The sequence below is a fragment of the Gemmatimonadota bacterium genome (genome assembly GCA_026706345.1).
Classification (GTDB): domain Bacteria; phylum JAAXHH01; class JAAXHH01; order JAAXHH01; family JAAXHH01; genus JAAXHH01.
The window spans coordinates 1-57,671 of sequence record JAPOYX010000268.1 but is presented as its reverse complement, the minus strand read 5'-3'; the positions used below and the strand labels follow the sequence as shown (position 1 = coordinate 57,671).

46 protein-coding genes (1 of these 46 running past the window's edge) are annotated in these 57,671 nt (G+C 59.9%); 22 read left to right on the top strand and 24 right to left on the bottom strand.

Annotated features, from left to right (window positions below; translation table 11 throughout):
• The 5 genes from OXG98_18755 to OXG98_18735 form a co-directional block, all read left to right on the top strand.
• Window positions 1–298 carry the 3' portion of a hypothetical protein gene (locus OXG98_18755; GenBank protein ID MCY3774053.1) on the top strand. Its footprint begins 173 nt before the window's first position, so the window shows 298 of its 471 coding nt (coding positions 174–471); its start codon lies beyond the left edge, outside the window; it ends in the stop codon at window positions 296–298.
• Between the two features lie 91 nt (window positions 299–389).
• Complete coding sequence (locus OXG98_18750; GenBank protein ID MCY3774052.1) at window positions 390–1,370, top strand: VOC family protein; 981 nt, start codon at window positions 390–392, stop codon at window positions 1,368–1,370.
• 134 nt (window positions 1,371–1,504) lie between these two features.
• Window positions 1,505–2,740: a GNAT family N-acetyltransferase gene (locus OXG98_18745; GenBank protein MCY3774051.1), complete on the top strand. Its 1,236-nt coding sequence runs from the start codon at window positions 1,505–1,507 to the stop codon at window positions 2,738–2,740.
• Between the two features lie 22 nt (window positions 2,741–2,762).
• Window positions 2,763–3,005 (top strand): AbrB/MazE/SpoVT family DNA-binding domain-containing protein, encoded by a 243-nt coding sequence (locus tag OXG98_18740; protein MCY3774050.1) that lies wholly within the window; start codon window positions 2,763–2,765, stop codon window positions 3,003–3,005.
• 86 nt (window positions 3,006–3,091) lie between these two features.
• Complete coding sequence (locus OXG98_18735) at window positions 3,092–6,454, top strand: helicase-related protein (GenBank protein ID MCY3774049.1); 3,363 nt, start codon at window positions 3,092–3,094, stop codon at window positions 6,452–6,454.
• Between the two features lie 44 nt (window positions 6,455–6,498).
• On the opposite strand, the gene OXG98_18730 is transcribed toward OXG98_18735, so the two are convergent.
• Window positions 6,499–7,896 (bottom strand): nucleotidyl transferase AbiEii/AbiGii toxin family protein, encoded by a 1,398-nt coding sequence (locus tag OXG98_18730; GenBank protein MCY3774048.1) that lies wholly within the window; start codon window positions 7,894–7,896, stop codon window positions 6,499–6,501.
• Window positions 7,897–7,911: 15 nt separating this feature from the next.
• Window positions 7,912–8,595, bottom strand: a complete 684-nt coding sequence (locus tag OXG98_18725) for a hypothetical protein (GenBank protein ID MCY3774047.1) — start codon at window positions 8,593–8,595, stop codon at window positions 7,912–7,914.
• Window positions 8,596–9,025: 430 nt separating this feature from the next.
• On the opposite strand from OXG98_18725, the gene OXG98_18720 reads away from it, so the two are divergent.
• The 4 genes from OXG98_18720 (at window position 9,026) to OXG98_18705 (ending at window position 16,069) form a co-directional block, all read left to right on the top strand.
• Window positions 9,026–12,238, top strand: a complete 3,213-nt coding sequence (locus tag OXG98_18720; protein MCY3774046.1) for an Eco57I restriction-modification methylase domain-containing protein — start codon at window positions 9,026–9,028, stop codon at window positions 12,236–12,238.
• Between the two features lie 35 nt (window positions 12,239–12,273).
• On the top strand, window positions 12,274–12,867 hold the full coding sequence (locus tag OXG98_18715) for a hypothetical protein (protein ID MCY3774045.1): 594 nt from the start codon (window positions 12,274–12,276) through the stop codon (window positions 12,865–12,867).
• A complete protein-coding gene (locus OXG98_18710) occupies window positions 12,839–15,778 on the top strand; it encodes a hypothetical protein (GenBank protein MCY3774044.1) in 2,940 nt (979 codons plus the stop codon). Before OXG98_18715 ends, OXG98_18710 begins: the two co-directional genes overlap by 29 nt.
• 108 nt (window positions 15,779–15,886) lie before the next feature.
• Window positions 15,887–16,069: a nucleotidyltransferase domain-containing protein gene (locus tag OXG98_18705; protein MCY3774043.1), complete on the top strand. Its 183-nt coding sequence runs from the start codon at window positions 15,887–15,889 to the stop codon at window positions 16,067–16,069.
• A gap of 357 nt (window positions 16,070–16,426) precedes the next feature.
• On the opposite strand, the gene OXG98_18700 is transcribed toward OXG98_18705, so the two are convergent.
• The 4 genes from OXG98_18700 to OXG98_18685 form a co-directional block, all read right to left on the bottom strand.
• A complete protein-coding gene (locus tag OXG98_18700) occupies window positions 16,427–16,747 on the bottom strand; it encodes a DUF1330 domain-containing protein (protein MCY3774042.1) in 321 nt (106 codons plus the stop codon).
• 177 nt (window positions 16,748–16,924) lie between these two features.
• Complete coding sequence (locus OXG98_18695; GenBank protein ID MCY3774041.1) at window positions 16,925–18,211, bottom strand: amino acid ABC transporter substrate-binding protein; 1,287 nt, start codon at window positions 18,209–18,211, stop codon at window positions 16,925–16,927.
• 67 nt (window positions 18,212–18,278) lie between these two features.
• Window positions 18,279–19,931, bottom strand: coding sequence for a serine hydrolase (locus OXG98_18690; protein ID MCY3774040.1), 1,653 nt, complete (start codon window positions 19,929–19,931; stop codon window positions 18,279–18,281).
• Window positions 19,932–20,036: 105 nt separating this feature from the next.
• A complete protein-coding gene (locus tag OXG98_18685) occupies window positions 20,037–20,819 on the bottom strand; it encodes a hypothetical protein (protein ID MCY3774039.1) in 783 nt (260 codons plus the stop codon).
• Between the two features lie 166 nt (window positions 20,820–20,985).
• On the opposite strand from OXG98_18685, the gene OXG98_18680 reads away from it, so the two are divergent.
• Both OXG98_18680 and OXG98_18675 read left to right on the top strand, forming a co-directional pair.
• Window positions 20,986–22,830, top strand: a complete 1,845-nt coding sequence (locus tag OXG98_18680) for a glycosyl hydrolase (GenBank protein MCY3774038.1) — start codon at window positions 20,986–20,988, stop codon at window positions 22,828–22,830.
• A gap of 114 nt (window positions 22,831–22,944) precedes the next feature.
• Complete coding sequence (locus OXG98_18675) at window positions 22,945–24,060, top strand: aminopeptidase (GenBank protein MCY3774037.1); 1,116 nt, start codon at window positions 22,945–22,947, stop codon at window positions 24,058–24,060.
• Between the two features lie 30 nt (window positions 24,061–24,090).
• On the opposite strand, the gene OXG98_18670 is transcribed toward OXG98_18675, so the two are convergent.
• The 11 genes from OXG98_18670 to OXG98_18620 all read right to left on the bottom strand — a co-directional run bounded on the left by OXG98_18670 (window position 24,091) and on the right by OXG98_18620 (window position 40,565).
• Window positions 24,091–26,511: a tetratricopeptide repeat protein gene (locus OXG98_18670; protein MCY3774036.1), complete on the bottom strand. Its 2,421-nt coding sequence runs from the start codon at window positions 26,509–26,511 to the stop codon at window positions 24,091–24,093.
• 116 nt (window positions 26,512–26,627) lie between these two features.
• The gene (locus tag OXG98_18665; protein ID MCY3774035.1) at window positions 26,628–28,997 is read right to left on the bottom strand and encodes an ABC transporter permease; all 2,370 of its coding nucleotides are present in this window, start codon (window positions 28,995–28,997) and stop codon (window positions 26,628–26,630) included.
• Between the two features lie 168 nt (window positions 28,998–29,165).
• Complete coding sequence (locus OXG98_18660; protein MCY3774034.1) at window positions 29,166–30,704, bottom strand: Ig-like domain-containing protein; 1,539 nt, start codon at window positions 30,702–30,704, stop codon at window positions 29,166–29,168.
• An 83-nt stretch (window positions 30,705–30,787) separates the two neighbouring features.
• Complete coding sequence (hemL, locus tag OXG98_18655; GenBank protein MCY3774033.1) at window positions 30,788–32,077, bottom strand: glutamate-1-semialdehyde 2,1-aminomutase; 1,290 nt, start codon at window positions 32,075–32,077, stop codon at window positions 30,788–30,790.
• 111 nt (window positions 32,078–32,188) lie between these two features.
• On the bottom strand, window positions 32,189–33,157 hold the full coding sequence (hemB, locus tag OXG98_18650; protein ID MCY3774032.1) for a porphobilinogen synthase: 969 nt from the start codon (window positions 33,155–33,157) through the stop codon (window positions 32,189–32,191).
• Window positions 33,158–33,184: 27 nt separating this feature from the next.
• Window positions 33,185–33,802 (bottom strand): hypothetical protein, encoded by a 618-nt coding sequence (locus tag OXG98_18645; protein ID MCY3774031.1) that lies wholly within the window; start codon window positions 33,800–33,802, stop codon window positions 33,185–33,187.
• A 172-nt stretch (window positions 33,803–33,974) separates the two neighbouring features.
• Window positions 33,975–36,497: a hydroxymethylbilane synthase gene (gene hemC, locus OXG98_18640; protein MCY3774030.1), complete on the bottom strand. Its 2,523-nt coding sequence runs from the start codon at window positions 36,495–36,497 to the stop codon at window positions 33,975–33,977.
• Window positions 36,498–36,544: 47 nt separating this feature from the next.
• A complete protein-coding gene (gene hemA, locus OXG98_18635) occupies window positions 36,545–37,843 on the bottom strand; it encodes a glutamyl-tRNA reductase (protein ID MCY3774029.1) in 1,299 nt (432 codons plus the stop codon).
• Window positions 37,819–38,463, bottom strand: a complete 645-nt coding sequence (locus tag OXG98_18630; protein ID MCY3774028.1) for a bifunctional precorrin-2 dehydrogenase/sirohydrochlorin ferrochelatase — start codon at window positions 38,461–38,463, stop codon at window positions 37,819–37,821. Before OXG98_18630 ends, hemA begins: the two co-directional genes overlap by 25 nt.
• Window positions 38,464–38,549: 86 nt before the next feature.
• Window positions 38,550–39,371, bottom strand: coding sequence for a cytochrome c biogenesis protein CcsA (gene ccsA / locus OXG98_18625; protein MCY3774027.1), 822 nt, complete (start codon window positions 39,369–39,371; stop codon window positions 38,550–38,552).
• Between the two features lie 276 nt (window positions 39,372–39,647).
• The gene (locus tag OXG98_18620; protein ID MCY3774026.1) at window positions 39,648–40,565 is read right to left on the bottom strand and encodes an aminotransferase class IV; all 918 of its coding nucleotides are present in this window, start codon (window positions 40,563–40,565) and stop codon (window positions 39,648–39,650) included.
• 206 nt (window positions 40,566–40,771) lie between these two features.
• Between OXG98_18620 and era the strand changes: the two genes are divergently transcribed.
• A complete protein-coding gene (era, locus tag OXG98_18615; protein MCY3774025.1) occupies window positions 40,772–41,701 on the top strand; it encodes a GTPase Era in 930 nt (309 codons plus the stop codon).
• A 45-nt stretch (window positions 41,702–41,746) separates the two neighbouring features.
• Here era and OXG98_18610 read toward each other — a convergent pair whose 3' ends face one another.
• A complete protein-coding gene (locus tag OXG98_18610; protein ID MCY3774024.1) occupies window positions 41,747–42,805 on the bottom strand; it encodes an aminoglycoside phosphotransferase family protein in 1,059 nt (352 codons plus the stop codon).
• Window positions 42,806–43,010: 205 nt separating this feature from the next.
• On the opposite strand from OXG98_18610, the gene OXG98_18605 reads away from it, so the two are divergent.
• The 10 genes from OXG98_18605 to OXG98_18560 all read left to right on the top strand — a co-directional run bounded on the left by OXG98_18605 (window position 43,011) and on the right by OXG98_18560 (window position 53,088).
• Window positions 43,011–43,916 (top strand): M48 family metallopeptidase, encoded by a 906-nt coding sequence (locus tag OXG98_18605; GenBank protein MCY3774023.1) that lies wholly within the window; start codon window positions 43,011–43,013, stop codon window positions 43,914–43,916.
• Between the two features lie 7 nt (window positions 43,917–43,923).
• Window positions 43,924–45,108 carry an amidohydrolase/deacetylase family metallohydrolase gene (locus OXG98_18600; GenBank protein ID MCY3774022.1) on the top strand — a complete coding sequence of 395 codons (1,185 nt, stop codon included), beginning with the start codon at window positions 43,924–43,926 and terminating at the stop codon, window positions 45,106–45,108.
• Window positions 45,105–45,728 (top strand): hypothetical protein, encoded by a 624-nt coding sequence (locus tag OXG98_18595; protein MCY3774021.1) that lies wholly within the window; start codon window positions 45,105–45,107, stop codon window positions 45,726–45,728. Before OXG98_18600 ends, OXG98_18595 begins: the two co-directional genes overlap by 4 nt.
• Window positions 45,729–45,757: 29 nt before the next feature.
• Window positions 45,758–46,603, top strand: a complete 846-nt coding sequence (locus tag OXG98_18590; protein MCY3774020.1) for a hypothetical protein — start codon at window positions 45,758–45,760, stop codon at window positions 46,601–46,603.
• Entirely contained in the window at window positions 46,560–47,600 is a 1,041-nt protein-coding gene (locus OXG98_18585) for a DNA photolyase (GenBank protein ID MCY3774019.1), read from the top strand. The genes OXG98_18590 and OXG98_18585 overlap by 44 nt, the downstream gene beginning before the upstream one ends.
• Window positions 47,591–48,310, top strand: coding sequence for an SDR family NAD(P)-dependent oxidoreductase (locus OXG98_18580; protein MCY3774018.1), 720 nt, complete (start codon window positions 47,591–47,593; stop codon window positions 48,308–48,310). Before OXG98_18585 ends, OXG98_18580 begins: the two co-directional genes overlap by 10 nt.
• A gap of 10 nt (window positions 48,311–48,320) precedes the next feature.
• Window positions 48,321–49,133, top strand: coding sequence for an MOSC domain-containing protein (locus OXG98_18575; protein ID MCY3774017.1), 813 nt, complete (start codon window positions 48,321–48,323; stop codon window positions 49,131–49,133).
• Between the two features lie 103 nt (window positions 49,134–49,236).
• The gene (locus tag OXG98_18570) at window positions 49,237–50,682 is read left to right on the top strand and encodes a hypothetical protein (protein ID MCY3774016.1); all 1,446 of its coding nucleotides are present in this window, start codon (window positions 49,237–49,239) and stop codon (window positions 50,680–50,682) included.
• 140 nt (window positions 50,683–50,822) lie between these two features.
• Window positions 50,823–51,920, top strand: coding sequence for a Gfo/Idh/MocA family oxidoreductase (locus tag OXG98_18565; protein ID MCY3774015.1), 1,098 nt, complete (start codon window positions 50,823–50,825; stop codon window positions 51,918–51,920).
• 229 nt (window positions 51,921–52,149) lie between these two features.
• Entirely contained in the window at window positions 52,150–53,088 is a 939-nt protein-coding gene (locus tag OXG98_18560) for a PorV/PorQ family protein (protein ID MCY3774014.1), read from the top strand.
• A gap of 107 nt (window positions 53,089–53,195) precedes the next feature.
• On the opposite strand, the gene OXG98_18555 is transcribed toward OXG98_18560, so the two are convergent.
• The 6 genes from OXG98_18555 to OXG98_18530 form a co-directional block, all read right to left on the bottom strand.
• Window positions 53,196–54,050, bottom strand: coding sequence for a glutaminyl-peptide cyclotransferase (locus OXG98_18555; GenBank protein MCY3774013.1), 855 nt, complete (start codon window positions 54,048–54,050; stop codon window positions 53,196–53,198).
• Window positions 54,051–54,060: 10 nt separating this feature from the next.
• Window positions 54,061–54,546, bottom strand: coding sequence for a GNAT family N-acetyltransferase (locus OXG98_18550; GenBank protein MCY3774012.1), 486 nt, complete (start codon window positions 54,544–54,546; stop codon window positions 54,061–54,063).
• Window positions 54,543–55,610, bottom strand: a complete 1,068-nt coding sequence (locus tag OXG98_18545) for an ankyrin repeat domain-containing protein (GenBank protein MCY3774011.1) — start codon at window positions 55,608–55,610, stop codon at window positions 54,543–54,545. Before OXG98_18545 ends, OXG98_18550 begins: the two co-directional genes overlap by 4 nt.
• A 20-nt stretch (window positions 55,611–55,630) precedes the next feature.
• The gene (locus tag OXG98_18540) at window positions 55,631–56,350 is read right to left on the bottom strand and encodes a zinc-binding alcohol dehydrogenase (protein ID MCY3774010.1); all 720 of its coding nucleotides are present in this window, start codon (window positions 56,348–56,350) and stop codon (window positions 55,631–55,633) included.
• On the bottom strand, window positions 56,281–56,679 hold the full coding sequence (locus OXG98_18535) for a hypothetical protein (GenBank protein MCY3774009.1): 399 nt from the start codon (window positions 56,677–56,679) through the stop codon (window positions 56,281–56,283). Before OXG98_18535 ends, OXG98_18540 begins: the two co-directional genes overlap by 70 nt.
• Window positions 56,680–56,744: 65 nt before the next feature.
• Window positions 56,745–57,671, bottom strand: a 927-nt coding sequence (locus OXG98_18530; protein ID MCY3774008.1) for a GH32 C-terminal domain-containing protein, incomplete at its 5' end; no start/stop codon positions are given.

Below are 57,671 nucleotides of genomic sequence, written 5' to 3'. Positions count from 1 at the left end.
GAGAGAGATCGCCCGGCTCTGTGAAGGCATCGCCAGGGCGGTCGAGGAAAGTTCCGTGGGGACGATCGGAGCCGATGTAGTGCATCTCAAGGAAATCATGGAAGAGATTTCGACGATGCCGCCGCGGTATGACTCCTCGAGGTACGGGTTCTACGCCTCCGACTTCCAGATCCGCGCCGAGACGCTGATTGCCGCCGCGGAGACCGGTTCCGCCGCCGAGGCCGACTCGGCGTTTCAGGACCTGACCATCACTTGCGGTGTTTGCCATTACAACTGCAAGTTCCCGGCCGATCCGTAAATCCCGCGTCGTGGACGCGCAATGAGATGCAGTTACGGATATTGCAACTGCAAGTTCCCGGCCGATCCGTAAATCCCCGCAAGGAGGAATCATGGTTCGTCAGATAACCGCCGCGCTGGCCTGCGCGGCGCTCATAGCCGCGGCGTGCGGCCAGTCCGAAACGCCCGCGCCGCCCGAGGAGGAGTCCACACCCGTGAATCCCATGAACGATTTCGGCATGACGGCCAGCAACGTCTTCCTGTACTACGCCGACGTGGAAGCGGCGACGACGTTCTACACGCAGACCCTGGGCTTCGCCGTGGCGGCCGATTACGGGTTCGCCAAGATCCTCCGCGTCGCGCCGAGTTCCTTCATCACTCTCGTCGACGAAGAGATGGGCATGCACAGTGCCAGCGATCCCAAGACCGTCGCCATCGCCCTCATTACCGACCAACTGGACGAGTGGTGGGAGTACATGAAGGACCAGGACGTGGAGATGCGCTTCCCCTACAACCCGGTCGAGGGGCGTCCCCATCACGGTTTCGTCGCCATCGACCCGGAAGGTTATCTCCTGGAGTTCGAGCGGTTCAACGAGCACGCCGAGAACGAGATGCTGATCCCGGTGCTGAACGAGACCGAGACCATCTATCCCGCCGAAGGGGCGTCCAATGTGCCTCCGGGCCTGGGTTTCAAGGCGACCGTGGTGTGGTTCTACTACAAGGACATGCCGGCGATCCAGGCCTTCTACGAAGAAGTCATGGGCTTCGACCTGATCGTGGACCAGGGGTGGACCAAGATCTACCGCATATCGCCCTCGGGCTACATGGGTCTCGTGGACGAAACGCGCGGCATGCACAACTTCACGGAGAAGAAGGCCGTCACCATGTCTTTCTGGACGGATCGGATCGACGACTGGTACGCCTATGTCAGCGGCCACGGCTCCTTTGAAATGCGCTCGGAGAAGGTCGAGGAAACGGACCGGTACCGCGCCTTCGTCGCCTACGATCCGGAAGGCTACTACCTCGAGTGGAACGTCTTCAAGGACGCGCCCGACAACGTGACCCTCCACCGTATGCTTCGGGGTGAGGAGTAGCTCAGGACGCGAGGTAGATCACGGGCGAGGAATAGAAGGCGCCAGAGACAACGAGGCCCTCCACCGGACGCTTCGGGGCGAGGAGTAGCTCAGGGCATGAGGTAATGCACCGGCGAAGCGTAGAAGGAAGAGGAATGGCGATAATCAGGCCATATGACGCCGACCGCGACCGCGACGCGATGATCCGGGTCTGGCGCGAAGTGCACTGGATCACCAGCGACGAACAGGCCAAGTGGGCGCCCCAGTTCTTCGAGAAAACCCGGACCGACGTGGCCGAAGTGAACGGCGAAGCGGAGTGCCAGGCCTCTTCGACCGGCGGCACGTTCCGGTACCTGGACGAAGACCTCTCCATGTCCGCCATAGTCGGCGTAACGACCAGCCGCATCGCCCGGAAACAGCGCCTTGCCCAGCGGGTCACCGCGCACCGCATCGCCCGGGACGCCGCGGACGGCGTCGAGATCTGCACGCTGACCATGTTCGAACAGGGATTCTACGACTTGATGGGCTTCGGCACGGGTCCCTACGGCCACAGGGTACGATTCGATCCTGCCGACCTCACGGTAGACCGTCCCTTCCGCGTGCCCAGGCGCCTGAAGGCCGATGACTGGGAGATGATCCACGCCGCCATGATGAACCGCAGGCTTACCCACGGCGGCTGCAGGTTATATCCCGCGGAGTTGCTGCAGGTCGAGCTGAATCATGCGGAGAAATCCTTCCTCCTGGGGTATTGCGATGGTCCCGGCGGCGAACTGACCCACTTCTTCTGGGCCAGCGACCATGAAGAACACGGTCCCAGCTATATCTACATGATCGCCTACCAGGACCAGGACCAGCTCCTGGAACTGCTCGCGCTCATGAAATCACTCGGCGACCAGATCCGGCTTTTTCAAATAGTCGAACCCCCCGACGTGCAACTCCAGGACCTGATCAGGCAGCCCTTCCGGGCCAGGATGGTGTCCGAAAAGGGATCCTTCAACACCCTGATCCGGGGTGATGGATACTGGCAGGCCCGGATCTGCGACCTGGAAGCCTGCATGGCCAAGACCCGCCTGGACGGGCCGCCGGCGCGGTTCAACCTCGTGCTGAAGGACCCGATCGAGAAGCACCTGGACGCGGACGCGCCCTGGCGCGGACTGAGTGGGGAGTACGTGATCACGCTCGGTCCGGAATCGAGCGCCGAATCCGGCGCCGATCCCGCCCTGCCCACGCTGACCGCCTCGGTGGGCGCCTTCACCCGTATGTGGCTCGGCGTCCGTCCCGCCACCGGCCTGGCCGTCACCGACGACCTGGACGGTCCCCCCGAACTGCTGTCCGCGCTGGACCGGACCCTGCGCCTGCCCGTGCCGGGGTTGTGCGGATGGGAGTACTAGGTAGTACGGTAAGAAGGTTGAAATGATCGTGAAAATCTCGTCAAAGCGCCAGGTCACACTCCCGGCTAGCGTACTGGACGCCCTAGGCGTGGGTCCGGGCGACCAACTTGAAATCAAAGAAAGCCCCGATGGTTTCATCCTGAAGCCCTTTCGGATCGATTACTCCCGCCTTGGTTCGCTCAGAGACAAGATTCCTCCCGATCACCCTCCGTTCGATCTCGAATCGTTCCGGAAGCAACCCTACGATCCGTCGCTTAGGGACTGACACGTCCATACTCTCAGACTGCTGATCGAAATGTGGTCAATTTGCCTGTTGTAAATCGACTTTAGCAACTCTTCGGGAACACCGACATGCCTCAGATATTCGATAACATAGAACAGTCCCTTCTGCCGGCACTTGCACAAACCATGAAGTTGTCTGACCGTGCAGACTTCTGCGTGGGATACCTTAACTTGCGTGGCTGGAGATCCATCGACCAATACGTGGAGAAATGGAGTGGTGGAGAAGGCCACTGCTGCCGATTGCTGGTGGGAATGCACCAACTTCCCCACGAGGAGTTTCGGGCAGCCAGCAGCCTGGCCGAAAGCCAGTCGGACTTGGACAACCGGAAGGTAATTCAACTTAAGAAACAACTCGCTGAAGAGTTCAAAGATCAATTGGCCACAGGAGCACCAAGCAACGCGGATGAACAGGGACTACGAAGGCTTGCCAAACAGATAAAGGAGAAGAAAGTCGTCGTTAGGTTGTTCCTCAGGCACACGCTGCATGCAAAACTCTACCTGTTGTTTCGTCCGGACCCTATAAACCCGATCGTCGGGTACCTGGGAAGCAGCAACCTCACACTGTCCGGACTCTCCAAACAGGGAGAACTAAATGTCGATGTTATGGAACACGATGCCAGCGAGAAACTAGCTCAGTGGTTCGAAGCACGCTGGGAAGATCGCTGGTGCATCGATATATCCAAAGAGCTTGTTGAGATCATCGAAGCAAGCTGGGCAAGGGAAGAACTGATACCTCCCTATCAAATCTACCTCAAGATGGCGTATCATCTTTCGCAGGAAGCCAGGGCGGGACTCGCCGAATTCCGCATTCCCCACGATTTCGAAAATAAGCTGCTGGAATTTCAAACGGCAGCCGTAAAGATCGCGGCGCATCATTTGAATAAGCGCGGCGGAGTTATCATCGGAGACGTTGTTGGATTGGGCAAGACGCTCATGGCCACGGCGCTGGCGCGGATTTTCGAGGACGATCACAATCTCGAAACCTTAATCATTTGTCCCAAGAATCTGGAGGCCATGTGGAAAGATTACCGGGAGCAATTCCGATTGCGCGCCAGGGTGTTATCGATCAGTCGTGCTATAAACGAACTGCCCGGGATGCGCCGATATCGTGTAGTAATCATTGATGAAAGTCACAATCTCAGGAACCGCGAAGGTAGGCGATACAGGGCTATTCGGGAATACATCAGTGAAAACGAGAGTAAGTGTATCCTGCTGTCGGCAACCCCATACAACAAGACGTACGTCGATCTGTCCAACCAGCTACGACTCTTCGTTCCGGAACATGAAGACCTCGGAATATCACCGGAGCGCATGCTTCGCGAAATCGGCGAAACGGAATTCATACGCCGTCATCAAGCTCCCGCCCGATCACTGGCCGCCTTTGAACAGTCCAACTTCGCGGACGATTGGCGCGAACTGATGCGGCTGTACCTCGTTCGAAGAACACGCAGCTTCATACAGGACAACTATGCTGCCACTGACGATAATGATGGCCGTAAGTACCTTACCTTCGAGGACGGGAGTCGATCCTATTTTCCAACACGTATACCCAGGACGGTCCAGTTCGAAATAGACAGCCAGTACGCCCGGTTATTCTCGGACGATGTGGTCGATGCCATCAACAGCCTTGAACTTCCTCGCTATGGTCTAGGAAACTACGTTGCGGAGGAACCGACCGTAGCACCTTCGCAGGAAGAAAAGAAGATCATCGAAGATCTGTCACGGGCTGGCAAGAGACTCATGGGATTTTGCCGAACCAACCTGTTCAAACGCCTCGAGAGCAGTGGCCATTCCTTCATGCTGTCGGTCGAACGTCATGTTCTGCGCAACTACGTGTTTCTTCACGCCATCGAACAAGGACTGCCGTTACCGATTGGGACAACGGATACCGGAATCCTGGATACACAGTCATACGACGAAGATTCGGATTCGGCGACAGGCAACATCTTCGATATGGACGAAGAAGATGAAAACGAGGTCCCAAGCAGTGTGACCGGGCTTAATATCGAAGAGGACTTTAAAACAAGAGCAGCCGAGATTTACGAGCTTTACTCCGGTCGGTTCAAGAACCGGTTTCGGTGGTTGCCATCACACTTATTCGTAACGGAGCTTAAAAGCGTTCTCACAACTGACACCAAAACACTGACGAACCTCATCAATAGATCCGGACCATGGCAACCGACGCAGGATGCAAAACTGGATGCGCTGGAGAAGGTCCTGAAGGAGAAACACCCGAATCACAAGGTCGTGGTCTTTTCACAATTTGCTGACACGGTGCAATACCTGGACAACCAGCTCAAGGTCCGTGGCGTTTCTGAATCTTCCCCGGTCACAGGCGATTCAGCAGATCCAACCGCGCTGGCGTGGCGATTCAGCCCGGATTGCAACGAAAAACGACAGTATGCGACCGACCACGGCGAGATTCGAGTCCTTGTCTCCACCGATGTGCTCAGTGAAGGACAGAATCTACAGGACTGTGCTATCGTCGTAAACTACGATCTACCGTGGGCTATCATACGGTTGATTCAACGGGCAGGCCGAGTAGACCGTATTGGCCAGAAGGCAGCAGAAATCCTCTGTTATTCATTCCTCCCGGTCGAGGGTGTTGAGCGCTTGATACGCCTTAGAGCGCGGGTACGTACACGTCTGAAGGAGAACGCCGAGGTCGTGGGAACAGACGAGGCGTTCTTCGAGGATGAGGATACGAAAACAGTGGTCGACCTTTACAATGAGAAATCCGGTATTCTCGACGATGACGACGAATCGGATGTCGATCTATCTTCGTATGCGTACCAGATATGGCGCAATGCGACCGATGCAGATTCGTCGCTCAAAAAAACCATCGAGGATCTTCCGTCAGGTGTTCATTCATCGAAAGCTTACAATGAACGCCCGAATCGACCGGAGGGTGTACTTGTTCATATGCGGACTGGTCAAGGTAACGACGCCCTGTCGTGGGTAAACAGGAACGGTGAAAGTATCTCGGAGAGTCAGTTCGAGATCCTTCGTGCAGCCGAATGCGATCCGAATACACCGGCGATGGTTCGTCACAATACACACCACGAACTAGTGACTCAGGCCGCGAAACATATACGAAGGTCGGAAAAACGTGTCGGCGGGCAGTTGGGTCGGCCGTCAGGCGCAAGGTTTAGAACATACGAAAGGCTTAAGAGCTACGCCGACAACATCCAGGGAACTTTGTTCGAGTCTGACGCTTTACACAAAGCGATTGACGAGATCTACCGCCATCCCTTGCGGCAGGCTGCGGTGGATACGTTAAACAGACAACTACGTAGTGGGGTTTCAGACGAAATCCTGTCCGAACTGGTTATTGCGCTCCGAGACGAAGGCCGGCTCTGCATCGTACAGGAAGACGACGAAGAACTTGAGCCAAGGATCATCTGCTCGATGGGGTTGATTTCGGAAGACTAATCAGATGTCCTGAGTACGAACCTCGGTGGTCTCGAAAGTTCCCCTCAATACTCCGTATCAACCCAGTGACCATACCGGCCGGGACACGGATCACCCCATTCGTCGTTATGTCGATTGAGTTTTGTTGTCCTCCTCCTCTGACGTTTGAAATGCCGATCGCACATAGGACATTCCAGAATGAATACCGGTCCGTGGGTTTCGTAGTTGGTGCGTGGCCACCCTAATAGACTCCTGCGCATTGCTGTAGGTTTTATCTTGTATGGCCCGGTCGGCGTTAACTCAATCTCGTGCCGCGGCACGAAGGCCGTACTGGTCAATCGAGCACGTTCAATCTGATCAACCCTGTAACTCCTGTGGGCATTCTTGTCAACGTTATGCGCGTGAAGTACAACGTTGCCCGCCCTGGATAGTCGCAACGAATACGGTTCGATTGTTCGTGTCCTACCCAGGTAATCTAATTCAGCACATATCCGATTGGCGGCAGCAAATCGAATAACCTCGAGATGTGCTCGCGCCCTCCTTGGAACTGCATTAAAGATATACCTGTCCCGAATCAATTCCTCCCCTTCCTCACCCGTGTACGGAGCAGGTCTTTCAGGAATTAGCTCACCGAACAACCAGAGAAAGAACTCTTCGAGTTGATCCCAAAAGTGTTGCACTGGGAGTAGTGCCGGTAATTGATGTCCCAACATTGACTCCCATGAGCCCTCCAGCTCCGGTCTGAATGGCTCCAGCATTTCCAAAGTTGGTACGTCGATTCCTTTGAATTCGCATTTGGAACGTAGCACATCGAGTAGCACTCTCGCCGCAGGACGAATACCCTCATTTCGGTAGAGGTTGATTACATCGTATAGGTCTCGCGGCCGGGTTCTCTCACCCAGGGCACGTACTTTCTCGGCAAAGACCTCCTCATAGGCATAACACTGCACAACGATTCCGTTTTCAGGATCGTCACTGAATGGATGGAATATACGGGTTTGAACAGGAGGTAAGGCGATACGTTCGTCTGAGATTAGATCGAGTTTGATCCTCGGCGCGTTGTTCCCTCGTGGCGATACCGGTCCTCGATATCCGACACGCCCCTGACAGGCTTTCTCACCACGTTGGTTTTCGTAGATCTTGAATCGCCTGAATTCAACCGGCAGCGCAATCCCGGTTTCTTCGTGGACCTTTTCGCTAACCTCGGCGAATACCGATTCGAGAAACCTGGCGTTCAACTGAGACGGATCTTTAACTGTGAAATCCAGATCTTCGGAAAAACGGTAGGTCTCGAAGAAACACTTCTTAAGGCAAGTACCGCCCTTAAACACCCAGTTTCCAGCAAGCTCTTCGTTCCCGAATATACCCCACAGTACCCACCCCAAGACGTAGTCCTTCTCGGCGATTTGGGGGCCGACATTAGATACTTCAGCAGCATTCAGGATCTCTCGTCTATCGATCATACCAGTTTGATTTACCTACCAACTTGGTGGAATCCACAGCCGCCACCTTGTAACCAGACGCGTACATTGTAGCGCGGAATCAAGCCTTGCATTACCTGTGGTCATTTGTTCTTGACACCATTTCGTGAGTTGTGATGGACCGGAAAGCCTTTCTGTCAAGAAGCCCAAGCGCTTCATTACTGCTCCATTTCCCAGTTTCTCAGCATAAGCAATCAGCGATTCATCACTTCGTTCGGGCTTCTTCAAGTATTCACCCAGGCAATCCGACACATGTTGTATGCCACCACCTAGCTTTGGATTATGCAACATGTCGATAATGGTTCGGTGAATGTCCGAGAGGGTCACTCTTGTGCTTCCTCGCCAAACCGTCTTAGTGCCGAACACCTTGCGCTTGTGAACATGGAACAACAGAAACCGCGCTCCGTGTCGAATCTGCTGCTTTCGTCGAACTGGATTCGACGTAATCACGACTGTGTCATTAAACAATTGTTCCGTCAGGTCCCAGTACTCCGCAGCGGTCCATCCTCCAATGTAGGATGATCCGTAAAGTGATGGCACAAGTACCCAGTGATCGTCCAAAACATAACGGTTGCCAAGTAAATCCAAGGGAACAGGTACGTACGCCCCACGCCCTACGCGTCGCAACCATCCTTGACCTGTCCATCTGGATAATAGCTTGGAGGCTTCGATACGTGTCACCGATAGTGCCTTAACCACATCCTCGGTTTCGATGACTTCGTTCGCGTCTTGTAATACCGTTGAAAGCCTTAGTCTTCCAATCGGGTATGATCGTTTGTTATCGATACTAGTATTTGTCATCTTTATTTCTCTTATAACGAGAATTATAGTAAGCAAGTTATACTAGTTAGAGAATACGGATTGATTCTTTCGTTGTCAATAACATTTTATGTCTCTGCAACCGTAGGTTTATCGAAATTGTGCTACATTAAGTTGTCGTCTGATATGATTCCTAACGTTGCAATCAGGTTGAGTTAATCGACGGGATTGCATGATTCTTCACGCAACGCGTGTTCCTGGAAAGATCTATGCCTACACAGATAAACAGAGATCAGGTTCGAGAACGTCTTGAGGAATTCGATCTACAGCCACTCTTCATTGAGGATCTAGGTTGGATCATGGTGGAGAGAACCTGGAGGTAACGGTAGATGAACGTGCTTATCGTCTCGATGCCATCGCACATAAACGCGGCATGGTCGCGTATCAGCAGGTGGCATCGTCAGATGTCGAATTACCCGACTATCCAACTCGTCAGAAGATCGAGAAGCAGGTTACTAAGGCCGTACGCGAACATATAATAGTCTACACACCTCAGGACCATTCCACGCAACGCTGGCAGTGGGTGAAACGCGAGCCAGGGCAACCGGGCCAATCCCGGTCACATCTCTACAATCGAGAACAGTCAGGCGAAGCGTTGATCCAGAAATTGGAGCGTCTGGTTTTTAGTATTGAAGAGGAAGAAGATCTGTCCATTGTCGATGTATCGGGTCGTGTTCGTGCCGCATTTGATGTGGAGAGGGTAACTAAGAGATTCTACGACCGATTTAAGACCGAACACCAGACTTTCCTGCGATTCATCGAAGGCATCCTGGAGATGGCCGACCGTGAGTGGTACGCTTCGATCATGCTGAACCGGATGATGTTCATCTACTTCATCCAGAAGCGCGGATTCCTCGACGGCGACTCGGACTATCTCCGTAACAAATTAAGCACAGTACAAGACGCGGAAGGCCACGGCAAATTCCACAGTTTCTATCGACAGTTTCTTCTGCGTCTCTTCCATGAAGGCCTCGGTCAACCCGAGTCCAACCGCTCACCGGATCTAACGGCGTTGATCGGCAACGTCCCGTATCTCAACGGTGGTCTCTTCGACGTGCATGACCTGGAACGAGACGAACCGCAGATCGAGATCCCAGATGAAGCGTTCACACGCACATTTGATTTCTTCGACGCCTATCAGTGGCACCTTGACGACCGGCCCCTGCATAATGACAACGAGATAAACCCCGACGTGCTCGGTTACATCTTCGAGAAGTACATCAACCAGAAGCAGATGGGCGCTTACTATACCAAAGAGGACATCACTGGGTACATCAGCCGCAATACCATACTGCCCTATCTCTTCGACGAAGCAGAGAATCACTGCCCATCGCTTTTCGCGCCCGGGCGCGGTGTATGGCGCTTGTTACAGGATGAGCCGGACAGGTACTTCTATGAGGCCATGCGTCACGGGACTACATATGACGTCCATAACGGCGTACCGTTAGACGAGAAACGTCAATTGCCACCGGATATTGACGCTGGCCTAGAAGACGTGTCTAAAAGGGTTAACTGGAACAAAGCTGCGCCTGCCCAATATGCCCTCCCCACCGAGACCTGGCGCGAGCATGTCGCCAGACGAGAACGTTATGAGGAAATCCGTGCTAAACTCGCAAGCGGTGAAGTCACTTCAATCAACGACCTTATCACCTACAATCTGGACATTGAGAAGTTCACGCAGGACGTAATCAGTTGGAGCGAAGGACCGGAGTTGGTCCGGGCGTTTTGGGAGGGTATTGCAAAGGTTTCCGTACTTGACCCAACATGTGGGTCCGGAGCTTTCCTGTTCGCTGCGCTCAACATCTTGGAACCCATTTACTCCGCTTGTCTGGATGCGATGCGGCAGTTCCTCGAAGACCAAAAAACCTCGAAAAGAAAACACCACCCTGAAAGCCTAAACGACTTCCGCAGAGTGCTCGATGAGGTGGCCAGCCACGAGAACGAAACATACTTCATCCTGAAGTCCATCATCGTCAACAATCTCTATGGCGTTGACATCATGGAAGAAGCCGTGGAGATTTGCAAGTTGCGGCTCTTCCTGAAACTTGTCGCCCAGTTGGAGAACTACGATCAGATTGAGCCGCTACCGGACGTTGATTTCAACATACGCGCCGGCAACACGCTCGTCGGATTTGCGTCGCTGGAAGAGGTTAAGAGGGTACTCGGGTCCAACCTGATCAAGCAGTTAGAGATCCCGAAGATCGAAGCACGCGCCGGAGACGCAGACGAAGCGTTTCGGCGATTCCAGAGCATGCAGACTCAGCACGAACTAAACGCGAGCGATTTCGCACAAACGAAATTGATCCTTCGAGAACGACTAAATGATCTTCGCGTGGAGTTAGACGGATATCTGGCAGGCGAATACGGTGTAGAAACCGAAGATCAAGAAGCATATGACCAATGGCGAGATAGCCATCAGCCTTTTCACTGGTTCGTTGAGTTCTTTGGGATTACTCAAGGTGGGGGGTTTGATGTGATTATCGGGAATCCTCCGTATGTGGAGTATAGCAAGATCAAAAAGGTTTATCGAGTAAATGGAATGCAGACTCAAAAGTGTGGCAATATTTACGCCTACTGTATCGAAAACTCACTCAAACTTATGCATGAGCAGGCTAGATTCGGGTTTATCGTTCCGCTCAGCTTACAGGCTACAACCAGAATGAAAAAGCTCCAGCAACTACTGATTAACGAAAAACGGGATACATTTCTAAGCACGTTTGATGTCTATCCAAGCAAGTTATTCGAAGGCGCCAAACAGCGACTCTGTATACTCGTGCTATCTGAATGTACTAACGAATCTAGGATATTCACAACATGTTACAATCGGTGGAAGCCTGAGGAAAGAAGCATACTTTTCCCAACTCTCCTTTTTCACGCATCATTATGGGACGAGAGGCGTAATCTGATTCCAAAGTTAGGGCACAGAACAGCGAAAGAGATATTGGAAAAACTAAGCAAGTTTAGCTTGGTAATGTATAGAACAAAATCGACTATGTCCCCTTCATTCTATGTCCATCGTATTCCGTACAACTTTGTTAAGGCACTTGATTTTGTTCCCTATTTTTATAGTGAGGTGGACGGCCAGAAAAAGTCCGCAGATTATAAACCGTATCAATTAGACACATCGGAAGCAAACCGCTCTTTGTTGGCCGTGCTGAATTCGAATCTTTACTTCTGGTGGTGGTATTCTATGTTTGAGGGTTATCACTGTGGTCGACATGAGATAATGTCTTTTCCTGCCGGCGTTCGGGAGTTTGTACACGAGATCACTGAAAGCCTCTCAGTTCAATCAACACGACTAATGTTGGATTACAAGCGACATAGTGGGAGAAAGAAAGCAATATACAAAGCGACTGGGTTAGTCGAATACGACGAATACTATCCAAGAAAATCTAAACCGATAATAGACGAAATCGATCGCATACTTGCCCAACATTATGACTTCACTGATGAGGAATTGGATTTCATCATCAATTACGACATCAAGTACCGTTTGGGACGTTGATGCTAAAAGAAAATCAGCATCAGATATTCGCGTGGATGAATGACATTCTGCACTTGCCGGTTTATGCGGATGCTTACAAAGGTGCGGTATGTTTACTAAAACTGAAAGCACCAGGATACGTGACTTTTGTATCGCACACCGGTAGAGATATCCTAAACTCATTACCCCAAACCGTAGCCGGAATCACGAACCCGCAAGTCCAGTATGTCGATTTGGTGAATAGACTACAGAATAAGTGGCAAGATGAATGGCGTGGCAAAGGCCTTACTTCCTCTCAACATGATGAAAAAAGCCATATGATCCCATTCGATGTATGTGAATTGGTTACAAAGCTAATAAAGGAGCATGAGGGGGGACGTAAGAGGAGTCAGGGGAAAGGTGAATTCTTCTTAAACACGTTTTTGGGAGAATCAGATATAGACAGAATCACTAATCTCAGAAAATGGAATGAAGCGAGGGGATTCTTCGTAGAATGTGCTCACTTACGCGAAAAGAAGTTCCCTCCTGAAACCTTTTCCAAAGTTGAATATTGTTTTAAGGTTCTCGAAGAATTCCTACATATTGCCGCAACGAGCGCATATAGTCGAGCACGGAGCCTAAATGAAATCCTGGAAGAAACCAACAGATGAATTAGTAGACAGAACGCTGGGGATGTTTGAGAGACAAACCGACCGTCAACAGTTCTTCTCTCAGTTAAAAAACCCTCATTGGATTCAGCCGCTATTCGAGCGTGACTCTTTCACGTCCCCACCGGGTGTAAGACATTTGCCCGATGGTTTCGTCCAATATCCTCCGTGGCCGGAACTGCAATACCTCAAGAATGTTACTGAAAAAGCACCGGGTGAAGTAGTCGACATAGTTGCCAAGCTTCCTCAGACCGACAATCCTAGAGTCTACGATGACATTTTAGACATAGTCCTTATGCTTAAAGGTGAACAATCCGTTCAACTTAAAGCAAAAATAACAAATTATGCCGGTCTTCAATACCATCTCTTACCTCACAAATTTGCAGACCTACTAGTTCATTGGACTTCCGAGAATCAAATGCAAGCTGCATTAGAACTTGCAAAGATTCTCGTCCAATTTCACCCCGATCCTCGGGATGAAGAGAAGCGCAGGCGACATTCGACGAACAAACAGAATGATGAAATAGCGTCAATAGACTCACTGCTTGAACCTTCCCCCCAATTTGATGACTGGAACTATCAACAAATCATGGACATAGGGGTTCGTTCATTGGCATTGGAAAAGCCTTTTGAGGTCGCCTGTATGTTGGTTGATGCTACAGCGAATATGATTAGCCTTGAATCCCATCAGGACGAGTTCGAAAGAGGGTTACGGTACGACTCTTCAGAAATATGGTGTCCAAAACTAGAAGAACAACGCCGAGACAGCGCAGAGTCAAAAGAAACTCTTGTAAACACGTTGGTCAATGCCTGTAAAGGAGTTTATGCTCAGCTATCAAACGACTCGATTGCATGCTTAGACAGCGTTTTAAGAAATCAACGGTGGCTCGTATTCGAACGGATCAGGCTACACCTGTACGCTCTATATCCAAATGATCAGACAAAGCCTTGGATTCGTGAACTGATTCTTGGCTACAGTGATTACGCGAAATACTGGAGATACCCTTACGAATTACAGCGGATGATTAATCTGTCCTGTGATCATTTCGGGGACGCATTACTCACAGAAGAAGAACGAACCAGGATTTTCGAATTGATCCTCAGCGGACCTGAAAGGGAAGCATATCGTGAATGGGTCGGAGACCAGTTTAGGGAAGCGGACTACGAACGGTGGACGTTGGAGTACCATCGACTGCAACTCAGACCGTTTTCTACGTGCCTATTCGGGAAGTATGCCACCTACTACCAGAGTCTCCTCGACGATGAGACCGAAAACGATGTTACGGATGACACGTACTTGTCATTTCGTGCATCGGATGGCGGTATGTTTACCTATCGAAGTCCAAAGTCCCCAGAAGAACTATCAGCATTCTCAGATGAGGATTTGCTGGAGTTCATAAACGAATGGCAGGATGAACACTCGGACAAGGATGACTGGACGATTAAAGTCAACGTACCAGCCTTGGCTTGTGCGTTTCAGTCCGTATTCACCAGTTCGATAATACCGGACGATAACAAGCTCGCGTTCTGGTTAGGTGAAAAACGAATACTGATCAAGCGGCCGATTTTTGTCCAACACATGATTCAAGCGATACAAGCGCAAATCGAACAGGGGCACATTGAACGACTTGGACAATGGTGCGAATTCTGTCAGTGGGTGATTTCCCATCAGGACAAAGACCTTGAGACTCCAATTCGTTACGCCGATCAATTGAGAGAAGATTTGAGTTGGCATTCTTCAAGACGCGCCGTCAGTGATTTCGTCGAAACCTGTCTGAAGGAGGAAGTCAATGTCCCGATTTCAGCTAGGGAAGGACTTGCCAGTTTACTTAAAGCAATCTGCACACAGTTTGACTGGGCCCTAGACCGACGTACGCTAGAAAACGAACCTTACGATGAAGCGGTAAACAGTATTCGGGGGCGTGCTTTAAGAAGTATGGTCGAATTTGGCTGGTGGATCCGCAGAAATGATCAAGAATCGGAGATTAAGGAAATTGAGTCTATTCTCGAACAAAGATTTAGTTCGGAAGTCGGTCATCCATTGACAATTCCAGAATACGCCCTTCTAGGTCAGTACTTCCCGCATATTTACGAACTGCACGAATCTGTGGCAGTTAAGAACATATCAGACTTTTTCCCTAAAGACAATCTACCTGCTTGGCAGGCAGGCTTTGGACAGTTTCTGTGTGGAAATGGACCCTACATGCCGATCTTTGAATACGTTCGCGACGACTACGAGTTTGCTCTGAACCACGTAGATGGCATGAGTCAACAGACCAAAATCGGCCGAGAGGTACCCGATGCACTAGGAGAACACCTGTTTATCTACTACGTACAAGGCGTGTTTCCAATGACGGGAACTGGTAGTTTGCTGGAACGATTCTATCGCCAAGTCGCGAGTGAATCTAAGCGGTGGGCGACTTTATTCGACCATGTGGGTCGTAGATTGCGTAGTACAGGCAAACAGCAACTTGACGAAACGCTCAAGGATAAGGTATACACCTTTTACGAATGGCGCCTGAATACAGGAGAACCGAGAGAACTCCGCGAGTTCACTTTTTGGCTGGAGGCCGAATGCCTGGACGCCGATTGGAGATTGGATGCCTATTCAAGGATTCTAGAAGTACCCAAAGTTCTTGATTCGAAATTCGGTGAACCCCGACATGCTTCTCTGCATACTAGGGCGCTACGTAAGATGATTCCCCAGTATACTGCGAAAGTTGTAGATTGTTTCGCCAAGTTGATCAGTTCCATGCCGGAAGAGGGCCTGATCTACATCCCGTCTGACGATGCAAAGGCTATTCTGAAAGCTGGTCGCAACCAAGCAGACGAAAACGTACGCAAAACTGTGGAACGTACTCGAGACGATCTACTTCGGGGAGGACAACTCGAGTTTTTGGATTTGGACGAGTGATCATGAATTTGATGTGGTAGTACTTGGATGAAGACAGGATAGCCAATAGGATGCTGACCACCAAACTGTATAGCGTTCCCGGGAATCACAGTGACTCAAACCAATACTGTGCATAGCATCGTTACCTGTCTGCTGTCACTCGACCCGTACCGGATTGTACTTTTTGGATCTCATGCGCTGGATAGAGAGCATCTGGAGAGTGATGTCGACCTTCTGATTATACTGGAATTTGAAGTTATGTCGCAGACTTACGAAGAGAGAGTACACAAGAGAATTTCGACGAAGCACTGAATTTAGAAGATCAACAAGGAGATTCCCAATGATCTCCTGGTCTATACCAGAGCTGAGTACGAATACCTATTGCATCAAGGAGTATCGTTTTAAAATGAAATAGAGAAATCGGGGGAAACCCTGTATGAAAAACAAGTTCAGGGCGATTATCGTACGGGACGAAAACCTATTCATAGCCCTTTGTCCCGAAATTCCGGAAGCAAATGGTCAAGGGACGACCAAGGAAGAGGCCCGCGAGAGTTTGTCGGAGGCCATCACCCTTGTACTAGAGGATCGTAGGGAAGAGGGTCTCTGCGGAGCAACCCTGTAGTAAGAAGTGACCTTACCCGCCTGTAGCGACCACCCACGATTGCCCCGTCACAGCTTCGGATCCGGATCACGCGTATTCTCGCCGCCCGCCTGAATCAACAGATAGTTCATCGTCGACGCGGCCTGGCGGAACTTCATCGCCTCCTGGTAGGCCGGATCGTTGTACCACGCCTCTGCGTGCGCCTTGCTGGGAAACTCCAGGATCACCATCCGGCCGTCGTAATCCTTTCCCTCGACACAGGCGATTTCCTCGCCCCGCGTCAGGAACCTCCCCCCGTGCTTCTTGACGATGGGCGGCGTCCGGTCGGTGTATTTCCGGTAGGTATCGGGATCGTGGACGGACATCATGGAGATGACATAAGCAGGCATTGTAGGCGCTCCCCTGTCTGGTTGGTATGAACTGGCAAATGATGTGATCCGGCGAAAGCGGGCGTCATTCGAAGGCGTCCGGTGTAAATGTGCGTCGATCGAAGGGGGCAGGCGATTGCGTGCGTCGATCGAAGGCGTCCGTTGGCGGGAGATCTGCTAAGGCGAGGGAAATTAGATTCAGCGCGCGAAGCACAACGACGACTGACTGACCTCCGGCGGATGTACGATGCGACTGACCAGGCCGCCCGCCCCGTCGTCCTGCCACTGGATCTGAATGCCCTTCAGATCGCGCTGAGCTCCGGCCTGGGCGTCTCCCAGCGGATAGACGCCAAAGGGTCCCAGTACGGTCAGTTTGGAGGTCGCGAACAAAAAGTCGCGTATGGACGCGCGGTCGATTTCCCCGGTGGGCGTGGCGGCCCGGTTTATGCCTTCCGCGAGGAGTTCCACGGCGCCGAAACCACCGGCGGCCTGGTAGTCCGGCATCTTGTTGTAGGCCGCTTCGTAGCGTCTTACGAAGGTCTCGTTCGTGGCGATATACCCCTCCGTGCGGATCGATGGATCCCAGGCCGCGTTTCCGATGACGCAACGGCCGGCCGTGCCCACCTCGTTTATGAAGGATGCTCCGCTCGCCAGGAGGAGGGACGTCAGGAGCGGACTGTATTGCACAGCAGTCACCGCCCTTGCGAACGCGATCGCGTCGTCGGAATACCCTCCGCCGATGAACAGATCGGCGCCCGCATCCCGCGCCATGGCCGCCAGTGCCTCGTGGTCCGCGCCGCCCGGCGCGTAGGCTTGCTCCATCACGAGGTCGAGCCCCCGGGTCCGGGCCGCATCGCGAATACCCTGGGCCACCGCCGCAGGAAAGGCCGTATCTTCCCACACCAGGGCCACCGTGCGCGCGCCGGCCTGCGCAGCCAGTTCCACGGAACCCTCGAGATAAGTCGGGCCCGGATTCGACATCTGTACGCTCCACTGCCGACCTCGATTCGCCCAGATCTCGGGAGCCGCTGCCGCCGCGGAAACGAGCGGGATGCCGGCCGGTTCCGTCACGCCGATCACGGGTTCGGTGATCCCGCTGCCGTAGGGCCCCAGAAAGGCGGTGATGGAATCCGAGGCGATCATCTCCTGATAGAGGCGAACGCTCGCGTCCGCGTCGCTCCCATCATCGTGAATCACCAACTGCACCTTCCGCCCGCCGATGCCGCCCTGCTCGTTCAGCATTTCGACGGCAAGCCTATATCCGCGGCTGACCTCCGACCCGGGCGTGCTGAGGCGACCGGTCTCCGCCACGGCCGTCCCGAGCACGATGGGTTTCGGTTCCGGCATCGGCGTCGGATCAGGCCCCGTCGGATCTTCGTTGCCGCACGCGGCCACCGCCAGTGCCATCGCTACAGCCGTCACGAGTGCCATCGCCATGGCCAGCAACGGTGCCAGTGCCGGTACGCCAGGCCATCTATGCCTCATGTTCGCACCTCTCGGATTGAATCATCTGGGTGTGGCCGCCCGTCAACGTCATGGTGTGCCTCCTCCCCTACCTCACCTTTTCCGCCCGGTGAGTCTGTCCGTCCTGGAGAAAGAGGAAGTGGTCGACGTTTCCCTCTTCGTCCGGGACGAAGGTGATCCGGGCGTCCTCTTCTTCAAGGTAGAAATCCCCTGACGATTCGAGGATGAGCTCGCTCATGGGCTGGCCGGGCGGCTGGCCGAAGAGCCTGCCGTCGCTGTAGGTGATTTCCACGGTGAATTCGGGGGAGAAGGCGTAGGTGCCCGTGCAGGCCACGTAGGCGGCCTCGGTCATTTGCACGACCTTCCTCGGGGGCGGCGCCAGGGGGTTCCGGGCGCTCAGCAGGTGGAACCCGATGTCCTCGACGCTGGCCGAGCTGTTGGACAGGACCACGACGCCCTTGCGCCACTCCTTGAGGAAGGCGGCGAAGGCGTAGAACCCGTTGGTCCGGCCGTTGAGCCAGTGGATGTCGCGGCCTCGCGCGTCCTGGCGCACCTTCCAGCCCAGCGCGGTTTGGACGCCTTCCTCGTCCGCTGGATTCCGGGCCACGATGAGACTGTCGAAGGACGCGTGGTAGCGGGTCGAATCGTCTTCGGTGAAGTCCTCCGGCAGGGCGTAGATGATCCCCATGCTCGCCGATACCAGGGTCATCATGTCCAGGAGATTGGACCGCAGCCCCGTACCGCCCACGAGGGTCGTGTCGGACCAGGCGGGCGCGGGCCGGCGGGCGTCGTCGTGTCCGGTCGCCAGGTACGTCCGCATGGACGGCGTAGGTTTGTTGGCCGTGTTGGCCAGCTTGAGGGGATCGCCAAGCAATTCCCGGATCAGATTGTCATAGGTTTCGCCGGCGGCCTGTTCGAGCACGTGTCCCAGAAGTCCCATGCCGAGATCGGAGTAGGCGTAGAGGTCTTCCGTCCCAAAGGGACTTGACACATCGTTGCGGGCGTCCGGTTCATAACGGCCTGGCGAATCTGAACGATCTTCGTCATCCCGATTCAGGGGATCTTCGCCATCGGGATCTTCGAAATCGAACGGGAACTCGTGCCCGTCGCGCTGCGCTTCCGCGTACCGGTCGAGGAATGCGTACATCAACTCCACCGAGTACCCCTTCAGCGGATCATCCGGATCATCCGAAACCAGGTTGTCCGGCAGGCGGGGCAGGCCCGAGGTGTGGGTGGCGAGGTGCGCGATGAGGATGGGGTGTCCGGAGGGCGTGTTCGGGACGGTCATCGTCTCCGGAAGATAGGCGGACACCCGATCGGTCAGGCTCACGTCGCCCCGCTGGACCATGAGGGACAGCATGGCCGACGTGTACAGGCTGCTGAGCTGGCCGATCTCGAAAACCGTCATGGCGCTCACGCGCCGTATCGTGCCGCGGTTGAGCGTTCCGTGGGCATACGCGTACCGGTTGATGCCGCGGATGATGCCGGCGACGATGCCAACGGACTGGCCGTATTCATCGACGCGCTCCCGCAGCACGCGCTGTACGGGATCCTCTTCCTCGGCCTCATCCGCGCCGGGGCTTCCCGCGACGCCGGACACATTGCCCCGCGAGCCCTGCGCAAACGCTGTGCCCTGCGCGTGCGCCGTCCCCTGTGCGAACGTCACCGTCGACGCGGCGAGCAAAACCAGGATGCCGGAATAAAACAGCCAGGTGATAGAAAAGTTCGAGGAAAACCGCATTACGCCGACCTACTCCCAGTGTGCTTGGTGTGCCTGATGCGCTCCGTGCGCTCGGCGCACTCAATACACTCCGTGCGCTCGGCACATTCAGTGCGCCCAGCGCGCTCAGTGCCGAGGCACCACCATTTCGTTGACGCAGTCCATCCGCACGGGTTCCGCATAGTGGTACACGTTGACGCCCTCTGCGACCGGCGTGGGAACCCGGACGATGAACTCCACCCAGTCCGGTGTATTGAACGCCGCGAAGGCCAGTTCGATCCCGTCCATCATTTCTTCCGGGTCGCGGGACAGATCCGGCAGCAGCACCGGACCCGTGTCCGGCTGGTAGATCCAGTCCCGCTCGTTGGCATTGATCGTCTTGACCGGGTACTCGAGCACCGCGGCGTAGCGCTCGTTCCCGATGGTCGTCCGGGCGTTCAGGGGAACGTTGCCGAGGACGGCCTCCACGATGGCCCGCGGCGTCTCCAGGACGCGGCCGTCGATGCGGGACAGGTCGATCCGGACGTCCTCGAAGGTCTCCTCGATGGCGACGATCTGCCGTTCGGGCTGCTCGCCCAGCGTGGGCGGGTAGAGCGTGGCGCCCCGGTCAGCCACCTCGTAGGTCTTGATGGCCATGAAGGTGTCCGACGAGAAGATGGGCTTGAAGTCCGCGTTGGGGATGTGCCAGATATCCCGCTCCACCCCGACCTGTTCGGTCTTGCAACTCACTCCGAGGACGTACTCTTCCCGGAATCCGCCGTCTTTCGCGGTCACGATCAGGGCGGCCTCTATGGGTATGCGGGCGTTGTTCAGGGAGTACGGCACCTTCCGGGTCACGGTCTTCGGCGGCTTCTTCTCGCAATCCACCCGGAAAGTAAAGGTTGAACGCGCGAAATCGATGGTCTCCATGTGAACTCCTGTAATGAACGGAAAACAGCCTGTCCGGGTTCGGGATAATATAGTGTTCCCCGCGGGATTCCGGTATAGATTATGCAAGGCGAAATCGCCGATGATCGGAGCGGTCTTGTCGAAACAGCAGTCTTGTCGAAAGCGCAGTCACGTCGAAAGGGCCGTCATGTCGAACGAACTGACCAGGACCTACCGGCCCTTTTCGGATTCCCGTCCCTACACGCGCTGGTGGTGGTTCTACGACGACATCCGGGAAGAAGACGTCCAGAGCCAATTGCGATGGGTGCGGGACCAGGGGTTCGGCGGGGTGGAGATCGCCTTCATGTATCCCCAGCCCGGGGCCGGGGAAGGACCCCACTGGCTGAGCGAGGCGTGGTCTGGCCTGGTCGCCGGCGCTAAGGAGGAAGCGGACCGGCTGGGCATCGGGTGCGACTTCACCTTCAGCACCTCCTGGCCCTTCGGCGGGTCGATCGTACCAGAGGAGGACGCGGGACAGGTATTCGACGGACCTTCGGACCAGCGGCTGGAGAAGTCGTGGGAGCTGTCCTATTACGGCCGGGGCCGGATTCTGAACCACCTGGACCCGGACGCGCTGAAGCGGTACGCCGGCCACGTCGGCGGCGCGTTGGAGCCGGCCCTGCGGGGCACCACTTCGGCGCTGTTCTCCGATTCATGGGAGGTGTACCCGGAGGGACTCTGGAGCGCCCATCTGGACCCGATCTTCCGGGATCGCTTCGGGTACGAACTGGAACCCTTCAAGGTATCGATCGACCAGCATCCCGACGTGCGGTACGACTACCGGAAGATCCTGTCGGAAGCGGCGATCGAGGGTTTCTTCAGGCCCTACGCCGACATCTGCCGCCGTCTCGGCACCGTGAGCCGCGTGCAGTGCCACGGGGCGCCGGCCGACCTGCTGGCTGCCTTCGCGCTCGTGGACGTCCCGGAATCCGAGGCCCTGCTGTTCGAGACCTTCTTCTCGGCCATCCCCGGTTCGGCGGCGGCCCTGGGCGCGCGGCCCGTCGTGACCTGCGAGACCTTTACCTGTATCTACGGCTACGAGCCGTGGCCCGCGCCGTCGCCCCATCACGGCGAGGAGAAGGTGGAGGACATGAAGCTCATGGCGGACGCGGTATTCGCCAACGGCGTCAACCACATCGTCTGGCACGGCATGCCCTACAACGCGCCGGGCGGGTCCAACACCTTCTACGCGACCACGCACGTCGGTCCGGACAGCGGGTTCGCCGGCCGCCTTCCGGCCTTTAACGCCTACCTGACGGAGGCCGCCGACTTCGTCAAGCAGGGCAGGACCTACACGGACGTGGCGGTATACCTCCCGCTGGAAGACCACTGGATGCGCCACATGCTGCCCGAGGACCGGCGCGGACCGGCCGCCAACTACTACTGGGAGCTGCGGACCGTTGAACGGCCGCCCGGTCTGCTCGGCTACCATCCCCTGTGGATCTCGACGCCCTTCCTGGCGAATGCGGTGGTGGTGGACGGGCGCGTCCGGTACGGCGAGGCCGCGTTTTCCATGATCTACGTGGACGTGGCCTGGCTAGACGGCGAAGGCCTTTCGGCCCTGCTTCGCCTTGCCAGGGAGGGCGCCCGGATCTGCCTTCCGCACCGGCCCGCCGCGCCGGGCCACCGCCCGCCGGCGGATTACGCGGATCGGCTGGGGGAACTGATGAGCCAACCCTCGGTCACGGCGGATCCGGTCGCCGCGCTACGCCATCCCCCGCTCGTCAGCGGCCGGGACGCGCCGGAGTTCTGGTGCCGGGGAGTCGATGGCGACTACCACGTCTTCTTCGCCCATCCCGATACGAAGCGCATCCGGTACCCCATGGCCTACGATGGCTGGCGTTCCACCAGCCGGGTCGAGCGGGAGGCGATCCTCCACGTCAACGGCCGGGAGCGGATGGTGCGCCTGACCTTCGAACCCGAAGACGCCATGCTGGTCAGGATATCGTCCACTGGGGCGGTGGACGTGCGACCGGGGCGGATCGATGCGTAAAGTAGCGATGGCGCGGGCGACGACGATCCCGACCGAGAACGATGGACCGCTACTCGCGTGCCCGACATTGCCCATGTAAAACGACCGAACTCAACCCACGGAGATCAGAAACCCATGCGCGACCCACGATACGGCGACCTGGCGAATGTGCTCACCGGTCATTCGACGAAGATCCAGCCGGGGGACCGGGTGCTCATCGAGGCCTTCGACGTGCCCGATGAAATGGTCGTTTCGCTCATCCGGGCGATCCGGGAGGCGGGCGGCGTGCCGCTGGTCTCCATCAAGCACCAGCGCGTCATGCGGGAACTGATTCACGCCGGGGACGAGGACGCAATGGAAGCCGCCGGGGCCTATGAATCCCATCGCATGGAGCGGGTGCAGGCCTACATGGCCCTGCGCGGCAGCCGGAACGTGATGGAAATGTCGGACGTGCCGGGCGAGGCCATGCGGCTCTACGAGCAACGCTGGATGAAGCCCGTGCACTTCGATATCCGGGTGCCGAAGACCCGGTGGGTGGTGCTGCGGTGGCCGACCCCGTCCATGGCGCAGCAGGCGGGCATGAGCACCGAGGCCTTCGAGGACTTCTTCTTCGACGTGTGCACCCTCGATTACGGGAAGATGGAGCGTGCCATCGCACCGCTGAAGGACCTCATGGACCGCACCGACCGGGTCCGGCTCACGGGTCCGGGTACTGACCTGGCTTTCAGCATCCGGGACATCCCCACCGTGGGATGCTCGGGCGACCGCAACATCCCCGACGGCGAGTGCTTTACCGCGCCGGTGCGAGATTCGGTCAACGGCGTCATTACGTTCAACACGCCCACGCTCTATCACGGCGTGACGTTCACGGACGTGGAGTTGAGGTTCGAGGAGGGCAGGATCACCGGGGCCACGGGCAACCGGACCGAGAAGCTCAACGAGATCTTCGACACCGACGAGGGGGCGCGCTACATCGGCGAATTCGCCATCGGTTTCAACCCCCACATCACCGCGCCCATGCTGGACATCCTCTTCGACGAGAAGATCGCCGGGTCCTACCACTTCACGCCCGGGCAGGCCTACGAGGAGGCCGACAACGGCAACCGGTCCGCCGTCCACTGGGACATGGTCATGATCCAGACGCCGGAATTCGGCGGCGGGACCATCGAGTTCGACGGGGAAGTGATCCGGAGGGACGGGAGGTTCGTCGTGCCGGAACTGGAGGACCTGAACCCGGAACGGCTGAAGTGACGGAGCGTGCCGCGGAAGACCTTTCGACGACTACCGTTCCATGACCAGGAAGTTGACCGGTTTGGATACGGTGCTTCCCGCATTCAGGTCGGTCAACGTGACGGTAAGCACGTATTCGCCCGCCGGCAGGTCCCGGGTATCCAACGACGTGTACTCACGGTCCTCGGTCGCGTATCCTTCTCCCGAGAAAGCCATCATCACCGTCTGCATGTCTCTTTGCCTGCGGGCCGACCAGCCCCGCGGCCCATTGCCGTCCAGGGGGCTGATTTCGTAGAGGATCTCGTACGCGGTCTTGCCATCCTGATCCAATGCCAGATTGTACAATTCGTAGTAAACGTAAACGGGATTCCCCCTAATGTAGAGCCGTCCGGGGTTGGGCGTGATGTTCAATCCCTTGCGTACAAAGGGACCCTGTACCCCTGATGGCGCGATCAGGGTGGCCAGCTTGAGATCGCTGATGAGCAGCTCCTCGCCGCTGTAATCGGACAGCGTGACCGGCTTGCGATACACCCCGATCCGCCGCGACGTCTCGTCCCGCACCTGGACCGCCATCGTGAAACTTCCCGGCGGCGCTACGACACTCGCGGGCAAGGTATATACAGGAACTTTAACATGGCTTTCAGCCATCTTTCGCTTCGGCCGGTGGAAGGGACCGAAATCGAACTCGTGCGTGAGCTGCGGGCTCATGACCGAATCGCGCAGGGTGACCTGGTGTTCGAGCCTGGTCCTGGTCCCTCTACCGTCTGACACGTCACCGAACTGCCAGACGGGTATGCTGAAGGACAGGTCCAATTCCGTGTATCCGTCATCCGACCTGAAGCTTACCGCGTCGAAAGCGTACTCCAGCCGGTCCCCGCCGAAGTCGTGAAGGTATTCCTCGGGAGCTTTCGCGATCAGTTCCTCGGCGAGCCGCCGGGGGCTGAACCGTTCCTGCCGAACCGCTTCCTGCTGGTTGGTCAGGAGATTTCCCCAGGGGTAATCGAACCTCCCCCCGCCGAACTGGTCGACGAAGAACAGTTCCAGGCCATACCGGGCGTATACCCAGCTTTCGGTGGCGTATCCATGCCCCATCAACTTTCTCTCCCCCTGTCTTCCCAGGTCCGATCTTGATGCGACGATCCCGTCGGCCAGCAATCCGCCAACCTCGTTAATTTCTTCCTCGGTAATCTCTTCGGGCGGAACTATCGTCAAGTAGCCGCTGTCGACACGCAATTGATAACCGTACCGGGCGTTCTGCTCGCGGACCGCATCCACTGCCGCATCATCGGAAAACGTAGCCCCCTGATAGGCATTCCGATCTGCGATATAGACGTCGCCGCGGCGGTTTTCCGGTTCACCGTAACGGACGTATATCTCGCCGCGGCGGTCGTAGGGGTGCTGTCCCTGTGAAAAATGGTACAGGGCATATATTACACGACGGTAATGCTCTACGAGGCGTTCGTTTTCGACGGTGGCCGGATTTGAATCCCGGGCGTTCCAGAAGGCCTGCCACAGCGCATCGCGTTCCGGTCCTTCCGCATCCATCCAGGCATCCAGTTCATCGGGAGGCGCGACATGGCTCAGGTCCCGGTACACCGCCTGCTCATCCGGATCAAGACCCGATATATAGGTCTCGAGGGCTTCCTGCAATCGATCGAACTGCCGTTCCGTCGAATCAGAGAGCAGGCTGAACTGGAACTGCAGGTTTCGGACCTCGTCTGTTGCGGCGTCTCCCGCTTCTTCGACCAACTGATCCAGAAGTTCAGCGCCTTTTTCGAACGCTTCGGTACGAAGACATACATTGGCAAATCGCTCGAAGGCCCGGCGGTGTTCAGGGTTTACCCTGTACTGGTTGAAATAGGCATGCATCGCATTCCCGTATTCCGGCTCTGGAAAACTGTCATAGCATCGGCCCAGTTGATAGAAGGCGTCCGGATGGGATGGATTCAGCGCCACGGCCTCGAGGAAATACGTCCTGCCATCCCGGTCGCTGCCCACGATGGCATCCACCTTTTTATCATTCATGAAGGACATGCCCAGGTAGTACTGCGCATCCGGGTTGTCCGGTTCCAGGCGGACCGCGGTTCGCAGGGCGTTGCGGGCATCCAGCTTTCTGTTTTTCAGCTTGAGGTAGGTGTTTCCCATGCCGATATGGCCCGCCGCCCAACTCTTGTCCTGGCGCGCCGCTCTCCTGAACGAACTCAACGCCTCCCGGTAGCCGCCCAACTCATACTGAGCCATGCCGAGCCAGTAGTGAGCGGGCGCCGAACTCCCATCAGCCTGAACGGCCTGTTGGAAATACGGCAGCGCTTCTTCGAACGCCTCCTGACGGAAAAGCGCCGTCCCAGCTTCCAAGGCTGTCCGCGGACTTGCCTGGGAGATTTCGCCAGTATCAGGGGATTGTGCCGGGAGCGGACCCCGCAGGGGAATGATCAACAGGATCGCCACCAGGAGGACGCGGTATGCGATCATGATCAATCAACCCTTTGGGGGTGGGCCTTTTTGCGATGGTACATGTCATGTGTTCGATAAAACCGTGAATGTCGTTAAACTACTTGCAGTCCCGGCAACAGTCAATCGGCTTCCGCCTACTCGCGCCGCAGGGCGTCCGCGGGATTGAGCATGGCGCTTCGGAAGGCATGTACGCTGACGGTAAGCAGAGCGGTCGCCATTACGACCAGTCCCGCCAGGACGAAGGGGACGGCATCGATTTCGGTGCGGAAGGCGAAGTCCGCCAGCCACGCGTTCATGAGCCACCAGGCCGCCGGCCAGGCCAGGACGTTGCCGATCACCACGAGGACGACGAACTGCCTTGAAAGCAGGGTGACGATATCGCCTGCCGCGGCGCCCATCACCTTGCGTATGCCGACCTCTCGCGTCCGGCGCGCGGCATCCAGCGACACGAGTCCGTAGACACCGAGGCAGGCGATCAGCAGGGCGAAGGCCGCTGAATAGCTGAAGATGCGCGCCAGGTTGTGCTCATCCTGGTAGTACCTGGCGATATCGTCCTCCAGGAAGGCGAATTCGAAGGGTACTTCGGGCACGGTTTCTCTCCACGCGTCCCCGAGCAACGATAGCGTGGCGGGCACGTTCCTGCCGTCAATCCGGATCAGGATGTAATTGAACTGGTTCGTGATCTCACCCATGGATTCCGATGCGAGAGAGAGAATCGCCGGTTCGATTTCCTGGTGCTTGGACTGGAAGTTGTAGTCCCTGACCACGCCGATCACCGTATAGCCATGGGGCAGTTTGCGGCCCACGGGATCTTCCCACTCCATCTCCCGTGCCGCCGCCTCGTTGATGATGCACGACCCGGTTTCGTCGCCTCCGAACTCTGAGGAGAAATCGCGTCCGGTGGCCAGGCGCAGCTGGAGGGTGTTCACGTAGTCGTAGTCCACGGTGAACATGTAAGCCTCGAGTTGGCCGTCATCGTTGGAATACGCCGATTGCCCAAGGCCCCTTCCCGCACCGAAGGTGTTGGATGCGCCGGCCACCTGGAGGACCTCTTCGTACGAGGCGATCCTGTTGCGAAAGACCTCGTAATAGGCTGAACCGGGTCCGGGTTCGATGACGACGACGTTTTCGGGGTTGAATCCCGTGTCGCCGGTCCGGACGAAGTCCAGTTGCCGGGTCATGACGAGGATGGAAACGACGAGCAAGGCGGACAACCCGAACTGCACGACCATGAGGCCCCGGACGAAGAGGTTGGGGCCGCCGATCTGGACCTGTTTCCTGAAGATGGCAACGGGATTGAAACGGGAGAGCACCAGGGAAGGATAGCTGCCGGACACCAGGGCGACCAGGCCGGTCAGGACCAGCAGCGCCACGATCGTGGAGCCGCTGGAGAGATAATCGAGGACCAGCGTTCTCCCCGCCAGCATGTTGAACATGGGCAGGAACAGGTGGGCCAACAAGACGCCCAGGACCAGGGCGAAGCCGCACTGGACCGCGGTCTCGCCCATGTACTGCCCCATGACCTGGGCCTGTTTCGCACCGAAGACCTTCCGCAGGCCTACCTCCTTGGCCCGCGAAGACGAGCGGCAGACGGCCAGGTTCATGAAGTTTACGCAGGCGATGAAGAGCACGAGCAGCGCCGTGCAGATCAGGATATAGGACAGGTTGGGATCGCTGGTGGGTCCTAGGCCGAAACGCACTTCCTGGTCCAGGTACATCTCGGTGATGGGCTGGAGGATCAGTTGCGGCAACATGTACGCGGGGTAGTGTGTCTTCACGAAATCCGGCAGTTGCTCTTGAAGCGATCCGGTCTGTTCCGGGTCCGATAGTTCGACGAAGGTGGATGTGGACGAATAATTCCACTTCCCGATAGAGTTAGCAACCTGGGGATCTATTTCAGGTGCTTTGTCGAAGGGAATGACCAGGTCGAATTGGATACTGGAATTGGCCGGAGCGTTCTCCATGACGCCGGCCACGGTTAACAGCGCGCCTCCGGCGAGGAGTTGTCTTCCCAACGGGCTGTCCCCGCCAAAGTACTTCTCCGCGGCGAACCGGCTGATCACCGCGGAATTCACGTCGTTCAGCGCCGTGGATCGATCGCCTTCGATCATCGGAAAGGAGAACATCTCGAGGAAGGACGCGTCGCAGAACAGCGCTTCCTCCTTCCGGTACTGATCTTCACCGATACGTATTTCCAGTTCTCTATCCAGAACGCGAACGGTCCGGACCACGTCGGGATACTGCTGTTTCAGTGCGGAGGCGAGCGGAAGGGGCGTTGCCGCGGTGGTGTACGGGTTATCGGCGGCGCCAAATCCCGCGGCGACAACCCGGTACAACCGATCGGACTTCTCGTGAAAGGCATCGTACGACCATTCATGCCGGACGAACAGGAAGATGAGGAGGCAACTCGCGATGCCGATGGACAACCCCATCGTGTTGATGAAGAAGTAGCCCTTGTTGGCGAACAGGTGCCGCAGCACGATGACGAGGTGGTTTTTCAGCATGGCCGTTATGCCCCCCGCGACGTACGACTACATGACAGCAGACCTCACTGAGGCAACACGATCCTCGAGGCTTAAAAGGGGATCTACGGTTTCGACCCGCCGATCCCCTTGAAGGTTGCATGTTGGAAACTGTTACGATTCAGAACTTATGTTACACGTTCCCGGCGATCAGGGAACCACGAACGTGTTTTCGCTGGCGCGGAAACTTCGTTCATCGTCGATAGTAATATCACCAACCAGTCTATATTCGCCGGGTTTTGTGGGATTGTAAGGGCAAGCATCAAAGGTCTTCCGCGTTTCCTCGATGTCTACCCATGGACTGTCCAAATCGGTTCTTCGCTGCCAGATGGAGTAATGGACAGTGATGGTGAAACCTAAAGCCGGACGGTCTTTCAACTCGCCACCCAATAATGTACTGGCACAGCCAGTTATCGGAAGTCCAATGCTTGTTCCTGGCAACGTGAAAATCAACTGGCCGGGAGCGACCCCCACACCGGTCCACGGGACATATACTATCTCCGGGTCCGGCACCATCACCGTTATGCTCACCATATCGGACACGTCGCCAGATGCGGCCGTGATTTCAGCCGTCCCGTCGCCCACCGCTTCTACCAATCCATCCTCGTCCACGGTAACCACGGTTTCATCACTGCTCATCCACGAGACGACTGGCTCCGCAATGGCCTCATCATTCGCGTCGCTGACAGAAACCATGAGTTGCAGGGTCTGGCCGATCTCGGTCAACGTGGTGGCTTCGGCGTCAACCTCGATGCTGATGTTCGCCGGAACCTGGGAAACGATGATCGCTGCGGTCCCCATGGCATCACCGGCCTGGGCCGTGATCTCCGCCATGCCGTTGCCCACGGCCGTTACCAGTCCCTGGTCGTCTACGGTCGCAACGGTCTCGTCACTGCTCGACCACGTCACGGCCACGTCCGTCATCACGTTGTTGCTCTGATCCCGCACGGTAGCCATCAACTGTACCGTCGCGCCGATCGCTTCGAGTGTATGTGACGCGGGCTCGATTGTGATGCTCGTCGCCACGGGGGTCGTAACGGTAATTGACGCGCTGGCGGACAGACTGCCGGACTTGGCCGTAATCTCAACCATGCCGTTGCCGACCGCCGTCACCAGGCCCGCCCCGCTCACGGTCGCCACGGCTTCGTCCCCACTCGACCAGGTAACGGACTGGCCCGACATGATGTTGTTCCGCTGATCCCGTACCGTTGCCGTTAGTTGAACGGTCGACCCAATCGCCTCCAGCGTATGGGACGAAGGCGCGACCGTAATCCGGGTCGGCACCGGCTCGGCCACCGTGATCGACGCCGTTCCCGACGCGTTGCCGGAATGCGCCGTAATCTGGGACGTTCCGTTGCTCACCGCCGTCACCAGGCCATTGCCGCTGACCGTCGCCACGGCCGTGTTTGCGCTCGTCCAGGTCACGGTCTGACCGGACATCGGGTTGTTGTTCTGGTCCCTCACCGTTGCCGTCAGTTGCACCGTCGCGCCGATCGTCGCCAGGGTGTGCGAAGAAGGCGTAACGGTGATGCCTGTCGCCACGGGCGCCGGCGGTGGAGCCGGTGGCGGCGTCGGTGTGGACGGCGTGGGGCTCGTCGGGCTGCTGTCCCCGCCGCCGCACCCTGCCAGGATCATGAAGTACACGGAAGCCGTGATCATGGCGAACGCGCGGCTATATGGGCGAATCACGTTGGACTCCTCTCGGATAAGGACTGAAAAGCGGTTTGTGTTCATCTTCCGCAAGTGATCTTAATGCACTGGATATGCATAGTCTATATTTTTAAAATACTCATGCTCTCCCGGGCTGCTTCGAGGGTCCGGTCGATGTCGTCTTCGGTGTGGGCCAGAGACACCAAGCCCGTTTCAAGGCGCGAAGGCGCCAGGTAGACGCCCCGGTCCAGCATGTTCCAGAAGTACCGCCCGTATGTATCCGCGTCGGAAGTGGAAGCGGAATCGAAATCGGCGACAGGTTGGTCGGTGAAGAAGGTACACATCATGGACCCTACCCGCGTCAGGTACGCGGAGACGCGCGCCTCTGCCGCCGCGGCGCGGAGGCCGTCGCCAAGCCGGGAAGCCAGGTTTTCGAGCCGTTCGTAGACCCCGGGCTCCTGAAGCTGGCGCACCGTTTCATACCCCGCGGTCATGGCCAGCGGGTTGCCCGAAAGCGTGCCGGCCTGGTAAACCGCGCCGACGGGCGCCACGGTTTCCATGATTTCCCTGCGCCCGCCATAGGCGCCGACGGGAAGCCCTCCACCGATGATCTTGCCCAGGCAGGTCATGTCGGCCGAGATGCCGAATCGTTCCTGCGCGCCGCCGAAGGCGATCCTGAATCCCGTGATGATCTCGTCGAAAATCAGGATGATCCCCCGCTTCTCCGTCTCTTCGCGGATGGTTTCGAGAAAGCCTTCGGCGGGCGGGATCATGCCCATGTTGCCGGCGACGGGCTCCACGATCACGCAGGCGATGTCTTCGCCCCGCTCCGACAGGGTGCGCCGGACGGCCCCGCTGTCGTTGTACGGCAGGTTGATGGTCATCTTCGCCAGGTCCGCGGGCACGCCGGGGCTGTCGGGGATGCCGAACGTCGCGGCGCCCGATCCGGCCTGGATGAGAAAGCTGTCTCCGTGGCCGTGGTATCCCGCCTCGAACTTGACCGCCAGGTCGCGTCCCGTGTATCCGCGGGCCGCGCGCAGGGCGCTCATGGCCGCTTCCGTGCCGGAGTTGACCATGCGAATCAGTTCGATGGATGGAAAGGCGGTCTTGACCAGTTCCGCCAGCCTGATCTCGGCTTCGGTGGGCGTGCCGAAACTCGTGCCCCGTTCACAGGCCTTCTTCAGGGCTTCGACCACGGCGGGGTTTCCGTGGCCCAGGATCAGCGGGCCCCAGGAACCCAGGTAGTCGATGTACTCGTTGCCGTCCACGTCGTAGACTTTCGAACCCGCGCCCCGGTCCATGAAGACGGGACGGCCTCCGACCCGTCCGAAATTGCGCACCGGGCTGTTCACCCCGCCGGGCATGGATCGCAGGGCCTGGTCGAAGAGGGTACTGGATCGGGAACGGTTCATGCACCTTGTTCCATGTCGGTTTCCTGTTACGCGTCGTGACACGTTCGCCGCCCGGCCTTCGGGTAATCGGCGCGTGCGGAGGCGGGATTTCCGCGTCTGCTCAGCGTCTGCTCAAAGCGCACGCGCGACATCCCGGGCGAAATAGGTGAGGATCATGTCGGCGCCGGCGCGTTTTATGGCGGTCAGCGACTCCAGGACGATCCGTTCTTCATCGATCCATCCCATCTGTCCCGCCGCCTTGATCATGGCGTATTCCCCGCTCACGTTGTAGGCGGCCACCGGCACCTCAAAGGTCGATTTCACCCTTTGTATCACGTCGAGATAGGCCAGGGCCGGCTTGACCATGACGATATCGGCGCCCTCTTCAAGATCCAGCTCCACTTCCCGAAGCGCCTCGTTGGAATTCGCCGGGTCCATCTGGTAGGAACGGCGGTCGCCGAATTGCGGGACCGAGTCCGCGGCGTCGCGAAAGGGCCCGTAATAGGCCGAAGCGTACTTGGCGGAATAGGCCATGATCGGGATATGCGTGAGGCGCCCGCCGTCGAGGCCCTCCCGTATCGCACCCACGCGGCCGTCCATCATGTCCGATGGCGCGACCAGGTCCGCGCCGGCGTTTGCCTGCGACAGCGCCGTCCTGACGAGCAGCCGAAGCGTGGCGTCGTTCTCCACGTCATTTTCTTTAATGACACCGCAGTGTCCATGATCGGTGTACTCGCAGAGGCACACGTCGCCGATGACGGTGAGTCCCGGCGTCGCCTGCTTGATCGCCCGTATGGCCCGTTGGACGATACCGTCGTCCGCGTAAGCGCCGGAACCGTAGGCGTCCTTGCTCTCCGGAATACCGAAGAGCATGACGGCCGGGATGCCCAGATCGGAAACTTCGCGGCAGACCTCCACGCCCAGGTCCACCGACAGCCGGTCCACGCCGGGCATCGAATCCACCGGGGAACGGACGCCTTCTCCCGGACAGATGAACAGGGGATAGATCAGGTCGTCCACGGAAAGCCGGGTCTCGCCGGCCATCCTGCGCAGACTCTCGGTTCGGCGCAGGCGCCGCAGCCGATGTACGGGAAATGCCATGAGATTCCCCTGCCCGCTATCGGAGCATCAGGACCCGCCGCAGTTGGCGCATCCGCCGGTGTCGAATCCGTTCAAGGCGCTGCAGCGTTCACACTGGAATAAGACATGACCGTCGTCGATGGATCGTGACGCCATCCACTTCCGCGCCGGCTCCCGGTGTTTCGAAGGCACGATGATCCTGGCTGCTTCGATCGGAACCTTTCCGATGAGCAGGCCGGTATCCTGATCGGTCGAGAATACCCGGCACTCCACGCCCTGCTGCGCGAGGTAGCGCCGGTAGTTCAGTGCCTCCCGGTCTTCGGCCCGATAGAGAATCTCCTCCTCTGCGGGCTCTTCCTCCAATCCATGTCTTTCACAGAAATACCGCCCCAGCCGGCGAACCCCGCAGTCCGCGCACACGTGCTGTCCGCAGACGACGCACCGTCCGTGGGCGGGTCCGTCCGGATGGGTCAGACAGCGAAGATCGTCGATGAATACCGTCCCGCAGACCGGGCAGGACGGCGCGTCGGCCGGGATCTCCGTTTTGCAGTCATCGCAAACCCACGTCGACTCCTCATTCAGCGCGTCGACCAGGGATGTCGCGCAGATTGGGCATTTTTTTACGCCTGTGGCGTATTCACATTCGCATTCCGGACAGAAAGGCATAGAAAACCGCTCAAATCAACAGGACGCCGCAAGCCCGCGCACGGCTCGGCCGCCCGCCTCCTACCGAATCGTGAACCGGCCTTTCGTCTGTCGCGTAACGTAATCCACGACGGCACGTCAGTAGAACGCAAGCCCGGGAAATATACACCGGGGCGTCTTCTCATGGCAATCGTTATTCCGTCTGTCGCGCCGCCGCGGAAACCCGATCACATAAGATCGCGTCCACGAGTGCGGGGACCGTAGCCTGATCCGGCATGATGTCCACGCTCATCCCCGTCTCTGCGGCGGTCTCCGCCGTGGCGGGACCTATACAGGCTATGCGGACGGCCTCGGTGAACCGTCGCAGGCGGTCCGGCCCCACGGCCTTCGCGAAAGCCTCAGCGGCCGAAGAACTCGCGAATACGGCTATGTGGATCTTCCGGTCCTCCAACATGGAAACGACGTCTTCCGGCAGGACCTCTTCCAGGGCCGTCCGGTAGACCGTCACCCGCGTCACGCTCGCGCCGCCGGCGGTCAGTCCCTCGACCACGGCGGGCCCCGCGATGTCCGCCGCGGGGAAGAGGATTCGCGCGTCTCGCAGGTCGCAGTTTCCGACCAGGGTCTCCACCAGCTTTTCAGCCCGGAACTCATGGGGTTGGTAGTCCGCTTCGATCCCGTGTTTTCGCAGCGCGTCGGCCGTGGCGCGCCCTACCGCGGCAACGCGTACTCCGCCCAGCGCCCGGGCGTCCAGCCCGCTTGCGATTAACCGCGAGAAGAAAGCCTCTACGGCGTTCCCGCTGGTGTACACCACGTGGTCGAATCCGGAAAGATCGGCCAGCGCGGCGTCCACGCTCGACCAGTCGTCCGGCGCTTCGATCCGTATCAGGGGCGCTTCGACCGGCTCCGCGCCCATCCGGACGAGCGATTCCGACAGTTCGCCGGCCTGGTCCCTGGCGCGGGTGACCAGGACCCGTACACCGAAGAGCGGTTTCGATTCGAACCAGTCGAGTTGCCGCCGCAGCGCCACCACCTCACCGACGATGATCAGCACGGGCGGCTTGAAGGCGGCGGCCCGGGCCTTCGACACGATATCTTCCAGGGTGCCGACAAGGGTCCGTTGCTCCGGCGTGGTGCCCCACCGGATCAGGGCGACGGGCGTGTCCGTCGGGCGTCCGTGATCGATCAGTCTCTCCACGATGATGGACAGGTTGCGCGCGCCCATGTAAAAGATGAGGGTGCCGATCCGCTTGGCGAAGGCTTCCCAGTCGAGATCCGTCCCGGCTTTGTCCGGCGATTCGTGGCCGGTGACGACGGTCATCGTCGAAGTAATCTCTCTATGGGTCACCGGTATGCCGGCATAGGCCGGTACCGCGACGGCCGCCGTGATGCCGGGAACGACCTCGAAGGGAATCCCATGGCGTTGAAGATGCAGCCCTTCTTCGCCTCCCCGGCCGAATACGAAAGGATCGCCGCCCTTCAACCGGACCACGGTCTTCCCGGCCTGGCTGTGACGCACCAGCAGGTCGTTGATCTCATCCTGCCGCCCCGGACGCCACGGCACGTGGATGCGCTCGGCGTGGGCGGGCGCCTCCGCCACCAGCCGCTCGTCGGCCAGGTAGTCCGCGATCACGACGTCGGCCTTCCGCACACAGGCCAGGCCTTTCACGGTAATCAGTCCGGGGTCGCCGGGCCCCGCGCCTACCAGGTAAACGATACCCGACGGCCGTGGAGTTGTCGCGCTCATACCTTGGTTTCCTTCACTCGCCGTGTTCCGCCGGTCCGCCGGTCCGCCTGGTCCGCCTGGGGCCCGCGCCATTACGGCCTCCGCCAGTCTGCGCCCCAGCCCGGGACCGTCTTCAGGATCCCCATGGAGGGCATGGCGCACGATCCAGCTGCCGTCGGCCGCGGCAAGCATGCCGTCCAGCCGGAGGACGCCCCCTTCGATTCTTCCCCAGGCGCCGACCGGGGTGTGGCAACCGCCGCCGATCCCGTGGAGAAAGGCCCGTTCAGCCATCACCGCCTGCCTCGACGGAAGATGCTCGATGTTCCGCGCGGCCGCCAGGGTCCGCTTGTCGTCCAGCCGGGTTTCTATCGCGAGCGCCGCCTGGCCGACGGCCGGCATGCAAAGATCGGGGGCCAGCGGTTCGGAGATGCGGTCCGACCAGCCCAGCCGCTGCAGGCCCGCCACTGCGAGTACGATGGCATCCGGTGCCTGCGGTCCCTGCGGACCGCCCGCTTCGTCCAGCTTCTTCAACCTGGTATCGATGTTCCCGCGGATACCCGTGAAACGCAGATCCGGCCGGTAGTGTTGCAGGAACGCCCGCCGCCTCGGGCTGCCCGTGGCGATCACGGCGCCCTCGGGCAGATCGTCCAGCCCGGTCCCGGACCGGCTGATCAACGCGTCCCGCACGTCCACGCGTTCCGGCACCGCGGCGATCACCAGGCCGTCAGGCAGGATCGTCGGGAGGTCCTTCAGGCTGTGCACGGCCGCGTCGATCTCTCCCGAGACCAGGGCCCGTTCCAGTTCTTTGACGAAGACGCCCTCGCCGGCGAAAGTGTCCAGGGAGGCATTCCTGTCCGTGTCGCCTTTGGTCTTGAGGATGCGCACGTGGACGGTCAGGTCCCGGTTGACCGTCTCGATGTCTTTGGCCACGGACCGTGCCTGAACAAGGGCCAGCCGGCTGCCGCGGGTGCCTATGGTGATTGAGGAAGACATGGATATGGAAGATTGATGACGCGTCGGCCCGGCCCGGGCTTGCCGGGCTATTCGTCCCCGGTGCCGTTCCTGTCGTTCCCTTGCTCATCGAGACCGAAGAGATGGCGCAGGCTGTAGAGGTGGTAGTCCTTGTGCTCCGGATCGGAAGTGTTTCTGAGCTGGACCGTCGGTTGATGCAGCAGCTTGTTCACGATGGCGCGGCTCATCTTGTCCACGGTTTCCCGGTCCTTCTCGGAAAGATGGCCGAGCTGGGCGAAGGCCCGGTCGACCTCCTGGTGCCGGACGCCGTCCGCGAAGTGCCGCAGCTGCGTAATGGTAGGCGTAATGGCAAGGTTCTGATACCACGCAAGGAACCGGTCCACTTCCGTTTCCACGATCCCTTCCACCTTCCGCGCTTCCATCTTCCGCGCCTCGGCGTTGTCGTCCACCACCGACTGCAGGTCGTCCATGTCGTAGAGGATGACGTTGTACAGGTTGCGCACGCGCGGGTCGATGTCTCGCGGGGCGGCGATATCGATCAGGAAGATCGGCCGGTTCCGCCGGTCGTGCATGATCTCCGCCATCCGGTCCCTGTCCAGCACGGGTTCGGTGGCGCCGGTGGAACTGATGACGATATCGACGTCGGAGATCATCTGGAGTCCGTCGTGCAGGGATACGGCGATGCCGTCGAAGCGATGGGCGAGGTCGGCGGCCCGGTCGTAGGTCCTGTTGGCCACGATGAGCCGTTTCACGCCCTGTTCGACCAGATACTCGGCGGTCCGTTCACCGGTTTCTCCCGCGCCGATCAGCATGGCGGTATGCTGCCGCAGGTCCTTGAAGATCTTCCTGGCCAGTTCGACCGCCACGGAGCTGACCGACACCGCGCCCGCCCCGATCTCCGTCGTCTCCCGTACCTGCTTGCCCACGGCCAGCGCCTTTTCAAACAGCCTGTTGAGCACCACGCCCGTGGTCTTCGTGTTCAGCGACTGCATATAGGCCTCCCGGACCTGGCCCAGGATCTGCTGTTCGCCCACGACGAGGGAATCCAGGCTGGAGACGACCCGGAACAGGTGCCGGATGACGGCCTCGTCCTTCCGGTGATAGAGATAGGGGGACAATACGCCTTCGTCTAGGCCGTGGATCTCGTGAAACCACGCCTCGATGGGCCAGGGGTCGGTATGCTCTTCATCGGTGGTCGCGTACATCTCGCTGCGGTTGCACGTGGACAGCAGCACCGCTTCGAGGATGCCGCTCGAAGACCTGACGAAGGAAAGGGCCTTCTCCTGGAGCGTCTTCGTCAGCACCGCCTGGTCGCGCACATCGATAGGCGCCGTATGGTGACTCAGTCCGACGAGGGTAAGATGCATGACTCCACCCGGTCGCGCGCTTCGTCCGCGCGGCCTTCGCGTATCAGATCGAGGATATCGGAATCGACCAGGGACGTCCACAACCTCGCCCGGGTTTCGATTTCATCGGGGTACATGGCCTTCATCCGGGGACGGTACTGTCCCAGCAGGTCGAGCAGGACGGCGTACTCGGTGCCGAAGGCTCCTTCCAGCTCCCCACGGATCTTCTTCGCCAGCGCGGGACTCTTGCCTCCCGTGGATATGGCGATGCACAGGTCGCCCCGACGGACGATGGAAGGTACGATAAACCGGCACAGCGCGGGCACGTCCACCACGTTGACCATGACGCCCTCCGCCTCGGCGTCGCGGTAGACCCGTTCGTTGACCTCCGTCGAATCGGTCGCGGAGATGACCAGCCGGAAGTCCCGTACGTCGCCGGGTTCGTACTGTCTTGCGATCCAACGGATTTCACCGCGGTCCGCCCGGTCGCGCAACGCTTCCGTCAAATCGGGACTGACTACCGTTACTTCGGCCCCGCAATCGAGGAGCGCGGCCGCCTTTTCCTCAGAGATCCCGCCACCGCCCACGACCAGGCAGGACTGATCCTCGATGTCTACAAACGCGGGATAGTATTTCTTCATGGTCGCATTACCGTCAGTTGTCGCATTACCGTCAATCGCCGCCGTCCAGTCTCCGCTGCCTGACCGCCGTCGTCTGGTTGCCGTCCTCAGTCGAAGATGTGCAGGTTCGTCCAGAGTCCGGCGCCGAGATAGGCCAGCAGCACGGACGCGAACCCGGCCATGGAGATGATTGCCGCCCGCTCGCCCTGCCATCCCACGGTATAGCGGGTTACAAGCTGGGAAGTGAAGATGACCCAGGTCAGCATCACGCACAGCACTTTCGGGTCCAGCAGCCAGGGCGTGATCGAGTCCCACGCGGCCGTCGCCCACCAGATGCCCGTGGCGATGCCCGCCGAGAGGAATACCCAGCCTATAAGCGTCGCCTTGAGGTTCATCTCGTCCAGCATGCCCAGCGCGGGCAGCCGCGAGAACACCAGGCCCACGCGGCGGTGGTGGATGTAATACATCTGCATGACGTACAGCAGCCCCGTGATGAAGGAGAAGGAAAACGCCGCGTACGCCAGGAAGCTGGCCGTTACGTGGAAATTGAACCAGGGACTCTGCAGCAGGGGCGGCAGGGGGTCGACGGGACTCATAAACGCCGTGGACGCCGCCTGCGCCGCCAGGACGAGAGGCAGGACGAATACGCCCAGCGACCGGTCGTGGAAACGGCGCTCCAGGAACAGGTAGACCACGGCGATGAGCCAGGCGAAGAAGCTCATCGACTCGTGGAGGCCCACGAAAGGCGCGTGGCTGGATTCGAAGCCCCGGGCGATCAGAAAGGCGCTGTGGAAAACCAGCGCCAGCACCAGGCACAGGCTCGCGTAGAACCCGGTCCGGGGCTGTCTCGTCCAGAAATGACGGAAATAGATCACTGTGGCGACCGCGTAACCCGCCAGAATCAACCCGTGTAGAATGTAGATACCCATGATGATCCGGCCTCGACCCGGCTCCGGCTCAAAACTCGACGGCTGACAAGATACCCTAAAATACCGTCATATCATGTATTTATCAAGTTTAATGGGGGGTGTGAAGCAGCCGCGGCGATCTGGCCTGGTCGTGGGAGCGGTTCGAGATTCATGGTAATTCACGGGACCCGATTCATGGAACCCTCGATTGCCCCGATTCGATTCATAGAACCCTGGTATGGAACGCTGGTCTGGTACAGAACTCTGGTAATGAAGGCGCGCACGCGCGCAAGCCGTCTAGTCCACGTTTCTCAACTGCTCCATGATATCCATGCCCACATTACGGCTCCACGCTTCCATCACCCGCCCGAACATCGGGCCGGTCCTGCCGTTTCCGATGGGCGTACTGTTGATGCGCGTGCACGGCGCAATACAGTAGGGCGTGCTGGTCAGCCAGGCCTCGTCGGCATTGACGGCGTCGTAGGGCTGCAGGTCCTTTTCCACCCAGCCCAGTCCCAATTCGGGCGCCAGTTCCCGCAGCGTGACCAGACTTACCCCTTCCAGTATGTGGCGGCTGGTGGGCGTAAAGATCGTATCGTTTTCCACTACGACGAAGTTGGCTCCCGAGCACTCGGTGAGGTTGCCGTCCAGATCGAGCAGCAGCGAGGCGGCCGCGGGGTCGACGGCCTGGGTCTGCCTGTCGGCCATCCAGTAGTGCAGACGCGAGCGGTTTTTCATCTTGGGATCAACGCACTGGGGCGGTACGTGGCGGATGGAGGGGGTGACCACGTGGACGCCCTCTTCGAAGTAGGACCGCCACACGGCAAAGGGCAGCGGGAAGGAGTGGATACACAGGGTAGGCGCCAGGCGCGCCGGTTTCCCGGCGCTGCCGGCGTAGATCTGGTTTTCCCCCGCCGTAACGAAGTGGACGACGCCCAGGTCCTGCTCGGGACCGATCAGCCCGCTATTGGTTTCGATCAGCGTCCGCGTGCGTTCGACCAACCCGGCATGGTCCAGGGCCAGCTCGATACCGGCGTACTTGCACGACCGCAGAAGCCGCTTCACGTGCTCCTCCAGGCGGAAAGGCTCGTGCCTGAACGTACGGGTCATCTCGGTCAGGGTGGCGCCCAGGACGATCCCCAGGTCGTAGATGTTTATATGCGCCTGAGAAGCGGGGACGAAGCCATCATTGAGATAGACGACCGGTTCTTTCATAGCGCGTTGTTCTCCTGTGATAAGGCCGAACATCGTACGGATGCCGAAGTCGTGCTCCAATATACACCCATTGGCCGCAAAACCGGCAGAGGGAAATGAAACAGTCCTTTTTCTTTTCCGGACGAAGCGTTACGTATAGGTGTAGCGTTACATGCAGGTGTATTGAAACACAGGTGAATAAGCGGTACCGTAAAGGACAGCATCTCATGGAACCCACCGGGCAGATGGCAGGCGCTGTCGGCGACGGACCGCATCGCGCGGGGTTTGTGGCCCTGGTCGGGAAACCGAACGTGGGCAAATCCACCCTGATGAACGCGTTGCTGCAGCATCGGCTGTCCATCGTGACGCCACGGCCCCAGACCACCCGCCAACGGGTACTGGGCATTCTGACGAAAGAGACCTGCCAGCTCCTGTTCCTGGATACGCCCGGCCTGCTCGAACCCGGCTACCGGCTCCAGGAATACATGCTGCAGTCCGCGGTCCATACCCTGCACGATTCGGACACCGCCGTGGCCATCGTGGACGCCACCCGGTTCGCCCGCGACCTCGACGACCGGGTCGTCGGCTTCCTCGAACAGAGCCGCGGTCCCGTGATCCTGGCGATAAACAAGATAGACCGGACGTCCAGAACTTCCCTGCTGCCCCTGATCGACCAGGCCGCCAACCGCTTCCCCTTCACCGAAATCGTGCCCGTGTCCGCCCTCGAGGGTGACGGCCTCGAACCGCTGCTGTCCGCCGTCATCCGCGCGCTCCCGCCGGGTCCGGCGCTCTACCCCGAAGACATGCTCACCGACCAGCCGGAACGGTTTTTCGTGGGAGAAATCATCCGGGAGCATCTGTTCCTCGCCGTCCGCGAAGAACTGCCCTACGCGTCGGCCGTGATCGTGGAGGATTTTACGGACCGGCCCAATGGTACGGCCTTCATCCAGGCGAGTATCATTATCGAGCGATCTTCCCAGAAGGGCATCGTCATCGGAAAAAACGGGCGCATGCTTAAACACATCGGCACGTCCGCGAGGAAGGCCGTCGTCGATTTCCTGGACCGCCCCGTCTATCTCGACCTGCGGGTCAGGGTCCGGCCCTCCTGGCGAAAGAATGAGCAGGAGTTGAGGCGGCTGGGGTACACGAGGAGGTGACGAGTGCGCCCGGGTACACAAAGAGGCGTCTGGCGGGCCGGAGTGTCAAGCCGGGCCCCGCAGCGTTGCGCCCAGTCTCTCGGCAGCCAGCCCGATGTACCGGTCCAGGTCGTCCCACAGCGACTCCGGCGGCCGGCGTTCGCTCCAGGGCTGGACCGCCTCCCGGTCGTAACCTTCGATCAGAGACAGGATCCGCACGCACCACTGCACGGGGAGTATGGACTGGTACACCGCCATCTTCTCGATAGCGTGGGGATCGGCACTACGTTCACAGTAATCTCCGATGGCCTCTTCCCGCAAGCCCGCTTCCAGGACCGCGCTTTCCGGATGCCAGAAAAAACCGGCGACCTCGAAGAGCGGGTCCATGATCCCCGCGTGCTCCCAGTCGACCAGGCCGATGCGTTCCGCACCAGCCCTGATCACGTTGGCCGGCCGGAAGTCTCCATGACACAGACAGGGCGGGCAATCCGCCCATAACGCCGGCTTCAGATCCATCATGTCCAGGCATCGTCTCAGGTCGCGCAGCCGGTCCAGGGCCTCGCGGAACGGCGGGTCGCTCATGGCGGCGCTCGTTGCCATGGCATGCATGGTTTCGTCCATGAAATCGAGACAGTCCCGGGGACGGGCCGGTCCGGCCGGCCGGCCCAGGGCGGAATCGCCAGGGTCCGAAATCCCGTGCACCGCGTGCATGATTTCCAGGAGCAGGCTCAACTCTTCCCGGGTCATGCTTGCGGGTTTCACCGCTGCCCCGGGTAGTTTCTCGTAGATAAGCACGGGCGCTTTCAACTCCACGGCCCACGGATCGCCGGTTACGGCTTCCGGCACGGCTTCCAGGAAGGAGAGCCGTTTCATCGTGGCATATTCCCGTTCCAGGCGCTGACCGCGATCGGCCGGATATACCTTGACCAGGTAGATGCCGCCGTCGGTATTTACCTCGTATATACGGTTGTTGAACCCGCCTCCCAGCGGCCGTATATGGCTTTGCCCGGCGGCGAACGCGTGTCCGTCTCCGGCCAGCCGGGCGAGGTAACGCGCCATGGCAGCCAGGTCCGGGGATTCACCGTCGCGTCGCGGCGACGCTTCCCAATCGTTCTGCGAATCCATAATCGTTCTGCGAATCCATCGCCTTTGAAAAGTGCGTGAGTCGATACGCGGCCGGCTGTTTTCGTTCGGTCTTTTCCGATTGCTCGCGGGTTCGAGGTTTCGTATCTTCAATGCGCAGAAACCGTCCGTCTCTGCACCCCGCAACCGTGGTCAGTCCGTATCCCGTTCCGTTCCCGGCACGTCCCGGATTCCGGTGTGATTCGCGATGAAACTCCACGCGCTGATTCGACATGCACTCATGGGCCTGCCCCGGTCCCTGTCGCTCAAACCGGCCGTAGCGTCGATCTTCCTCCTGCTGCTGACGACCTCTGGCTGCGGGAGTGCCTTTCAGAACATCAACATCCTCTCCGACGCGGATGAAATCGCGCTCGGACGCGAGTTTTCGAAAGAGATCGAAAGAGAGGTCAAGCTGTACACGGACCCGGAGGTGGTCCGCTACGTCGACGAATTGGGTCAGATCCTCGTCCGGCATTGCAAGCGATCGAACATACCATACTACATAAAAGTCGTGGATACCGATGAAGTCAACGCCTTTGCCCTGCCCGGCGGGTATCTCTACGTCAACCGCGGCCTCATTTCCATCGCTGGCACCGAATCGGAACTGGCGGGGGTGATCGCCCACGAGATCGGCCACGTGGCCGGGCGCCACGGCGCCAAGGCTCTGACCCGGCAACTCGGGCTGGAGATCATCCTGGGCATGATATCGGGTAGAAACCCCACGGGCGTCCAGCGTGTCGCATCGCAACTGGCGGGTGTCGGCGGCATTCTCTCCATGTTGCACTATTCCCGCCAGGCGGAACGGGAAGCGGACGCCCTGGCGGTGGTGAACCTGCGTGAGGCCGGTTATGATCCCGGGGGCGTCACGGTGTTTTTCGAGAAACTCCTGGCGATCAATGACCGCGAACCCGGCGCGCTGGCTTCCCTGTTCGCGACCCATCCACCGAGCAGGGAACGTGTCGAAAACACCCGTAAGCAGATCGCCGCTCTGCCGGTCCTGGATGGGCTGACCGCTGATTCGGAACGGTTCAGGCAGATTAAGAACATGCTGCCGCCGCTTAAGGACAATCCCCTGAAAAACGAAAAGGAACAGCAACCTGTCCGCGAACACTGATCCGCGCATGTCCTCCTTATCCGGATCCGGAGACCGCCGGGACCTGTTGCTCCGCGGCGGGATTGTGGTGGATCCGTCGCAGGATCTGTACCGGGTATGCGATGTAGCGATTCGCGCCGGTTCGATTTCGGCCGTCGGCGACGGCTTGCCCGCGGAAGGCCACCGCGTCGTCGACGTAACCGGCCGGTACGTCTTCCCCGGCCTGGTCGACCTGCACGCCCACATATGCTGGGGATTCACCGACATCGGCCTGGTTCCGGACGACATCTGTCCTTCCACCGGGGTAACGGCCATCGTAGACGCCGGCAGCTCGAGCTGGCCCAGCCAGGAGGCATTCCGACGCAACGTGGCGGAGCCATCCCGGACCCGGGTCTTCGGTTTTTCTAACATCTCCAGCGTGGGCATCCCGACGGCGGGCACGCCTGAACTGGCCAGCCTGCGGTTCGTGGACGTGGACCGGTCCGTGGCCGCCGTCGCGGGGAACCGGGACCTGATGACCGGCATCAAGGTGCGCATGGGCCGGCATCTCATCGGTGACAACGGGATCGAACCTATGCGCCTCGCCGTCGAGGCGGCGGATCAGGCGGACGTCCCCGTCATGGTCCACGTGGGCAATACGCCCTGTCCGCTGGGCGGCATCATGGATCTGCTTCGGCCGGGCGACATCATCACCCACGCCTATCACGGCCATCCCCATGGCATACTGGACGACCACCGGGCCGTTTGGGAGGACGTCATCGAGGGGCGGTCCCTGGGCATCCTGATGGACGTGGGCCACGGCGCCGGAAGCTTCAGCTTCGACGTGGCCAAGGCGGCCTTCGAACAGGGGTTCTTCCCGGACGCTATCAGCACGGACCTGTACACCGTAAACGTCAACGGACCGGTTTTCGATCTGCCGACCACCATGTCCAAGATGCTGAACCTGGGCATGCCCCTCGTGGACATCGTACGGAGTACCACCGCTATACCCGCCACCGCGATCGGGAGAAGCGAACTCGGCACGCTTCGTCCGGGTGCAGCCGCCGACGTGGCGGTCTTCGAACTGGAGGAGGGCGACTTCGAATTCAGCGATTCGCATGGAGACACCCGGAGGTGGCCCCGTCGCCTGACCTGCGTGATGACCTTGCTGGACGGAGGAATCGTATTTGAGCGGAAGTCCGCTGAACGTCAACCACGGGAAGAAGCGTTATGAAAGCCAGATACTGGGTGGGCGGATGCCTGTCCACGATCATACTGCTCGCCGTAATCGCCGGCGCAGCCTACTATTTCATGCTCCAGGCGAGCGATGAGCTGGTCGAGACCTACACGAGCCCGGAGCCCCGCGAGTTCGCCCGCGCGGAGAAGGGCCGGGATGCAGCGCAGTCGGTCATCGAACGGTTCATGGATTACGTCGCCGCCCTCGAGCAGGGCGAGGAAACCGGCAGTTTTTCGCTGTCGGCGGAGGATATCAATGCGCTCCTGGAGTATGAAGACCTGTTCCGGGAACTCCACGGGATGGCCCGCGTGGACATCCGGGACGACAAGCTGCAGGCCGAGATCAGCGTGCCACTCGGCCTGTTCAACGATCGATTCGAGGGCAGGTACCTGAACGGCACCGGAGAAATCGCCGTCGAGATGAAGGACGATCGGCTGGAGGTCACCATCGACCGGCTGGAGGTGGCCGGCAGGAACCTCCCCGATGAGTTCATGCATGAAATCCGGAAGAACAACCTGGTCGACGCCCTTTACCGGGATCCGTTCCTGGAGCGGTTCTTACGGCTGGTGAAGTCCGTGAAGATCGAAGACGGCCGGCTCGTCATCGAGCCCAGGTAGGGCCTGACCTTTACGCAATGGAACCTTCTATGCCGATCCTACTCGCCGTCGCCCTGCATCCTGAAGCGCGCCCGGCTATCGAGCGGTTCCGCCTGAAGCAGGACGCTTCCTTCGCCCTGCCCGTTTTCCGGCGGGACGATACCTGGCTCACCGTCACGGGCCCGGGAAGCATGAAGTCCGCCATCGCGACCACCTTGCTCATCGCGCGGGTTGAGGACAGGGCGCGAGCGGTCATTTTCAACCTCGGCATCGCCGGCCATACGCAGAAGGCGGGGGAAGGCCCCGTCTCGGAGGGAGACCGGTTTCTCGCGAACAAGATCACGGAAAGGAGCACGAGCCGGTCCTTCTATCCCGACCTGCTGGCGAGGACGCCCCTGGCGGAATCTCCGCTCACAACCGTGGAACGCCCCCTGGACCGGGCGGATGCCGACGGCGTGGAACCGGGCTTGGTCGACATGGAGGCGGCCGGATTCTACCAGGCGGCGGCGACCTTCCTCCCACCTCATCGGATCGGGTGCGTGAAAGTCGTTTCCGACCACCTGGAAACGCGGCGATTCGACAAGAACAGGGTGGCCGGCCTGATCGCGGGATCCCTGGATGAGGTCGAAGCGGCCATCGCGGCCTACAGGAAAGTCTCCGACGGCGGACTGGACGTGTTGACCGATGCGGATGTCCGGATCGTCGAACAGATACGAAGCCGGCTGCGTCTGACGGTCAGCCGGCACAGGATGCTGGCCGACCTGGTGCGGTCCTACAAGCTTCACACCGGGTCGGACATGCCTGACCTGACGCGGTTTACCCACGTCTCCGTGAAGACGAAACAGGAAGGCGATGCGCAATTTGAACGGCTACGGGACATCCTCTCGGTGGGGTAGTTTCTCCCACATCTACATCGAGCACGGCGCGGCCGACTACCCGATCACACGTCGCATCCGGGATCGCTTCGCGAAGGCCCGGGTGGTGGAAATCGACGACTACAAGGCGGTCTTCGCACGTCCGAGGCAGCGGTTCCAGCCGCAAAAAGCGAGCATGAAACTGATCTTGGCCGTGAAGAAGGACCGGTTCCTGTACGACGGGTCGGGGAACAGCCAGAACTTCAGCCTCGAGGATTTCTACTACAACACGCTCATGTTCAACTGCGTGTACAACTGCGACTACTGTTATCTGCAAGGCATGTACCCATCGGCGAATATCGTGGTCTTCGTGAACCTGGAGGACTATTTTACGGCGACGCGCGAGGGCATGCGCGACCGGTCGAACCCGTCGCAGCCGTTCTACCTGTGCATCTCGTACGACACCGACCTGCTCGCATTCGAATCGGTCGTGCCCTATTGCCGCGCGTGGATCGAATTCGCCCGCGAGGAGCCGGACCTGCTCGTCGAAATCCGTACCAAGAGCGCCGCGTACCGGACGATAAAGGATCTGCCGCCTACAGACCGGGTCATCCTGGCGTGGACGCTCTCCCCCGAACCGGTCGCCGCACGCTATGAGCACGGGGCGGCACCCCTCGGCCAGAGGCTGGACGCCGTTCAGGCGGCTATCGAGGACGGCTGGCCGGTCCGTCTCTGCTTCGACCCAGTCCTGGCCGTCCCGTCGTGGGAGTCTATGTACGGAGAACTGGTCGAGGAGGTCTTTCGGCGGATCGATCCGGCCGCCGTTCGTGACGTGACCGTGGGCGTCTTCCGCATGGCGAAGGACCATTTCCAGCGTATGAAGCGCCAGCGGCGGGATATGCCCCTTCTGTACGACGGATACGTACAGGAGGGGACGACCGTGACCTATCCGGCCGAACGCCGGGAGGCCATGACCGCCTTCATGCGCCGACGCCTGGGCGACCACTTCAACGAGGAGCAAATCGCCGCATGGACGTAGCCCTGGTAACCGGCGCTTCCTCCGGAATCGGCCTGGCCATCGCCAGGCGCCTGGTCGAACTGGACTATGCCGTCTACGGATATGCCAGGGACCACGGGAAGGCCTCATTCCGCCACGACCGGTACCACCCGGTCACCTGCGACGTCACCGACACCCGGGTCTTGCTGGAAAGTACCGAGGCGCTGCTCAGAGCGGCCGGGGGCCTGAAGATCCTGGTCAACAACGCCGGTGTCGGTTACTTCGGTCCCCACGCTGCCATGGCGCCCGACCGGATCGAACGCATGGTGCAGACCAACCTGATCGCGCCCATGGTCCTGGCCAGGGCGACCCTGCGGCACCTGGAGAGATCGCGGGGGTACATCGTCAACATCGCCTCAACGGCGGCGCTGAACCCGGGATCCTTTGGCGCCGCCTATGGCGCGACGAAGGCCGGCCTCCACCAGTTCGGGCAGGCGCTCTTCAGCGAGGTGCGGAAGAGCGGCGTCCGGGTGGTAACCCTGTATCCCGACATGACCCGGACACCTTTCTATGACGGAACCGACTTCGAGCCCGGCGAAGCGCCCGATGCCCACATCACGCCGGAATGCGTGGCTGATGCCGTCGCCCAGGCCGTGGAGCAGCGGGAAGGGACGGTGATCACGCAGATCGTCATCAAACCGCAGCGCACGCAGATCGTCCACAAGCGTCCGTCGCGTAACAACCAATCATAAAGGTACTACGATGCCCTACATTTCCTCCCTCCACGTCTATCCCATCAAGTCCTGCGCCGGCCACGAACTGTCGCGGGCGGAGCTCGACGCCCGGGGAATCCGCGACGACCGGTCGTGGGTCGTCGTCGGCGACGGCGGCGGGATGCTCACCCAGCGTGAAATGCCCGCCCTTGCCCTCGTACAGCCCACCCTGGCAGAAGGAGGGCTGGCCCTTTCGGCGCCGGGAATGGAGGATCTGCCGGTGCCGCGTATGGAAGAGGGTGACGTCCGAAACGTGGAAGTATGGGGAGATCCCTGCGACGGGGTCGACCAGGGAAGCGATGCCGCGGAGTGGTTCGGTACGTACCTGGATACATCCTGCCGCCTGCTGTATTTCAAACCGGATTTCGTGCGGCCCGTGGATCCGGATTATGCGCCCCGGTCCGGCGACCAGGTGGGTTTTGCGGACGGCTTTCCTCTGCTGATGATCTCGGAAGCCTCCCTGGCGGACCTGAACGCGCGGCTGCCGGAACCCATCCGCATGAACCGCTTCCGGCCCAATGTCGTCGTGGCCGACTGTCCGCCCTACGCGGAAGACACGTGGAAGCGTGTTCGCGTCGGGGAGGTGGAACTCGACCTGGTGAAACCCTGCGGCCGGTGCGCCACGACCCTGGTCGAGCAGGAGACCGGAACGCCGGGCAAGGAGCCGCTGAGAACGCTGGCGACCTACCGCAGGCTCGGTGGTCCGAGTCCGGCATTCGGCCAGAACGCCGTGCACCGGTCCCCTGGCGCGCTGGAAGCGGGCTCGGCCATTCAGATCCTCGACATGCGGGGCCCGGCTTGACAACGACAGATGCCGTAACCGGCCATCTTGCCAGACCGCTCGAAGCTGACGGGATGCCCGGAAGAAGGGTATTCCTGAATGGACCATCAAGAAGGGGGACCGTTTGAGCCAGCGGGTAATCTCCATGCCGGCCGGCCGGTGCGAACTGGGCTTCGCACGGATCGACATCACCCCGCCCGCGGGCATCTACCACCGCAGCTGGGGCGCCGCGAAGCATGATGCGTCGACGGGCGTGCACCGGGAACTGACCGCATCTGCGCTCGTATTCGTGGATCCCGGTTCCGGGGCGGAACACGCCCTCGTCTCCCTCGAACTGGGCTGGCTGCAGGCTGGCGACCTGCGACGCCTTTCGGATACCGTTTCCTCCGGAACCGGCCTGCCCGCCGAGCGTGTCGTCCTCACTTTCTCGCATACGCACGCTGCCGGAAACTACGATCCCGATCGACTGGAGCACGAGGGCGGCTCGCTGATCCCGGGGTACCTGGCTGACCTCGGAAAGGGACTCGTCGGTCTGGTAGAAAAGGCCCGGGCCGCCGTGAAGCCGGTCGACCTGGCCTTCGGATACGGACGGTGCGACCTGGCCCGCAACCGCGACTACTGGGACGAAGCGCATCAGCTGTACGCCTGCGGGACCAATCCAGAACGTGCCGCCGACGATACCGTCGTGGTGACGCGCGCCAGCGACCGGGAGGGCGGGATAATCGCCACCCTCGTCAACTACAGTTGCCACCCGACGACCCTGGCCTGGGACAATACGCTCATCAGTCCCGACTACCCCGGGGCCATGCGGGAGGTCGTGGAACGGGAAACCGGCGCACCCTGTGTGTTCCTGCTGGGCGCGAGCGGTGATCTCGGCCCCCGGTACGGGTTCGTGGGCGAAACGGAGGCGGCGGACCGGAACGGCCGTCAACTCGGCTATGCCGCGCTGTCGGCCATGGAGGCCTTGTTGCCCGATGGGATCGAGATGCGCTACGACGGTCCCGTGATCTCGGGCGCCACCATCGGCGTATGGCGCCAAAGTCCAGTGGATGCGGGGCGGGGGCAGCGGCTCGCAGCCTTCGACTCCGCCGTGATGACCCTGGACCTGCCCCTGCTGGATCTGCCTACGCAGGCGGAACTGGACCGGCAACTCGCCGAATGGACGTCCGGTGAAGAAGCGGCGAGGCGGGAAGGGCAGGACCACGAAGCCGCCGACTGCCGCGCCCGGATAGAACGGGTCCGGCGGGCCATGCGGCGCATCGAGACGCTTCCGCCGGACAGGAAGGGCGCTCCCTATGGCGTCACGCTCTGGCGTATTGGCGAAGGCGTCCTCGTGCTGGTGAGCGGCGAGCCCTACAATGTGCTGCAGCGCGAGCTGCGGGCACGCTTCCCCGCTACCGCGATCGTCGTGGTCGTCCTGTGCAACCGGGGGACGGGCGGCTACCTGCTGCCCAGGGACGACTATGACAAGGGGCTCTACCAGGAAGAGGCCGCGGCGATCGGTCCGGGCGGACTCGAAGCGGTGGCCGAAGGCATTACACGACAGTTGGAAGCCTGGGGCCTGAAGTAGTCGAAGTCCGGGGACGGAGCCGGGGTGCCAAAGCCCGGGATCCGAACTGAGCGTCGAACGCGGAACGGAGCACAGACCAAAATCGGAACGGAGCACAGACCAAAGTCGGAACGGAGCACGGATCAGATTGGAGCAGCAATATGTCGCCTGGCAACATACGCATCGGGCTCATCGGGCTCGGCACGGTCTGCGAATACGTGCATTACCCGGGGTTTTCCCGCATTCCCGGGGTGGAGATCGCCGGTCTCTGCGAAGTGGATGAAGGCTTGCTGGCCCGCAGGCAGGCGCAGTGGGGCATTTCGTCGGGTTTCTCGGACGTGGACCGGTTCCTCGCCGCCGTCAGGCCGGACGCCGTGGCCGTCGCCGTGCCGAACGTGTACCACCACGGGATCGTACTGAGCGCCGTCCGGGCGGGTTGCCACGTGCTATGCGAGAAGCCGATCGGCATGACCGTCGCCGAGACCGTCGATATGTACGAGTCCGCCCGGGACGCCGGCGTCCGGCACATGACCGCCTTCACCTACCGGTTCGTGCCGGGCATGCGCTACCTGAAGCACCTGGTCGACGAAGGCCGACTCGGCGAGATACGCCACGCGCGCTTCCAGCGCCTGCAGGACTGGGGCGAGCATTCCGTGGGATGGCGCCAGTACAGGCGCATGGCGGCCACGGGGGAACTCGGGGACATGGGCATTCACCGTATCGACTTCGCCGAAGACCTGCTCGGTCCGATCAGGTCGGTATGCGCCTCGCTTAAACAGGTCGTTTCCCGGGACCGCACGGAGGACGGCAGGCCCTGCGAACCGCAGGACGTGGAGGATTGGGTCGCGTGGATCGCCGAGTTTGAATCGGGAACCACCGGCGTGTTTGAAATGGGTAAACTGACCAAGGGCCGCGGACCCGGCGGCAACCACGACATCTGCGAATTGAACGGGACCAATGGTTCCGCCGCCTACCAGCTTCATACTCCCCGCGCCATCCTGGCCGGTCCGCGCCGGGATACATACCGGCGACGCAGCGTACCGAAGCGCTTCCTCGCCCTGCCCGGCTCCCCTCGCGACCCGAAAGAGGGCGACCCGGCTCAGACCTTTCGTTTCGACCAGGCCTGGGAGTTTGTCAGCGCCATCCGAGAGGGACGGGACTGCGTGCCCTCCTTCTACCACGGCATGCGCGCCCAGGTCGTGGCAGAGGCCATCCTTGAAGCGGCGGCGTCCCGGCGGTGGGTGGACGTGCCGGAGTGAGCCGAAATCCGGACGTTTCGCGTGTCAGACCGTGTTACTTCGCGCACTACCGGATTTTCATGTTGTCGTCATGGTTTCGTCATACTGGGCCATTATCTTGCGACTGATCTTGGGATTGGACGTATAATGCCGGTATAAGTCGCTTGACTCGCCTTTCAGAAACCGCAGGGTGTCCGTGTTACACCGGAGCGTGATCGATCTGGTGGAATGAACAAGGAGGGGTTCAATCGTGAAGAACTTAAGCTACCTGCTCATCGCGATTCTGCTGGTATTTCCAGCCCAGCGTATCCAGGCGGGTATCGGCCAGGCCGGCGGCCTGTTCCTGCAGATCGCGCCTGACGCCCGGTCCACGGCCATGGGCGAGACGGGCGTCGCCCACGCGCGGGGCGCCCTGGTGCCGGCGTGGAATCCCGGCGGCCTGGGATTCCTTGAGAACCGCGGCGCATCGGCAACCTACTTCAAATGGCTGCCCTACCTGGCGGACGACCTCTACTACCTGCATTTTTCCTATGTGCAACCCGTAGAAGGTATTGGAACTTTCGGCGTCAGTGTGCCCTATCTTTCGCTGGGGGAACAACAGAGGGTGAACGCGGCCGGGGACAGCCAGGGCACGTTCAACAGTTCGGACATGGCGGTCTCCATTTCATACGGCGCGAGGGTCAACGAGTTGCTGGGGGTCGGCGCAAACCTGAAGTTCGTCCGAAGCGCCCTGTCGGACGAGGACGACGGGGTGGGAACGAGCTTCGCCCTGGACTTCGGCTTCACCGCCCATGTCACGCCTCGCTTCACGGTGGCCGGCGCGCTTCAGAATCTTGGAACGGAGATCAAGTACGTCAATCCGGACCAGGGGGATCCTCTGTCCCGGAACCTCAAGGTAGGCGCCGCGCTGAAAGCGCTGGAAATCGAGTCGAACAGTCTGCTGCTGGCCGTTGACCTGAACCGAATGCTGCTGAAGGACAGCGGGAACGTCCTGAACGTCGGGGCCGAATTCTGGTACCAGGATCTCATCGCGCTGCGTACCGGGTACGTGCACGACTCGGAAGGCGACGTGAACACGCCCACGTTCGGCGGCGGCCTGCAGTGGAAGATGTACCGCATCGACTTCAGCTATACCTCAAGTTCGACGCTCCAGGACATCACCAAGTTTACCGTTTCGGCCAGATTCTAAAGGTCGGATGGGACAGGCCCGACCCTGCTGGAGGCGGGCGGAATCCTGCGGGACGTGCCTGACTTCACAGGCAGCGGGCGAAACGCAGGGCCAGTCAGGCCGACGCATCACCGGGGAGGTTCCTGTTCTTCGATGAGCCTGATCTGGAAGAGCCGGGGCCACCATTTCCCGGTGACGAAAAGCCGGTCCCCCTCGGCGTCGTAGGCGATGCCGTTGAGTACGTCTTCCGTGCCGTTCGCCCCTTCACTACCGCCTGACTCCAGCAGCCCCTCCAGGTCGATCCACCCGGTCACCCGTCCGGTTTCGGGATTGATGCGGGCGATACGGTCCTCTTGCCAGATATTGGCGTAGATTTCGCCCTTTACATACTCCAGTTCGTTCAGATTGCGCACCTGGCCGTCTCCGTCCCGCACGAATACCCTGCCGGTCTCTTCGAAGGTCACTTTGTCGCGGAAGTACAGCGTGGACGATCCGTCGCTCATGATGAACCGCTCCCCGTCGTAGGTTATGCCCCATCCTTCGCCGGGATAGCTAACGCTTCGCAGCAGCTCGAAGGTATCCCTGTCGTAGATGAAGCCTACACCGGACTTCCAGGTCAGCTGGATGATCTTGCCGTCGTAGAGGGCGAGTCCTTCTCCGAAGATCGTCGACGAGAGGCGACGGATCCGTTCCACCGCGCCGGTCTGCAACGCCACTTGGCGCAAGGTGGATTGGCCGTAGTTTCCGGTGCTCTCGAAAAGTATGTCGCCCTCGACAGCCAGGCCCTGGGTGAAGGCGCGGGTGTCGTGGGGGAACGAACGGACCACTTCGTAGGTATACGCCTTTGCGGCCGTCCCCTCCGTGGAACCGGTCTCGTCCGGCGTCACGTCGGGAAGGGTGCTCGAATTCGTCGGCTCGGAACAGGTAGCGAAGGCAAACAGCCCCGCCAGGCAGATCAGAACGGTGCAGACATTCCGGATCATAGGGTATTCCCTACAACTTCCGGTACATGATGTGGGCATCCACGAGGCCGTGTTCAGGATGATTGAACGCGTCCGGTATTGTAGCGGTCACCGTAAACCCCAGGTCCCGCCACAGCGCCACGGCCCGGTGGTTCGTGCTGACGACCATGTTGAACTGCATGGCCAGGAAACCCTCGCGGCGCGCCTCTTCGACGGCGTGCGCCCCCATCGCCCGTCCCACGCCGCGGCCCTGGCGGTCCGGATCGACCATGAACCCGGCGTTGGCCACGTGGGCGCCCTGCCCCGGCTGGTTGGGCCGCAGATAGTAGGTGCCCGCCACCTCACCGCCGTCCAGGGCCACGTAGGGCCGGTTCGGCGGCGCCATCCACATCGCGTACGCCTCCTGCCTGTCCGTCTCGGGTGGATAGGGATAGGGGTCGGCCGCTCGCACGACCCGGTGAAAGATGGACCAGATCGCGTCGAAGTCGTCCTCCCCGGCACGGCGAATCCGAATCATCCCGCCCCTCTTTCCTGCAACATCGATACAATCGTCTTCCGTTTCCTGGCTTTGGCGATGTCCAGCGCCGTAGCGCCGTCCCGGTCCCTGATCGACGGGTCGACGCCCTGGTCGAGCAGGTAGGCGACGAATTCCTTCCCGGCACCCCGGACGGCGGTCCAGTGCAACACGGTGCGTCCGCGGTGATCGTCAAGGCTGTTCACGTTGGCGCCGCGGTCGATCAGGAACCGGGCCATTTTGTACGTGCCGTACTGCACCAGTTCGCTCAGGGTGTCGTCCACCGCGGGATGCCGGATGTCCGCCCCCGCCGAAAGCAGCAGTTCCACGGAATCATAGTCCACGTTCCACAGGGCGCTGATCAGGCCTGGATCGGGTTTCGCCCCGGCGTCCAGCAGCGCCCGCATCATGGATGGATTCCCAATGGCCGAGGTCAGCGCCGGGGGAGGCCGGTTGACCTCGGCGCCCCGTTCCAGGAGCAGCGCGACGATCTGCTCGAGACGTTTCGCCATCGCGGCGTCGTCCCTTCCGGCCCTGGAAGCCGCGGCGTAGTTCAGGGGACGCCAACGGTTCTCGTCCACCGCGTCGACCAGGGCCGCGTCCCCGTCGAGAAGCGTCTGGACCCGCTCCTCCTCGCCCAGCGCCACGCTGGTGAAGATGTCCCACTCTTCGATGTGCTCCCGGAGCGCCGGCAGAAACTGGATCTCCCCGCCCACGGCGGCGAGACAGGGCGCCGTCATGCGGCCGTGCCCGCCGCGGAGTTCAACGCGCGCGCCGAACTCGAGAAGCACGCGCACGGTCTCGACGTGGCTCGGACCCTTGGGTATCGTCTTCTTGTGTTCCAGCACCCGGTGAAGCGGCCGGTGGCGGTGGTTGTTCCTGCTCAGCACGTTGGGGTCGGCGCCGTGTTCCAGGAGAAGCTGCACGATCTCCGTACTCCCCGTAAAGGCGGCGGTCATGATAGGCTGCCAGTGCCGGGCGGCATCCGGGTCTTCCTTCAACAGGGTTTTCGTCGCGTCCAGGTCGCCGGACCACGCCGCACTCGTCAGTTCTTTCTCCACGGCCATGGGCCTTGTCCTCCGTTTCCTCAGTACCTTACGGCCACCTTGATCACCTCGTCCGGCGCGTGCCGGACCTTTCCATAGGCTTCGGGCAGTTCGTCCGGCGTCACGACAGGGTCGGGCAGGCCATGGGGATGCAGCGTGCTTTCCCGGAACAGCCGGATCAGCGTCTGAAATATCCGGTCCTCTTCCCAGAACAGGCCCCGCTGCGGGCTGCTGCACGCCCGGGCCGAGACGATGTCGATCTGGTTGAAGTGAAACTCCTCGCCCAGGTACAGTCCCTTCGCATCCCCCAGGTAGAACGCCAGGGGCACCACCCGGCCCGCGTACCGGGTCGCCCGGATGGCCTGGTTGAGGGCGTGGTAGCTTCCGCTCGCCTCGATGGTGACGTCCGCGCCGAGATCGAGCCACTCGCGTGATGCCATGCCGAAGTCGCCGACCTCGCTCGGATCGACCGCCAGGGTAGCCCCGTGCCGAAGGGCCAGTTCACGCCGGTGCGCGATCGGATCGACCGCCACCACGTCGACCGCACCCGACAGTCGGGCCAGCTGGACCGTGAAGAGCCCGATGGCGCCCATGCCGAAGACGATGACCCGCTCGCCGATCCGCACCTGTCCGTCCCGCACGGCCGCCAGGGCGAAATCGGCCGGATCCATGCAGCAGGCCGCTTCCTCGGTCAACCCCGGGAGCAATGGCTTGAAATGACGGGCCTGGTGGACCGTCCTGAATCCGCCATAGCCGTACACGCGGTCGCCCTCCTTGATATCCTCGACTTCCTGCCGACGGCCATGACCGTGCCCACGGTAGTATTTCCCACGGGCTTCCATGTCGTTGGGTCGTAGGGATGGGTACGCGACCGGTCGAAGACCCGGCCTTCCCGGTCCATGGGCACGCTGGAATAAATGGACTCCCCCGTGATCTCGCCCTTTTCCGTCCCGTGTTTCGCCGCGGTGATCTCGCTGCGGACGCGGACCTCGTCGGCACCGAGGTCATCGAGCGCGTAGGATTCCCAGCGGGGCTCGAAGGCGTTGTTGCAGACCAGTTGCAGCAGTTCGATGCCATCCACTGTGGCCATGCTTCCCTCCCTTGCCGCTTTCACGATGATCCCTTGCTGCCTTTCGACGCTGCGTTGCTCATTGCTCAGGTCCAGATCGACTTCATTCGGTAGGCCTGGAGCGAAATGACCCGGCTGTCGACCCCTTGGGAACGGAAGGACACGCCCGTGCTGTCGGGCCGGTCCGGGTAGACCCGCAGCGAAACGCACTGGCGGCCGTTGGCAAAAACCTCCACGACGCTTCGGTCCACGAACACCCGCAGTTTGAGCGTTTCGTCTTCCTCCAGCGCCAGCGGCGCGGTTTCGGGGGCGCGGGACGTGACGTCCGGCGCGATGGACGCATAGGAAGTATCGATGGACAGGAGACTCTTGCCCCGGAACCCGCGGCCCCGGTAGAAGGCGATGCGCGTGAATTCCTCCCGGTTCGGGGACCGCAGCACGTTCATCTCCACCATGGGCGAAGATCCGGTATCGATTTCCACCTCGAATTCCATGGTGTTGCCGCCCTCCAACCGGGGCAGCACGACTTCCTGGTTGGCCGGAAGGGTCATCACGTCGAAACGGGCCGGCGCTTCGCGCAGTGACTTCAGGGCCTCGACCGGCTCCTGGTACAGGTCGTCGCCATCGACGGTCAGGTGTCGCGGCAGCGACATGATCTGGTTCCAGTCCTTCGTCGGCTTGCCGTGGTTCATGTTGAAGATCGCGACGAGACCGCCCTGGCCGTCCGGCGTGGCCGAAGGGGCGTGGAGGCCGGAGGGCTTATACGCGCCGAAATTGAACTTGGCGCCGTAGGTCACGACGAACTTGTCCCTTTCCGTGTCGTAGTCCCCGATCAGATACTGGGGGCCGCTCATGTGGCTGAAGAAAAGCAGGATGTGGCGGTCGCCGATGGGCCAGAAATAGGGACAGGCGCCGTCGTCTCCCACCAGGGTGTAGGCGTCGTCCTCGACGAAAGGATGCAGGTAAGTCCAGGTAGCGAGATCCTCGGAACGAAACAGATAGTTCGCGCGCAC

Bases quoted from the DNA above. Each gene is read 5' to 3' on its own strand.
- era (MCY3774025.1), top strand. From the start codon at position 40,772: ATGGAACCCACCGGGCAGATGGCAGGCGCTGTCGGCGACGGACCGCAT.
- OXG98_18680 (MCY3774038.1), top strand. From the start codon at position 20,986: ATGTCGAACGAACTGACCAGGACCTACCGGCCCTTTTCGGATTCCCGT.
- OXG98_18630 (MCY3774028.1), bottom strand. From the start codon at position 38,463: ATGAAGAAATACTATCCCGCGTTTGTAGACATCGAGGATCAGTCCTGC.
- OXG98_18545 (MCY3774011.1), bottom strand. From the start codon at position 55,610: ATGGCCGTGGAGAAAGAACTGACGAGTGCGGCGTGGTCCGGCGACCTG.
- OXG98_18550 (MCY3774012.1), bottom strand. From the start codon at position 54,546: ATGATTCGGATTCGCCGTGCCGGGGAGGACGACTTCGACGCGATCTGG.
- OXG98_18675 (MCY3774037.1), top strand. From the start codon at position 22,945: ATGCGCGACCCACGATACGGCGACCTGGCGAATGTGCTCACCGGTCAT.
- hemL (MCY3774033.1), bottom strand. From the start codon at position 32,077: ATGAACCGTTCCCGATCCAGTACCCTCTTCGACCAGGCCCTGCGATCC.
- OXG98_18575 (MCY3774017.1), top strand. From the start codon at position 48,321: ATGCCCTACATTTCCTCCCTCCACGTCTATCCCATCAAGTCCTGCGCC.
- OXG98_18750 (MCY3774052.1), top strand. From the start codon at position 390: ATGGTTCGTCAGATAACCGCCGCGCTGGCCTGCGCGGCGCTCATAGCC.
- ccsA (MCY3774027.1), bottom strand. From the start codon at position 39,371: ATGGGTATCTACATTCTACACGGGTTGATTCTGGCGGGTTACGCGGTC.
- OXG98_18580 (MCY3774018.1), top strand. From the start codon at position 47,591: ATGGACGTAGCCCTGGTAACCGGCGCTTCCTCCGGAATCGGCCTGGCC.
- OXG98_18700 (MCY3774042.1), bottom strand. From the start codon at position 16,747: ATGCCTGCTTATGTCATCTCCATGATGTCCGTCCACGATCCCGATACC.
- hemB (MCY3774032.1), bottom strand. From the start codon at position 33,157: ATGGCATTTCCCGTACATCGGCTGCGGCGCCTGCGCCGAACCGAGAGT.
- OXG98_18610 (MCY3774024.1), bottom strand. From the start codon at position 42,805: ATGGATTCGCAGAACGATTGGGAAGCGTCGCCGCGACGCGACGGTGAA.
- OXG98_18695 (MCY3774041.1), bottom strand. From the start codon at position 18,211: ATGAGGCATAGATGGCCTGGCGTACCGGCACTGGCACCGTTGCTGGCC.
- OXG98_18555 (MCY3774013.1), bottom strand. From the start codon at position 54,050: ATGATCCGGAATGTCTGCACCGTTCTGATCTGCCTGGCGGGGCTGTTT.
- OXG98_18600 (MCY3774022.1), top strand. From the start codon at position 43,924: ATGTCCTCCTTATCCGGATCCGGAGACCGCCGGGACCTGTTGCTCCGC.
- OXG98_18590 (MCY3774020.1), top strand. From the start codon at position 45,758: ATGCCGATCCTACTCGCCGTCGCCCTGCATCCTGAAGCGCGCCCGGCT.
- OXG98_18620 (MCY3774026.1), bottom strand. From the start codon at position 40,565: ATGAAAGAACCGGTCGTCTATCTCAATGATGGCTTCGTCCCCGCTTCT.
- OXG98_18665 (MCY3774035.1), bottom strand. From the start codon at position 28,997: ATGCTGAAAAACCACCTCGTCATCGTGCTGCGGCACCTGTTCGCCAAC.
- OXG98_18735 (MCY3774049.1), top strand. From the start codon at position 3,092: ATGCCTCAGATATTCGATAACATAGAACAGTCCCTTCTGCCGGCACTT.
- hemC (MCY3774030.1), bottom strand. From the start codon at position 36,497: ATGTCTTCCTCAATCACCATAGGCACCCGCGGCAGCCGGCTGGCCCTT.
- OXG98_18535 (MCY3774009.1), bottom strand. From the start codon at position 56,679: ATGGCCACAGTGGATGGCATCGAACTGCTGCAACTGGTCTGCAACAAC.
- OXG98_18565 (MCY3774015.1), top strand. From the start codon at position 50,823: ATGTCGCCTGGCAACATACGCATCGGGCTCATCGGGCTCGGCACGGTC.
- OXG98_18715 (MCY3774045.1), top strand. From the start codon at position 12,274: ATGAATGACATTCTGCACTTGCCGGTTTATGCGGATGCTTACAAAGGT.
- OXG98_18690 (MCY3774040.1), bottom strand. From the start codon at position 19,931: ATGCGGTTTTCCTCGAACTTTTCTATCACCTGGCTGTTTTATTCCGGC.
- OXG98_18595 (MCY3774021.1), top strand. From the start codon at position 45,105: ATGAAAGCCAGATACTGGGTGGGCGGATGCCTGTCCACGATCATACTG.
- OXG98_18645 (MCY3774031.1), bottom strand. From the start codon at position 33,802: ATGCCTTTCTGTCCGGAATGCGAATGTGAATACGCCACAGGCGTAAAA.
- OXG98_18605 (MCY3774023.1), top strand. From the start codon at position 43,011: ATGAAACTCCACGCGCTGATTCGACATGCACTCATGGGCCTGCCCCGG.
- OXG98_18670 (MCY3774036.1), bottom strand. From the start codon at position 26,511: ATGATCGCATACCGCGTCCTCCTGGTGGCGATCCTGTTGATCATTCCC.
- OXG98_18745 (MCY3774051.1), top strand. From the start codon at position 1,505: ATGGCGATAATCAGGCCATATGACGCCGACCGCGACCGCGACGCGATG.
- OXG98_18685 (MCY3774039.1), bottom strand. From the start codon at position 20,819: ATGGAGACCATCGATTTCGCGCGTTCAACCTTTACTTTCCGGGTGGAT.
- hemA (MCY3774029.1), bottom strand. From the start codon at position 37,843: ATGCATCTTACCCTCGTCGGACTGAGTCACCATACGGCGCCTATCGAT.
- OXG98_18585 (MCY3774019.1), top strand. From the start codon at position 46,560: ATGCGCAATTTGAACGGCTACGGGACATCCTCTCGGTGGGGTAGTTTC.
- OXG98_18740 (MCY3774050.1), top strand. From the start codon at position 2,763: ATGATCGTGAAAATCTCGTCAAAGCGCCAGGTCACACTCCCGGCTAGC.
- OXG98_18710 (MCY3774044.1), top strand. From the start codon at position 12,839: ATGAAATCCTGGAAGAAACCAACAGATGAATTAGTAGACAGAACGCTG.
- OXG98_18730 (MCY3774048.1), bottom strand. From the start codon at position 7,896: ATGATCGATAGACGAGAGATCCTGAATGCTGCTGAAGTATCTAATGTC.